Origin of the sequence: Haloimpatiens massiliensis (genome assembly GCF_900184255.1) — a bacterium.
In the GTDB taxonomy this organism is placed as follows: domain Bacteria; phylum Bacillota; class Clostridia; order Clostridiales; family Clostridiaceae; genus Haloimpatiens; species Haloimpatiens massiliensis.
On sequence record NZ_LT854636.1, the window covers coordinates 314,750 to 372,420 of the forward strand.

The following is a 57,671-nucleotide window of genomic DNA, read 5'->3' on the forward strand; positions in this document are numbered from 1 at the left end:
GTAGTCATTGTGGCAATATCAAGAAAGACTTAAAACTTTCAGATAGGGTTTATAAATGCAAATGTGGATTTACTTGTGATAGAGATAAAAATGCTTCATACAACCTTGCAAACTATGGTTTAGTATAATCACCTAAAAGATTTACTAAACTGGGTAATCGTTACAACCCACTATACTTATAAAGTATAGCAAAGCCTACGGAGTGTTACACAAACGAAAGTAGCCGCAATTTAACCTCTTTGCAGGAGGTTATAAAATGGGCAAAATCGGACATTATGAAGTAGGAAAGAAACAAAACTATATATTTATATAATCTTTTTATAAAGTTTTATAAGGTTTTGGTAACGGTGTTCACGTGATAGAAATAACTAATCTTTATAAAAACATAGGAGAAAATAAAATATTAAAGAATATAAATTTGAAGGTTCCAAAAGGAAGTATATTTGGACTTATTGGTGAAAATGGAGCTGGCAAAACCACTTTAATTAAATGCTTAACAGGTATATATAAAGTAGATGCTGGAAATGCTCTTATAGACAATGAAAACATTTTCGAAAACGTAAAAGTTAAAAATTCTATTGGATATGTTTCTGATGAAAATTCTCTTTTATCTTATTTTAAAGTAAAAGAACTTTTGGAATTTTACAATATGGCTTACACTAAATTCTCCATAGAAAAATTCAATAAATTAAATACTATATTTAAAATACCTATAGAAAAAAAGATAAGAGAACTTTCTAAAGGAATGAAAACTAAAGTTTCTTTATTGCTTAATTTAAGTATTAACCCTAAAGTATTAATTTTAGATGAACCTACTACAGGATTAGATCCAGTAGCTAAAAAAAATTTCATGAATATGATTATGGATGAAGTAGCTGAAAATGAAACTACAGTATTTATATCCTCCCATAATCTAGCTGATATAGAAAGGATTTGTGACAACATTGCCCTAATAAAAAATGGTGAAATTATAGTATCTTCATCTTTAGATAACATTAAAGAAAAAACAAGAAAGGTTCAAGTAATATTTAAAAATAGTGAAAAGGCTATTAATATTGTAAAAAATCGGAATAGTATTTTGAATTTTAAAAATGTAGGTAGAGTTTATTACTTGGTAACCAATGATTTTTCTAAAGAATTCCAAAAGGATTTAGAAAACCTAGGTGTAGAATTTATGGAATTTTTAGATTTAGACCTAGAAGAGATATTTATATGTTCAGTGGAGGATGGTGATAAAAATGGACTTTAAACTAAATAAAGCACTATTATATAAAGACTGGAAAACCACTAAATGGGTAGCTATGCTCATGAGCTTTTCCATATTGTTCACTAAACTTTTTAACCTTATGAATAATTTACACTTTCAAAAACTTTATATAAAATCCAATGGCAAAGCATGTCCCGTAGCTTGGTTTAACCACACATTATTAGATGGCGAATTTTACTTTGTAGCTATGGCTGCTCTAGTGGCCCTACTAAGCTTAGTTTTATTTTTAAATGAAAAAGGTAATTCTTACGGTTTTCTTTTTTCAATGCCCCTTACTAAAAAAGATATAGTTAAAAATAAGTGGTTTCTAGGAACTTCTATTATACTTGGCAGTTTCCTTATAAATGCTTTATTAATAGCTCTATTTTATCTAGCCAATTTAAAATTTATAGATATTTATTCAAATCCTTTTTCTGACATATTAAAGTGGTTCTTTATAAATTCAACTGTGTATATATTAATTTTTACTGTATTTATATTTTTTCAAACTATTATGGGAAATGTAATACTTTCTAGTATTATAGCAGCCCTTGCTTTTTGGGTTCCTATATTTTTATTAGTAATAGTGTCTGACTTAACTAGAACCTTCCTAAAATTGTCTTATGACGCTAAACTTCCCATACCAACTGACCGTATAGCAAATTATTTATGCATCTTCACCTACAATACACCTTCTTTTCCATCCAATGTACTCACTCAAGATAATCCCTTGAACAATTATGTATACGAAGGCTTCTCATTAAAATTATTAATATCATGGATTTTAATTATATTATTCTTAGGATTGTCTTTATACTGTTTCTCTAATAGAAAATTGGAATACAATAATAAAATAGTATGCAACTCTAAATTAGAAATAGCTTTTAAATGGTGTGTGTCCATATGCACTGGCCTTATGATAGGTGCTTTCGTTGGATTTGGTTATTTTGGTGATAACTTAATTGCATTCTCTATATCTGCAATTTTAACTATTATAACTGTCTATTATATATTAACTAGAGTTATTAAGGTACTGAGTTAATATGCTGTAATTTTCTTATTTAGAAAATTACAGCATTAATTAAAAAAGATGGTTTGTTTTATGTATTTTAAAACAAATCATCTTTTTTAATTTTTTTAATATTATTCTGTTAAAACTCTTAGAACTCACTCTAGCCACAAGGACATGGGACTTCCTGCTTCTTCGACCGCTCAACCTACTATCTCCGCAGGCTTAATTCCGATAGTTCCTACCGTATTTATCTACAGACTTATACCACTACTACTTTTAGTTCCTTCAATACTTGTAACTATATTACACATGCTGCTAAAAGATTACTTTTCTTTATTTACTATCATTTCCTCATAAAGTTCTTTAAATTTAGGATTTTCTCTTATGCTTAATAAATATTTCATAAAATCAGCTTTTAATTCATCTCTCTTTAATGCATACTCTACAGTAGCTTCTAAAAATCCTAGCTTATCCCCTACATCGTATCTTCTTCCTTCAAAATTATAAGCATACATAGCTTCCTCTTTTACAAGGGTTCTTAGAGCATCCGTAAGCTGTATTTCGCCACCTTTACCTGGTGCTGTATTCTGTAATATATCAAATATTCTAGGAGTTATTATGTATCTCCCTAGTATAGCTACATTAGATGGAGACTCTTCCTTTTTAGGTTTTTCAATCAAATCCTTTACTTTGTAAACCCTATCTTCTATATGCATTCCTTTTACTATACCATATTTTGATACATCATCATAATCTACTTCCTGTACACCTAAAATACTAGTTTTATACTCATTATAGCAATCTATAAGTTGTTTTAGACATGGCTTACTACTGTCCACCACATCATCTCCAAGCATAACTGCAAAAGGCTCATTACCTACAAAAGTTCTAGCGCAGTTTATAGCATGACCTAGTCCCTTAGGCTCCTTCTGTCTTATATAATATATATTTACCATGTTGGTTATGTCTCTAACCATCTCTAGTGTTTCTTCTTTACCTTTTTTCTCTAATTCATTCTCTAACTCTACAGATTTATCAAAGTGATCCTCTATGGCTCTTTTATTACGTCCAGTTATTATTAATATTTCCTCTATACCAGAAGCCACTGCTTCTTCTATTATGTATTGAATAGTAGGTTTATCTACTATAGGAAGCATTTCCTTAGGTTGTGCCTTTGTAGCAGGTAAAAATCTAGTACCCAGTCCCGCTGCGGGAATTATAGCTTTTTTAACTTTCATGTAAATCCTTCCTCCTTAGCCCTATAGTTTATGCTATAGATTTTATTTTATATCCAATTAATACACAGTTCTATTTTACCACATTTACGGCTTTTTAACATATACCTATTTAATAATGTAATTATATTTATATCCGCAATTGATAATATATAATTCAACTTTCGCAGTTGAAAAATAAAAATATAAAATTTGCAGGTAAGTAAGAGTTACGGATAAAACTCAAGGAGTTTTTTATAATTAATTTGTAAGTAATAGGTAATAAGTAATAGTTGCAGTGAAAATTCAGCTTTGCTGAATTTTTTCAAGAGCTCTTAGTTCTTACCTTTTCACTCTTACTTCTTACTTTTTACCTCTTACCTGATCTAACTTACAAATTCCTATTTTACATTCTAAATTTTAAATTAAAAACTCTTATTAATCTAATGTGGAGCTTGAACTTTATGTGCGAAAGTTGAGTATATAAATAGTAGTGCAAATTTAAAATTTACAATTAAAAATTAAAGGCAAACCCCTTAGTAATTTATGTTCAATGTATAAACACTGAAATATCAACAAAACATAAAACATTCAATCATCATCTATATTCTTACTATACATGAAGTACTTTATGCATAATGTATTTATATAAAAAACACAGGATACTTAAATATCTACTTTTAAGTATCCTGCTAGTGAATTCTCCCTCCACTTTCTCATGTTGAAGTGGAATCCTCTTGGTTAAAACCTCTATATCTAATTATTTGCTTTTTCTTCTATTAACTTAGCAAGATTATGTGCAAGTTCATCTAATTCCTTTTGATTTTTACCTTCAAGCATAACTCTTACAAGTGGCTCTGTTCCTGAAGGTCTTATAAGTACTCTTCCGCATCCATGTAGTTTTTCTTCTATAGACTTTATTTCATCTGTTATTTCCTTATCTTCATTGTATATATTCTTCTTGTTATTTGGCACTGTAGCATTAACTAATATCTGTGGAAGCTCTGTCATAGAAGAAGCTAATGTTGAAAGAGTTTCTCCACTTTCCTTAACTATTTTTGAAATTTGAAGTCCTGTTACAAGTCCATCTCCTGTAGTATTATAATCTAAGAATATAATATGTCCTGATTGCTCTCCACCCAATTTATATCCTTCTTTAAGCATTTCTTCTAACACATATCTATCTCCAACTTTAGTTTTAACTGTAGATATGTTAGATTCTTTTAATGCTATATCTAATCCTAAGTTACTCATTACTGTTACCACTACTACATCTTTATCTAGCTTTCCTTGCTTCTTTAGATACTTTCCACAAATAGCCATTATGAAATCTCCATTTATAAGATTTCCTTTTTCATCCACTGCAAGACATCTGTCTGCATCACCATCAAAAGCAAGTCCTAGGTGACATCCTTTTCTAACTACATAATCCATAAGCTCTTCTGGATGAGTTGATCCACAATTTTTATTTATATTAACTCCATCTGGATCGTTGTTTATAACTACTACTTCCGCACCTAATTCTCTAAAAGTTTCTACTGCTGTTTGGAAAGATGCTCCATTAGCACAATCCAATGCTATCTTCATTCCTTTTAAATCCCCGTCTATAGTAGACTTTGCAAATTCTATATAATCTTCTAATGCAGATTCCTCTACTATTTTTCTTCCTAAATTCTCTCCAGTAGGAAGTGGCACTTCCTCCATATTGTTTTCTATAATAGCCTGTATTCTGTCTTCTAATTCATCTCTTAGCTTATATCCATTTTTATTAAAGAATTTAATTCCATTATATTCTACTGGGTTATGTGATGCTGATATCATTACTCCTGCATCTGCTTTATATTGTCTTGTTAAGTATGCTATAGCTGGTGTTGGTACGATACCTACACATATTGCCTCCGCTCCTACAGATAGTATTCCTGCTGCTAAAGCAGATTCTAACATGTCACCAGATATTCTAGTATCCATTCCCACTAATATCTTAGGTTTATGAGCCCCTTCAGTTAAAACATATGCTCCGGCTCTGCCTAATTTATATGCTAGTTCTGCTGTAAGTTCACTATTAGCAACCCCTCTTACACCATCCGTTCCAAACATTCTACCCATTTTTTCTTCCTCCACTCTTTACAAAATGTATAAATTTATAAACCTTATTTTTAAGCATAACTTTATTATATTATACTTATAAATTTATAACAACTATTTATAACCAGCTCTTCAATTGGTGATTTAAACTATTATTTTAATTTAAACTTTAGAATACTTTTTTAATTATATATTTTATCAAAAACTCCAAAAGTAGTTTTATCCCCACAAATTACGTAACTAAGAAATTTTCTTAGCTTCTAACTTTTGTGCTTTTTTTCATAAAAAAACCCCCAAACAAATTTAAAGTCTGGAGTTCTTTCATTACATATCATCTGAATTAATTATATTCATTAATTCTCTTTTATCACATTTTATTTTTTTATCTACGGTATATCCCAATGCAGATATGACATCGTCTAATTTAGCTCTAACTGTAGGATAAGATATTCCTAACTCTTTCTCTACATCCTTTATATTCCCTCTGCACTTTAAAAAAACTTGTATAAAGTCTTCTTGCTCTTTATTTAAATAGGCAAATTTTGATAAATGAAATTCATTTTGTATTATAGTACCACAATTTTTACATTCCAAGCGCGTCACCGAAAGATTATTATTACATACAGGACACCTACTTATAACTTTGTGAATCATATACTCACTCCTTTCATTTTTCTCAGCCTTTATCTATAATACATATTAATATATTTATTATATAGTTTTAATCAAAAATTTCAAGTATAAAATATATACTTATTATATATATTTTGCATTTTTATATTTCTTTAATATTTAAAACCTTAGCATTAGGATCTACTTTCATCTTTTCAGAATACTCTAAAGTATCTATTTCACATCCTTCTCCAATATAAACATTTTTTCCTCTAACTATATTAGCAACAGTGTTTTCTAAATGTATGTTGTCTCCTTCTATACTCTCTGCAAAAAGTTTTCTTTTAATAAATAAGTTTAAGAAAGCAAAGCCTCCCATTTCTGAATTCTTAATATTTATATTTTCTCCGCCTATTTCCTTAGCTGTACACTTTCCTCCTATATTTACTTCTATATTCTCACCATTTAGCAAACCTGCTATTTCAAAATTTCCACTAGCTTTAAACTTCTCTACTTCACAATCCTTTCCTACGTGTATTCCTCCAGATATTTCAATCTCCTCTCCATATAAACCTCCATCAATCTTACTACTTCCGGAAATATACATTTTATTTCCCTTAAGGTCCCCCTGAATATGAGACGATCCTGATATTTTTAAATTATCACATTCCAATGAGCCAATTATCTTTGATGACCCACTTATACTATAATTCTCAGTTTTTATATTACCTTCCATTTTAGCTGAACCACTAATTCTAAGGTCTTTGCAAACAATATCCCCTTGAACCTTTCCTGAACCTGATATACGGACTTCATTATATTCTCCCCCGCCAATAGAACCTGAACCTGATATACTTAAATCTCTTTTTTTCTCCATATTCTCACCCCTTTTAATATGTTAATATTAAATATTCTCTTTCTATTTATATTATTCCTTCTATTATAACAAAAACTTACTAATTTAATAATATATTCATCCTACATACCCTTTTTAGTTACTTAATATAACAAATATATTGATTATCCCACAAAAGCATTATATTACCTGAATTATGAAATTTCTCTGGAATGACTTGCATAAGAAGCAAAGGAACTGTTTAAATTTAATTTTAGAAATTCTTCTTTTAGACAGATAAAATTATCGTAAGCCTGGCAAGGACGCCAGGCTAGCGAACCTGAGATTTCATAATTCCACTACATTGTACCTTATTGTGGGATAATCATATATTCTATATAGGAGAAAAACAGATTAAGCATGGTGATTAATATCGAAGTAATTTTTTTCATTATATAGTATAACAAAAGACTAAAGGCTTAACTCTTATATTTAAACAAGAGTTAAATCCCTTAGTCTTAAATCATTCAAATATTAAAATTCTATTTAACGTATTCTGCACCTTTTTCTAGAGCAGCTTTATTTACTTCATAGAATTTTTCTTTACCATGAGCTTTAAGGGCTGCTAATAGTTCTTCCATAGAAACTATACCTGTCTTTTTAACAAGTGCTCCTAAAAGAATCATATTAGCTATCTTTTTGCTGCCTAATTTTTCTGCTTCAGATTGAGCAGGTATTTTTATAACTTCTATATCTTTTCTCTCAGCGTCTCTGTTTACTAAATCGCTGTCCATTATCAATAATCCACCTTTTACCATACTTTCTTCAAATTTATCCAAAGATGGTCTATTCATAACTATAACAGAGTTTGGTTCTGTAACTATAGGTGAACCTACTGGTTCTTTTGATAATATAACAGAACAGTTTGCTGTACCTCCACGCATTTCTGGTCCATATGAAGGAAGCCATGAAACATTTAAGTTAGCATCCATACCAGCATAAGCTAGGAATTTTCCCATAGAAAGTATACCTTGTCCTCCAAAACCTGCAAATATAACCTCTTGTGTCATACTATTTCACCTCCTCAGTAGTAGAGTCTTTTTTAACTCCAAGTGGATAATATGGCATCATATTATCTCTTAACCACTGCATAGCTTCTTTAGGTGATAATCCCCAGTTAGTTGGGCATATTGATAAAACTTCTATTAATGAGAAACCTTTTCCTTCTGATTGATTTTGGAAAGCTTTCTTTATTGCTTTTTTAGCTTTTATTACATTTGGAACACTATCTACTGAAACTCTTTCCACATAACAAGCTCCTGTTAAAGTAGATATCATTTCTGATACTCTTATTGGATGGCCAGCTAAGTTTACGTCTCTTCCATAAGGAGTAGTTTCTGTAACTTGTCCTGGTAATGTAGTTGGTGCCATTTGGCCACCAGTCATTCCATATATACAGTTATTTACGAATATAGTAGTTAAGTTTTCTCCTCTTGTAGCAGCATGTACTATTTCAGCAGTTCCTATAGCTGCTAAGTCTCCATCACCTTGATATGTGAAAACTGTTTTATCTGGATTAGTTCTTTTTATTCCTGTAGCTACAGCTGGTGCTCTTCCGTGAGCTGCTTCAAACATATCACATGCAAAATAGTCATATGCAAGAACTGAACATCCTACCGGAGCTACTCCAATAGTCTTGTCCACTATGCCTAATTCATCTATAACTTCTGCTACTAATCTATGAATAACTCCATGAGTACATCCTGGACAGTAATGTGTAGGCACATCTAATAACGCTTTTGGTGGTTGAAATACTACCTTCATTATTTTACACCCCCTACAATTTCCTTAACCTTTGCTAGTATATCTTCTGGATGAGGAACCATTCCACCAGTTCTTCCGTAGAAATCTACTGGTTTTCTGCCATTAACAGCAAGTCTTACGTCCTCAATCATTTGTCCACAACTCATTTCAACTGATAAGTATCCATGTTTTGTGTTATTTACAGTCTTTTCAAAAGCTTCGTTAGGGAATGGCCATAATGTTATTGGTCTTACAAGTCCTAATTCTATTCCTTGTTCTTTAGCTGCCTTTATAACATTTTTGCATATTCTTGATGTAGTACCATAAGCAACTATTATAAGGTCTTTTTCCCCTTCACAATTATATAATTCATATTTAACTTCATTTTTTTCTATTTCCGAATATTTCTTCTGTAGTTTTATGTTGTGTTGCTCTAATTCTTCTGATTTTAAGTACAATGAATTTATTACATTGTGTTCTTTTCTTCCTTGTAGTCCATTAGCTGCCCAAGTTTTTTCTGGTAAATTTCTTGCTGCTCTTTCTTTGAATTCAACTGGTTCCATCATTTGACCAAGCATTCCATCTCCCATTACCATGCAAGGAGTTCTATAAAGATCTGCTACATCAAAAGCTTCTTGAATCAAATCTACCATTTCCTGTATTGAAGAAGGTGCAAATACTGGTAATCTATAATCACCATGTCCACATCCTTTTGTTGCTTGGAAGTAGTCTGATTGAGCTGGTTGTATACTTCCAAGGCCTGGACCTCCTCTTACTATGTTTATAATAACACATGGAAGTTCTGCTCCTGCTATATATGATATTCCTTCTGCCTTTAAACTTATTCCAGGGCTACTTGAAGATGTCATACATCTTGCTCCAGTACCTGCAGCACCATATACCATATTTATAGCAGCTACTTCACTTTCTGCTTGTATAAATACTCTGCCTATTTTAGGCATTTTTCTAGACATATATGCAGCTACTTCTGTTTGTGGTGTTATTGGGTATCCAAAGAAAGCTTTACAGTTAGCTTGTATTGCAGCTTCAGCTATAGCTTCGTTACCTTTCATTAAAACCTTTTCTCCCATTGTCTTTCCCCCCTATTAATTATTTTTCTTCCTTTTCTACTGTTATTACAGCATCTGGACACATTCTTCCACAAGAAGCACATCCAATACATTCTTTCATTTTTTCTTCTGTAACTGTTGCTGGATGATAGCCCTTTACATTCATTTTGTCAGAAAATGATATTATTTTCTTAGGACAAGCTTCTATGCAGTTGCCACATCCTTTACATCTATCTTCTCTGAAAGTTACTCTTGGCATAACACTACCCCCTTTATATATTTGGTATATTTTAAAAATTATCAATAATAATATTACTACAAATATTCTGAATTATTTAATTAAAATTTTACCTCCAAGGTGGTTTCATAAATATATCTAGCCCATAAACTTCCACATCCACCTTATTTTTAATTTCTTCCACTAAATCTTTTCTACAAGTTAAATATTTATAAGATATATTTAGCTTTTTAGATAACTCCATAGTTTTTTCATGTCCCTCTAGCACATGATTAATTTCTGTTTCATAGGACAAATTAGTATTTGCTATTAAACCAGTTACTTTTAACCTTGAAGCCATTTCTATATCTCTTATAAATTTCTCTGTATCCTCTGATTCTTTAGTTAAAGGTCTGTTATTATTAATTACAAAATACATTTGGTAACCATATTGTCTGAAATATCTATTATACTGTCCTAGTGCTATAGCTCCTTGATCATCTCCACCTACATCAATTATTACCTCATGATCCTTATCATCATTAAAAACAGTCATTACTTCTGAAGGTACAACCATTAACTCTGCATTAACATACTCTGGGTTAGAAGACACAACTTTTATACCCTTTTCTTCTAAACTACTTTTTAAATCTCTTACACAAAAATAAGGATTTACTATGTCTATGTCTACAATGGTTACTTTTTTACCTTTACTTTTTAAATCCAGTGCTGTATTTATTGCTATTTCTGTTTTACCACTGCCAAAATGACCGGTAAAAATTCTTATATTGCTCATGCATATCAACTCTCTTTTTTAAAATTCAGATTATTCTTTACTTATACTTTACACCTATTTAATAACGTTTACAATAGATAAATTGCTTCCATTAATATTTTAAATAATACATATTGTTTTTTTAAATGTTTTAATTTTTTAATTATAGTTAATATTATTACTATTTATATTCTTTAGCTTTCTCTTCACCCTTTAAAACTCTAAGTCCCCCCTGTGCCAAGGCTAAGAGCTCATCTTCGCCTGGATAAACTACTACTGATGATATAAATTCTACTTTCTCCTTTATAGCTTTTTGCATATCTTTACTATATGCTATGCCACCTGTTAATATTATAGCATCTACTTTACCGCATAACACTGCAGCACATTTTCCTATCTCTTTAGCTACTTGATAAGCCATAGCATCAAATAATAATTTATACTTTTTATCTCCAGCAGCTGCCTTTTCTCCTACTTCTTTAGCATTATTTGTTCCTAAATAAGCTACAAATCCACCTTTTCCATTAATCTTTTTCTTCATTTCTTCTAACGTATATTTACCACTAAAACACATTTGCGTAAGATCTGCTATAGGAAGTCCTCCAGATCTTTCTGGTGAAAATGGACCTTCTCCATCTAATGCATTATTAACGTCCACTACTCTACCCTTCTTATGAGCTCCAACAGAAATTCCTCCACCCATATGAGCCACTATTAAATTAATATCTTCATATTTCTTTCCCTTTTCTTTTGCATATCTTTTAGCTACTGCTTTTTGATTTAATGCGTGGAATATACTCCTTCTTTCTATTTCTGGCATACCTGATATTCTTGCCACCTCATCCATTTCGTCTACAACTACAGGGTCTACTATAAAGGATGGTACGTTTAAAGACTTTGCAATCTCATTTGCAAGTATTCCACCTAAATTTGATGCGTGCTGCCCTTGCACTCCAACTTTTAAATCTTCAAGCATGCTTTCATTTACACTATATGTACCCCCTTCTATAGGTTTTAAGAGTCCTCCTCTTCCAACTACAGCATTTAAAGAGTTTATATCAAAGTCCTTTTCTTTTAATACTTTTAATATTACCTCTTTTCTGAAAATTAATTGTTCAAATATAGCCCCATATCTACCTATTTCTTCAGCCGAATGTCTCAAAGTCTCCTCTAGTATTTGATTCTCATCTTCATATACACCTATTTTCGTTGATGTAGAACCTGGATTTATTATTAATAACTTATATGACATAACTTACTCCCCCATATCTATATTTTTAATATACTTTAATTTACTTATTCTTCTTTAAAAGTTCTGCCACAAGTGCTGCTAAAGCTATTGAGTTTAACTTGGTTTCCTCACTGTCTGCTCTTGAAGTTAATACAACTGGAGCAGAAGTTCCAACTAAAAGTCCCCCATTTTTACTATCAGTTGTGTAAGTTAATGTTTTATACATTACATTTCCTGCTTCAATATTTGGCATTAGCACTATATCTGCCTGTCCAGCTACTGGTCCTGAAACCTTTTTATGTTTTGCAGCTTCTTCCGAAATAGCATTGTCTAGTCCTAAAGGTCCATCTATAACGCATCCTTTTATTTGTCCTCTATCACTCATTTTTGAAAGAGTTGCTGCATCTAAAGTAGCTGGCATATTAGGATTAACTACTTCTACAGCACATATTGGTGCTACTTTAGGACACTCTATTCCTACCGAATGAGCTACTTTAACTGCATTATTTACTATGTCCACTTTTTCTTTAAGTTCTGGATACATATTAAATGCCGCATCTGTTAAAAATAGTAATCTATCTAGTGTTGGTATTTGAAACACAGCTACATGTGACATTAAATGTCCTGTCCTAAGTCCAACTTCTTTATTCAATACAGCTCTTAAAAAATTAGCAGTATCTACAAGCCCTTTCATAACCATATCCGCTTTCTTGGAAGATACTAATTCTACAGCTTTCAATGCCGCCTTTTTGTAATCCTTTTCATCTACTATATCATAGTCTGCCATATTCATTCCTATTTTTGTTCCAATGGAGATTATTTCCTCCTTATCTCCAACTAATATAGCATCTGCAATTCCATTCTCCTTTGCATTTTTAATGGCCATAAGAACTGGTTCATCTTGTGCCACTGCCACTGATACTATCTTTCTTTCTATACTTTTAGCCTTTTGTAAAACTTCCTCAAAATTTTTTATCATTTTATCTGCACCTCTTCCTCATAAATTTTAGCCTTTTCTTCTCCATTTATAACTCTTAATGCCCCTTGTGCTAAAGCTAGCATCTCATCTTCTCCAGGAACTACCTGCACAGGGGCAATAAACCCTACCATTTCACTTATCCAATCTACGATTTTCTTATCATAGGCCACTCCACCAGTTAGAATTATACCATCTAATTTACCATTTAAAACAGTAGCCATAGCTGCTATTTCCTTAGCAATTTGATATGCAAAAGCTTTAAATACTAATAATGCTTTCTGGTCTCCAGCATCTATCATTTTTTCTACTTTCCTAGCATCATTAGTTCCTAAATATCCAACTAGTCCACCTTCGCCAATAATCTTTTTCTTAAACTTCTTTGCATCATACTTTTTACTAAAAATCAATTCAACCACATCACCTACTGGAAGCCCTGCTGCTCTTTCCGGTGAAAAAGGTCCCTCTTCGTTAGCATTATTACAATCTAATATTCTTCCATTTTTAACTGGTGAAATAGTTATTCCACCACCTATATGTGCCACTACGAAACTACTATCTGAAAAAGATTTGTTTAGTTTCTTACACACCCTTCTAGTAACTGCTTTTACGTTTAAAGCATGAACTAAAGATCTCCTTGGAATCTCTGGGAGACCTGATATTCTCGATACTTCTTCTACTTCATCTACTGCTACTGGATCTACAATAAAAGAATTAACCTCTGCTTTCTTACCTATTTCCTCAGCTATGATCCCACCTAAATTGGAAGCATGTTGTCCTTGATATCCTAATTTTAAATCTTCAAGCATAGCCTCTGTAACTTTATAGGTTCCTCCTGGCATGGGTCTTAAAAGTCCACCTCTGCCTACTACTCCCTGAAGTTCTTCTAACTTTATATTATTTTCTTCCAGCCACTTCAATATCATATCTGTTCTCATATTTTTCTGATCATAAATTTTATCGTATTTTTTTATTTCCTCTGAATCATGAGAAAGACTTTGTGATAAAACACAATTATCACCTTCATATATAGCTATCTTGGTAGAGGTAGAGCCTGGATTAATTGCTAAAACATATTTTTTTCCCATAATTGCATAACCCCCTAGTGTATGAATTTTGCCACTATTTTTATTTTAACAAAAATTCCGAATAAAATCTATTTTATTCGGAATTTTTAAATATATAATCAAAAATTTTAAATATATGGTTTGTATTCCTTCATAATATTTTCTGCTACTTTAAGTCCATCTACCGCTGCCGATACTATACCACCAGCATATCCAGCTCCTTCCCCCGCTGGATAAAGACCCCTTACAGATATACTTTCTAAATTTTCATTTCTCTCAATTCTAACAGGAGCTGAAGTCCTAGTTTCTATACCTGTTAATAAAGTATCTTCTGCTGCAAATCCATGTATTTTTTTATCAAAGTCCTTGAATCCTTCCTTCATGGTATCTACCACATATTTAGGCAAACATTCTCTTAAATCTGTAAAGTTATATCCTGGTGTATATGTGGGCTTTACTTTCCCTAGCTTATGACTCTTTTGATCTTTAAAAAAATCTCCTAATAACTGCAGTGGAGCAATATATCCACCTCCACCCGCCTTATAAGCTAAGCTTTCATAATGTCTTTGAAATTCCATTCCACTTAACGGATTGCCTGAATCAAAATCTTTTGGTCCAACAGAAACAACTACTGCTGAATTTGCATTTTGCTTATCCCTTTTGTAATAACTCATACCATTTGTTACTAATCTTCCCTGTTCTGAAGCTGCTGCCACCACTTCTCCTCCTGGACACATACAGAAGCTATAAACAGACCTATTTGTATTCTTACTAGTATAACTTAATCTATAATCTGCTGATTTTAACCTAGGATGATTAGCATATTTACCATACTGATTTACATTTATAAATTCTTGTAAATGTTCTACTCTAACCCCTATAGCAAAAGGTTTAGGTGACATAAATATATTTTTATTATGTAACATAGTATATGTATCCCTTGAACTATGTCCTATAGCTAATATCAATACTTCACAAGGTATTTCCTCTCCATTTACTATAGCATACTTAATTTCTCCATTTTCCGTTACTATATCTTGGAGTAGGCTGTTAAATCTAATTTCTCCCCCTAATTCTATTATTCTTTTTCTTATATTTTTAACCACAATTTTTAATATATCTGTTCCTATATGAGGTTTTCCCTTATATATAATTTCTTCTGGCGCCCCGTATTTAACAAATTTTTCTAATATATAATCACATCTAGTATCTTTTATTCTAGTAGTCAGTTTCCCATCCGAAAAAGTTCCTGCACCACCTTCACCAAACTGCACATTAGAATTTAAGTTTAAATTTCCACTTTTCCAAAACTCATTAACAGATTCCGTTCTTTCTTCTACTTTTTCACCTCTTTCTACTATAATGGGATTATACCCATTTTCAGCCATAATAAGACCGGCAAACATCCCTGCCGGTCCCATACCTACAATTATTGGTCTATTAACTAATTTTTCATTGCCAAAAGTTATCTGATCATCATATGCCTTATGTTCAAGCTTGATATCTTTATTATTGGCCTTAGAAATTACTCTTTGTTCTTTTTCACAACTCACTTCTACAGTGTAATTAAATCTAATATTATCTTTTTTTCTAGCATCTATGGATTCTCTTATTATTTTAAAACTTTCTATATCCTTTTCCTTTAATTTCAACTTTTTTAAGGCTTTTTCTTTAACTTTACTTATATCCTCATCTATATTTAATACTACATTATTGATTCGAATTGCCATCTGTTTCGGTCACTTCCTTCTTTTTAATTGTTACACTAATTGTTTTGGGATTGTATGAAATATTTTTTATTCCATCAGGTAATTCTATTTTAACTGGTATATTATGAATACCTTCTCCTAATGAATTAAGATCAATAGAACATTTCATATCTGTATTTTTAAGAGATTTTATTTTACCCTCATTCCCTGATACTGTAACTAAAACTTCCTCTTTATTTAGAACTGCTTCTAAGTTATCCTTTAAATTTTTAACATCAACCTTTAAGGAAATATTTTTCTGAATTATAGTATTATAGGTTATTTTAACTTTAACGTTTCCCTTATAAGATGCTTTTATACCCTCTGGGATTCTTAATGGTATTTCAACAGTTGCACCATTGTTTACATTATTTAAATCAATTTCTTCTGTAAGTATTTTTTCTATTTTTTTAACCCTATATTCATCTCCTGAAATAGATACACTTTCTGGAACAATAGATACACCTGTAAGAAACTTATCCTTTGAGGATTTAATATTTGCTTCTATTGGAACATACTTTGTTTTATCTAAAGCAATTTGAACTTTTATACCATTAGGCTCCACTGCAACGTAATCCACTATATTTCCTGATATATCTACTGGTCTCACCTTATATGTTCCATCTATATTTTTTTCTTCATTTGCCAAATCCACATCTGTAGAAACAGCACTTACGTAATTTACATATTGCTCTGCTCCACTAACTGTAACATTAGTTGGAGTAATTAGTGGTGATGCTGTTTTAAATCCATTTTTTGCCTCACCTTTAATATTTAACTTCACTGGTACCTTCTTTTCTACAAAATTATCTAACTCCATTTTAACCCATAAACTCTCTGTATTTATTATACTTATATTACTTGGTGAACTCTTTACCTCCACAGGTATTCTCATGGTTCCTTTCTTCAATGCATAACTGCTCATATCTGCTTCTAATTTAAATGAAGATGCTTTTAAAGCATAAATATCACTGGTAGCACCCTTTACTGTTATATTTACTGTGTAGCTTTGTTTTGGCAATTGCACTAAGTTATATTGTGACAAAATATCTTTATTTATAATATTTACTTTAACATTTCTTATAACTGTGGTCTTAATAGGATTTTCAATATTTGATATATAAAGCCATAGACCAAAGGCAACAATTAAACAACATATTTTAATTATGAAGTCTTTTCTTTTCTTCTTATCCATCCCTTCACCTTCTCTTTAAAAGAAATCTTTTTATTCTTTCTAAACTGCATTATTTTTATAAGTATATCCTTTAGCTTATCTTTATCATAATTGCGTGTTAATCCACCATTAACAGCTAAAGAAATAGTCCCCGTTTCTTCGGACACAATTATAGTTAAGGCATCTGAATTTTCCGATATTCCTATAGCCGCCCTATGTCTCGTACCTAATTTTTTATTTATATTATTATTATTTGTAAGAGGAAGAACACATCCCGAACATACTATTCTATCATTTCTTATTATTGTAGCTCCATCATGCAATGGAGTATTTACGACAAAGATGTTCTCTAAAAGAGCTGAACTAACAATTGCATCTATCTTTGTTCCTGTATTAATTATTTCTCCTAAACCAGTTCTTTGTTCTATAACTATTAGGGCCCCCGTTTTACTTTCAGATAAATTTTCTACTGCCGTTACTACCTCAGTAATAACCTTCTCCATAGTTTCATCATCTTCTATTATATGTTTATCAAAAGTACTTCTCCCTATATGTTCAAGAGCTCTTCTAATTTCTGGCTGAAAAATAACAACAAAAGTAAGTAAACCTATAGGCAATGTTTTGTTTAAAATCCAATTGAGCATATCCAGATGCAAGAAACTACTTACAGGTATCATTAAAAATATAAGAATTATACCTTTAAGAAGTTGCTCCGCCCTGGTTTCCTTTATTAAATTATATATTTTGTAAAATATATAAGCTACCACAATTATATCTAATAAGGAAATTATATTTATATCCCTAATAGTTTTGATTATTATATTAATTGCCTGCATACTTCCACCTTCTTTTAATACATTATTATAATACAATTATACACTATGTGAATTATTTATAGTATAAAAAACATAAACTAAATTAAACTAAAATAATTAGAATATTATATGATTTATGGTAATATAAAAGTATAAATGATATATAAGGAGGAAATATATATGGAAAACAAATCTAAAAGTACTTTAATAAAAATTTCTATCATACTAGGAATTATAGTAATCATAACTCTAGTTTTCTTTGCTACATATTATTTTTCCATAAACAAATCCTTTAATGGTTATGAAAGTAATATAGGCACTATTGTAAATTCCATAAATAAAGTTAATTCTGATATAGAAAAATTAAATAATAAAGATAAATTTGACCCTAAAACTGTGTCAGAGAGTCTGTGGGGAAAAACAAAACTTCTAAATGATGTAAAAAACAAATTAAATAATATAACTCCTCCAGCCAAATATAAAAATTCTTATAATTATTTAATAAAGGGTTTAAATCAAAATATATCCACATATAATTATTTAATTAATTTATTAAAATCTCCTATAAATAGTAATTATCAAAAAAATATTGATAATATAAAATACTCCTATAGAGAATGCGAAAAATACTACTCATCATTTACAATGAAAAATGTGTATTTAAATAAACCAAATGCATTAGAAAACCTTATAGATAACTCCATTGATTATACTTATGAAGAATTCAAAAAACACCGTGATAAGGAAATTTCACAAAATCAACTAATAGATTTCTCTGAGAAAATTGATTCTATTTACAGTAGCTTCTCACAAATAAAAAAGGATTATTTCAATTTATTACCACAAGCTAGAGTAAATAAAATAACTTATGATGATCTACTAGGAAAAATAGATACTGACTTATCAGAAATAAAAAAAGTTAGTAAGGATTTATATTCAATAAGCATTCCTGAAAAGCAAACAAATATTTATAATTCTTTAAAGACATTATTAAATGACTACCAAGATTATCTAGAAAACTTTAAATATACCATTAGCATAGAACAAATTAAAATTAAAAATGAAAATGCAAACATGGAGACATTAAATTCTTTATACAATACTTCAAATGCAAAACTAGCAAATGTAAATATTGATGTGGAAAACTTTACAAATCTCTATAAAGAATTAAAAAAATCTCTATATTAAAAAGTATGTAATCTAAAGCGCCAATTACACCACCGTAACTGGCGTTTTATTCATAAAATAAAAAAATAATACAAAATTTCATAAAATTTTTGTATTATTTTTTTCTAGTGGGGAATAATATCAATAAATTCACCTTATGTGGATTTGTAATAGTCTATTTACTAGACTTTCACCTTTTCCTATTGCCATATATTTTGCAAGAATAAAAGGAGGAAAAAAATGAAAAAATTTAAAGCTTTTCTTTTAATCTTCGTCTTATGTATTGGACTAACAAAGGTCGAAGTACTGGGTAAGGAAAGCACACCACTAGAATACGAAAATTCTACTAAAAATTTATACAAAGAAGAAGAAAAAGGATTGGTGGCGGTTTTTAATGACAAGCAGGCTTATTATATTAGCAATGACGACATCTTTTTAATGTCTCAAATAGTTTATGCTGAAAGTCGAGGGGAACCCTATAATGGAAAAGTAGCAGTAGCTTCTGTTATATTAAATAGATTGGTTAGTCCTGATTTTCCAAATTCCGTAGCGGGGGTTGTAAAACAAAAAAATGCCTTTTCCTGTGTGAAAAATGGCAAAATTAACATTACACCTGATGAAGAAAGTTCCCGTGCAGTATTAGATGCTTTAAAAGGAAAGGATCCTACTTCTAAAGCTGTATTCTTTTATAATCCTAAAATAGCTACCTGTTCTTGGATGAAAAATATAAATAAAAAGAATCCTAAGTCCATAGGAAATCATATATTTTTCGCAGTTAAATAAAGTTTAATAAGTAAAAGTGGCTGTATCAAAGTGATTTTTAATCGCCTTGATACAGCCACTTTTATTTAGGCACATTCAAATAAATAACAAGTCAGTATGCTATCTTAAATATAGTATACCAATTATTATTTTGTCATACTGTCTAATAAATTTACAGCTTTCAACGCTGCTACTTGGCCTTCTCCAGCTGATTTCATATATGCATAAGGTTTTCCTACACAATCTCCACAGGCAAAACATCCTGGTATATTAGTTTGCATATTTTTATCCACCTTAATATGACCTTCTTCCATTTCTAGTCCAGGAACTAATTGACTTGGTGGAACACTATCCTTTAGTGGAAATATACCATCAGTTTCTATGTGCCTATTTTTCAACACTAATTTTTTTACCTTTAAATCTCCTGTTACTTCTAAAGGAGTATCTTTTACAAGTTCCACAGTATCTCTTAAGGCATATTCCCCATTATACATAGGTATATAATAAACCTTAGCTGCTAATTCAGAAACAAAATTAGCTTCTTCTTCAGCTTCTCTATTATAGCCTATTATACTTACAATCTTATTTCTATATAAAGGTGCATCACAGGTAGCACAATAACCAACACCCCTGCCTAAAAATTCTTCCTCGCCTTTTAAAGGTCTTGTAAATTCTATACCTGTTGCTAAAATAACAGTTTTAGCCTCATAGGTATTGTCTCCTGCCATTAATGCAAAATAATCACCCATAGCATAAACATTGTTTATTCTTTCAAATTTCACATTTATATTCATAGATTTTATATGATTTTCAAACTGTTTTTTAAGTTCTTGCCCATTAATACTATAAAACCCCAAATAATTATTTATCTTTGGAGCTTTTATAAGTTTATTACTAAAATGTTCATTGCCAAACACTATTACTTTTTTATTTCTAATTTTAGCATTAATAGCTGCAGATAAACCTGCAGGTCCACTGCCTATTATAGCTATATCATATCTATCATTCATATACTTTATTCACTTCCTTTTATGTGAACTATAGTCTCCAAATGCCACTAGTAAAAATTATTTTTTTGTATAAAACTTATAAAATATAATCAAGTTTTATATATGCATTCATCTCTCATCTATAAAAGATGAGAGATGAATTTTAGCTATATTAAATATGTGATTCTAATATTTTCATTATTTCATTTTTAGGTCTAAAACCTACCATATTTCCAACTACAGATCCACTTTTAAACACCATTACTGTTGGTATACTTGCTATTCCGTATTTTTGAGCTATATCTGGATTTTCATCTACATTTACTTTAACAAATTTAGCTTTACCAGATAATTCATTAGAAACATCCTCTATAACTGGACCTAACATTCTGCATGGTCCACACCAAGTTGCCCAAAAATCTACTACTACTGGAACACTCCCTTCCATAACCTCTGTATTAAAATTCATTGAACTTATTTCCTTAACCATAATATACCTCCTTGTACCCCCGTAGGGTATCTTTCTATTTACATTTTATAACTTTATATTCCTAAAGTCAAGCACATTTAGTTACATTTTTATAATATTACTTACATATTTTGTGTAGTAACATATAATTTGATTAACCCACAAAAAGCATTATATTACTTGAATTATGAAATTTCTCTGGAATGACTTGCATAAGAAGCGAAGGAACTGTTTAAATTTAATTTTAGAAATTCTTCTTTTAGACAGATAAAATTATCGTAAGCCTTAAAAGGACGCCAGGCTAGCGAACCTGAGGCAGGATGCTGAATGTGAGCATTAGATAATTTTATATGGCTAAAAGATTAGAATTTCTTAAATTAAATTTATTGTTCCGAGCTTTTATGCAAGTCATGGAGGAGAAATTTCATAATTCCACCACATTGTACCTTATTGTGGGTTAATCATAATTTTTATTTTTCATTTAATATATCATTTATTTTAGAATTATTGTAAATTGAACTAACATAAGAACTCTTTAATTCTTTAGCATATTTTTTAGCTAAATTAATATCATTAAATCTATTTAATATAGCAAGTTTGTATAATACTACTTCTTCATAATTCCCATTTTTATATTTATCTCTATATTGATTATAATATAACAGAGCATTTTGTATGTCTTCTTCTTTTTCATAGGTTGTAGCTAAAAAATATAAAATATGTTCATCTAAGTAACTATTATGGGAAAACTTTTTAGCTCTTATTAAATTCTCTTTTGCTTCTTTTATTTTATTATTTTTATTCTCCTCTAAAGCTTTTTCGTAAAAGAACTTTACTCCCTCATTTTTTAGTAACTCTACACTTTTATGATATGCTAATTTTTCATTTATAGTCAATTGTTCTTCTTTAATATTTTCTATATAGTTATATATTTTGTAAAAATCTTTTTCACTCATGTATCCATTTAATAGTTTTAAGTCAAACCCTTCTTTTTTTATAGCATTATCTTTTGTATTATTAGTATTTTGTGTATCATTAACATTTTTATCCTTGGTATTAGCACTACTTTTGTTTTGTGAATTCTTTTGCTGATTTTGTATTTTATTTTTATTTTTAGCTTCACTTTTTTCTTTATACTCTTTTTTCACATATATTTTTTGTGAATCATTACCTTTGTTTTTATTAAAATACCACCTGCATCCAATAACTATAGGAACACTGATTATAAAAATCAACATTATTGATATTAACCAAATAATTTGTTTTTTATAATCTTTCTTAATGACACCATATTCCTGAAGCATTTTTTTATTTTTAAGTGCTACTACATTTCCTTTATCTATAGATAGCACCTTATTTATATGATTTTCACTTTCCTTATAATCACCTTTTTTTATGTAACATTCAGCTATATAATTATTTAAATTTATAAAATTAAAATCACTTTTTTCACACTGAGTAAATATTTCTAGAGACTCTTTTATCTTTATATCTTTATAAAGTTTTACTCCTTTTATATATAAAGATAATCTCTCCTTATCATCTTTACTATCTTGTAAATATTTTTTAGATACCATATCTCCATTATATTTATAGTTTATACTCCACATCTTTTGGGCATTTCCTAATTCTCCTTTAAAATAATAAAGTAATCCCATAAAATTTAATGTAGAGCTATTTTTATTATTATGCTTCAAACTTTTTTTACTTATATTTAATGCTTTATCTATATATCCCTTTTCAAAAGTTTTAACAGCTCTTTTATACAATTTAGATGACTTGTCCATTTCGCACCTCTTAAACTTTTTGTACTTAGTTTTTTTATCTCTTATAGATATTATATTAACATATAATCGTACTATCAGGTATATTCTTAAGGTATCATTACAAAGAAACAATGTATATTTAAATAAAACATTATGTTTAAAAATATGAAATTTACTACATGAAAAAACCTAGGCAAATGCTTAGCCTAGGTTACATATTATTTGTTCTATTTTACTTCTGTTTCCATTATTATTTGTTTAGCTTTTAATATGGAAGTTGCACTCATAGAGAATTCATCTAAATCATATTCTACTAATAAAGGTATAACCCTTTCATCTCCTGCCACTTCTCCACACATTCCACACCATTTACCTGCTCTGTGGGCAGCATCTATTGTATTTTTTATTAAAGCTAATACTGCTGGATGCAATGGATCATATAAGTATGATACCTTTTCATTCATTCTATCTGCAGCTAATGTATATTGAATTAAATCATTTGTTCCTATACTGAAAAAGTCCGCGTGTTTAGCAAATTCATCTGCAGCTACTGCAGCAGCTGGTATTTCCACCATCATACCTACTTCTAAATTTTCATTAAAGTCTTTTCCCTCAACCTTTAACTCTTCCATACACTCTTTAAGTACTCCCTTAGCATCTAAAAACTCTGATACTGAAGATATCATAGGGAACATTATCTTAATATTTCCATAAGCTGATGCTCTCAATAAAGCTCTTAATTGAACCTTAAATATGTCTTTTCTATCTAAACATAATCTTATAGCCCTATAACCTAAGAAAGGGTTCATTTCTTCCGGTAATGGTAAGTATGGAAGCTTTTTGTCTCCACCTATGTCAAGTGTTCTTATTACCACAGGTTTTCCTTCTAATTTTTCCGCTACATACTTATAAGATTCAAATTGTTCTTCTTCTGTTGGCATGTCATTTCTATCCATGTATAGAAACTCTGTTCTAAATAGCCCTACTCCATCTCCACCATTTTCTATAACTTGATGTACATCCTCTCGTTTTCCTATGTTTCCAACTACTTCAACACGCTTTCCTGCCTTTGTTACTGTTTCAACGCTTATTAATTTTTTAAGTTCTTCTTGCTCTCCTTGAAATTTAGCCTTCTTTTCTTCATAAGCTTTTATTGTTTCTTCACTTGGATTAATCTCTACTATTCCTTCTATACCATCAACTATAACTAAGTCTCCATCTTTAACTTCTTCAGTTATATTTTGAAGTCCTACTACTGCTGGTATCTCAAGTGTTCTTGCCATTATAGCACTATGAGAAGTTCTTCCTCCTATATTAGTTAAGAAAGCGATTACTTTGCTTTTATCTAACTGCGCTGTGTCTGATGGTGTTAAATCATGAGCCACTACTACAGTATTTTCTTCTATATCACTTAAATCTCCAGAAGTTACTCCCAATAAATTTTTTAATATTCTATCTCCTACATCTTTAACGTCTGCTGCTCTTTCTCTCATGTACTCATCTTCCATAGCTGCAAATATGCCCATGTACATATCAATTACATCCTTAAGAGCTTTCTCAGCATTTACACTTGCTGATTCTATATTCATCTCTATGGCACCAGTAAATTCAGGATCATCTAAAAGCATCATATGACTTTCGAAAACTGCTGCCTTATCCTTTCCTACCTCTTTTTCTGCCTTCTCTTTTATTTTAATTAACTGATCTCTTGATGCCTCAGCTGCATCCTTTAATCTTTGTTTTTCTGCTATTATATCCTGAACTTTTTCCTCTACCACATTTAATTCTTGTTCTTTTTTTATAACAACTTTTCCTATAGCATATCCTTTTGATGCTGAAATACCTTTTTTCAACATTACAAAACTCCTCCTAAACATTTGTTATTAATAAATTAAAATTTAATAAATTTTATGTCAATTTAAACTTTTGTATAAATTTAAAAGCAAAATACATGCCAAAGCTAATTTTCTAGCAATTCTCATATACATATATTTTATATATACACTTATATTCTACATATTTCTGCAATTTATTTATCTTTTCAAATAATTCTTTATTCACTACCTATATTTATGATACAATTTATATACTGATAAAATTTATCAAGCAATCTTTATTGATATAGTAATTTTACTATTAAAAATTCTTATATAATTATAATTAAATTATAGCTACCCTCTATTTAACTAATATTTTATTAAAAAAACTCATTAATTCTATCCTTCATTATTTAAAACTTACACTTGATATTTTTTATCATACATATTTGTGTTCTTGATAAAATTTATCAAGCAATATAATATATTATACCAAAAATAAAAATCTATCATGTATTTCCATTATTTTTTTATGAAAGGAGAGTCATAAATTGCCTAAAAAAACTTTAAAAATAAATATAGCTGAGGGGATTCATACTAGAATAGCTGCTTCAATTGTATTAAAAGCTTCAGAATTAAAATCTAAATATAATATAAATCTTTTTATAAAAAAAAATAATTCTTCATCAGAGCCCTTTGCTATAAGTATGCTAGCCCTTCTCTCTTTAAAAATACAAAAGGGTGAAACTATTGAGATATCTTGTAATAATGATTCTGATATTGGTTATCAAGCTGTAAATGAAATGTTTAACTTTATAACCTTTGAGCTAAATTCAGATAATACTATGTCTAAACTTGACGCTATTATAGAAGAAAATACTATTGCAAATGAACAAATAATAAATAATATACCTATAGGAATACTCGTTATAGATTCAAACTGCCATATAGTTAAAATAAATCAATATGCATTAAATTTAATATATAGCTCTGAAAAACAAGTGTATGGCAAATACATAAAAGATATAATCCCTACATCAGAACTTCCATCAGTAGTTGAAAATAAAAGTCATCAAATAGGTCAAATTCAACACATAAATGACAACATTACTATAACCAATAGCGCACCAATTTTAGGTAAAAACAATGAAATATTAGGTGCCATCAGTATATTTCAAGATATATCCGAAGTCATAGGTATAGAAGAATTAAATGAAAAATTCATAAAAATATTAGAAGCATCGCATGATCTAATTTGTTTCGTGGATGAACATGGAAAGATTAGTTATTTAAATCCTGCTTATGAAAAACATTTTAACATAAATAAGAATTTCATTCTAGGCATGGACTTAATGGATATATCTCCTAATGGATTACGAATAAAAGTTTTTAATACAAAAGAAAAATTAGAAAACTTCTTTCATAAAAAAGATAATGAAGAAATTGTTTCAACGATAGAACCTATATTTATTGATGATAAGTTTAAAGGTATAATCTCCATATCAAAGCCTATTAATGAAATGAAAGAATTAGTTAGTAAACTAGAGCGTTCTGAGGAAGAACTTAATTATTATAGAGATGAAATAAGAAGACAGTCTATATTAAATTCCTCATTTAAAGAAATCATAGGCAATAGTGGTTCTTTACGTGATGTACTATATATTGCAGAAAAAGCTTCTGATTCTACTTCTACCGTTTTAATAAGAGGAGAAAGCGGAACTGGAAAAGAACTCATAGCCAAAGCTATCCATTATAACAGTCCAAGAAAAAATAATCCTTTAGTAAGAGTAAATTGTGCTGCTATTCCTGAAAATCTTTTAGAAAGTGAGCTTTTTGGATACGAAAAAGGTGCCTTTACAGGAGCTATTAAATGTAAACCTGGTAAATTTAATTTAGCAGATAGTGGAACAATCTTTTTAGATGAAATAGGAGATATGCCCATAAGTATGCAGGCAAAACTCCTTAGAGTACTTCAAGACATGGAATTTGAAAGTGTAGGAGGATTAAAAACTCAAAAGGTAAATGTGAGAATTATTGCTGCTACTAATAGAGATTTAGAAACCATGATAAAAAATGGTGAATTTAGGGAAGATTTATATTATAGATTAAATGTTATTAACATACCACTTCCCCCTCTTAGAGGAAGAAAAGAAGATATAAGTCTTTTAGTAGAGCACTTTATACAAAAATTAAATAGTAAACTGAACAAAAACATAAAAGGTATTACAAACGATTGTATTATTTATCTAGAAAAATACCATTGGCCTGGCAATATTCGAGAACTAGAAAATATAATTGAAAGAGCTATGAATATGTGTGATGGTAATTTAATAACTTTAAATGATTTGCCTTTTCATATTAGAAGTATAGATAATAAAGAAGAAAAACTCATTAATTTAGTTAATGGAGATTTATTACCTTTAGAAGAATACGAAAAAGAAATTATAAAGATAGCCATGAAAAAATATAAGAGCTTCAATAAAGCAGGAAAAGCCCTTGGCATTACTCATAGAACTGTATCACTAAGATGCAAAAAATATGGCATAACATAAGAATATTGTGAAGCAATACATTGAAGAAAAATCTGATTTTAATTCCGTAATAAATGTGTAATTTGGGACTGTTCACAATACGCCAAGAACTTCTAAATGTCCCACAGTTAAAGACCCTAAAGCTTTCAAACTCACTCGTTCCTCGTTCAAACATGAAAGCTTCTTAACGGGTCTTTAACTGTGAGACATAAGAAGTTCTAAGGCTAGTTCAATAGTCCCAAATTCCACATTTATTACTACATTAAAATCAGATTTTTAGTTTAATATGTATGTGGTTTAGGAGGTGAAGCCTACTAAATGATGATTTTCCTCCGCTATGCTATGGAAAATCTTTGATTTATAAAAAACAGAGCGCTTATGATATTTTTTAGGCGTAGCCTTTCGAAAAGTTATATGATACTTATCAAAATAACATAATAGCTAAAATTTAATTCATTTTGCCGTAAGGCATTGGCTTGTATAAATCTTAAATTTGTAAGGGAGACCAGATAAGAGCTCTTACTTATCTACAAGTTCTTATATATAAATCCTAATCATGCCTATGTATTTAGGCTGGCTACCGCCAATAAAAGATTTTTTGCTATCCCTTTTATTTAATTAAAGATTTTCCGTAACATAGTGGAGGAAAATCTCCTTCAGTAGGCTATCTCCCCCATAAGTAATGTACGTATGAACCGAAAAATCTGTCTTTAAGGTAACAATAAATATATTTTTTTAGACTATTGAGCTAGACTTAGAAATTCTTTGTTTTCAAATTTCAATACCCATTAAGAAGCTTTCATGTTTGAGCGCCGTCAGAAGCGAGTTTGAAAGCTTTAGGGCATTGAAATTTGAAAACATTAGAATTTCTTGGCGTATTGCGAACAGTCTAATAAAATATATTTATTGTGGACTTAAAGACAGATTTTTCTTGCAACACTTGCTTCGTAATTTATTTAGCTAACAAATTTTAAATACCTCAGTACTATCCAAGGTTTTTCTAGATATACCATCCATATATTCCATTATCTCTTTAATCTCTTTTAAAGCTGCATTTATTTCTTCATAGGAAGCTAATACTTCTTGAGAAGCTGCTGAAATTTCACCAGAAGTTGAAGAAATACTATTCAAGTCTAAAATTATATTATCTTTATCGCCGCTTATTTCTGTAAACAAATCACTTACTTTTTTAATACTAGGTATTACTTCCTGTATATTATTTATTATTTTTTTGGAATCATCCACTGTATTATCTACCAAATCATGACTTACTAAGAAATCTTCCCTCATAGCCCCTGTACTCTCCATTAAATTACTAGTATCATAGAAAATCTTTTCCACAATCTCATTTATATCTTCTGAAGAATCTTTCGTTTGCTCAGCTAACTTTCTTACCTCATCTGCTACTACTGCAAATCCCTTTCCTGCCTCTCCTGCCCTAGCTGCCTCTATTGTAGCATTTAAAGCTAATAAATTAGTTTTACCTGCAATTTCATTAATAACACTTGTTATTTCATTAACTTTATCAATATTTTCAGTGAGTAAAGACAACTTGTTTATGAATATTTCAAATGTACTAAATATTTTATGTTCTGATGCATCTAATTTTTCCAATGCATCTTTAGTTTTCTGAGATTTTCTATGTATAATTTCTCCCTTTTGAGAAATGTTATTGATATTTCTTAACCCATTATCTAGTTTATCTCCAAATACATTTAATCTACTATTTATACGCTCCACGTCTCCAGTCTGTGAAGTCACATCTTCCACTACATTCTCCATAGCATTTGCAATATTTTCTGAAGAAGTAACCGTTTCATCTATTGATAAAGATACACTCATAGAATTTTCAATCATATTATTTATACTGGACTTTACACCCTTTACTAGCTCCTTCAAAGAATCCTTCATCAATATTATATTACTATTGATGTCTCCAAATTCATCATTAGAAATCTTTGCACACTCACTAGTAAAATCTCCTTCTTTTAATTTTTCTAAAATATATACGGACTGTTGTAACTGCTCAGATACTTTTTTGGCAAAAATAATTAAAATTAATATACTGCCACCAAATAATGCCATATCTATTCCGGCTATTTTTCCTGTTATGCTATTTACTTCTGCTTGTATATCACTATATTTTATACCTATAAATAGCATACCAATAACTTTGTTTTGTGCATTTCTTAATGGAATATAGTTTGCTTCACAACTCACACCATTTACATCAACCTTTTCTCTATACTGTTTGCCTTCATTTAATACAATTTTTGATACTTCTTCATTAACTTTAGTACCCGTTTCTTTTTTACCATTTTTATCCACAATATTAGTAGCTACTCTAGTATCTCCTAAAAGTATAGTAACTAAAATATTGTTTCTTTCATAAATTCTATCAAGTAATTCCTCATTATCATTTATAACTTCATTACCTTTATACAATGAATTATCATTTATTTTCCAATCACCTTCATATTTACTATCAATTAAATTGCTAATTAAATCAGAATAAGTTTCTATATCATCCTTTATTTCTTTTTCCATTTGATATCTAACTACTAAAAAAGTTGAAACGAAAAAACTAAACATTATTGCTGTAAATAGTACTATAATTTTCATTTTAACACTAAATCGATAACCTTTAATATTATTTATTTGTCTCATATTTTCCCCTCCGTATTAACAAAATGTATTTCATTGATAATGAATATCAATATCATTATACTTTTATATTGTATATTTTGCAACTTTAGGTTTAAAAACTTTACGGTAAACAATTATTATAATATATAATAAAAAAAGTCCTTAAGCTTATATTCTACACTTAAGGACTACTAGTAACCTACACTATACTTTTTTAGCTTGTTCATATGTTTAATTTTTTCATACTAAATAATTATGATTTAAAATCATAACTTTTTAAACCTTAATATAAAATTTTCTAGTCTTCTAAGAAACCATATTTTTCTTTTACCAAAGAAAAGAAAACTGTTACTGCCAATAAATCTGCACAGCCTCCAGGGCTTATATTTCTATTTATAAATTCGGTACTTAAATCCTCTACAGCTTTTCGTCCATTTTTAGTTTGCATTCCACCGATTTTCATTATGTATTTCGCTTTATTTTGAACTTCCTTTAAAACCTCTATATTGTGCCTATGTATTACATTAGTATCCTCACAACAGCTCATTATAGCAATTAAAGTGTGTACTAATCTGTCGTTTGTATCTAAATCATTGTTTTCTTCATATATTTTTAAGGAATGTGTAAAAACTATAGGCATACCCATTTCTACTTCTCCACGTATTCCTTTAATACCATAATTTTTATATAGCAATTCTCCATAAGTAAGCGCCTCATGGTCTTTTCCTTTAATAGCTTCTTCTAAATCTTCCTTTACTATTCCCCTAGTCATTCTTTTTATAATATTCTCTATTTCATCAAAATTTTTTTCTTCATATATGTCCTTTGCAACCGCTATGCAGCATAAACCCATTAAAAATATCATGCCCTTATGGGTATTTACCCCATTAGTGCTTTGAAGCATATGCTTGTCTCCTATTTTACCTATCTCCCTTGCTTCTTTAAAAATCTCTTTTTCTCCTTTAGAACTAAATCCAACTTCACTAAACTTGATCATTGTTTCCATAAGAGCACAGGTGCTATCTATAAAAGTAAAATAATTCATATCTTCGTGAGCTCCATTACTCACAGGAGTTACAAGACCAGGTTTAGGAAAAGCACTTACCTCATAGAGCATTGCCTTTACCGCAAAACTAGCTATATTATAAATTTCATCCCTATATTTGTATATTTCTCTACAGTTTTCTTTATTCATCCTTATTCTCCATACGTTTTTTTGTATATTCCTCAAAACTTTTCTCTATAAAATCGATTATCTCCTTTTGGCTGTGCCTTCTACTTCTTACACATAGGTGAGCATCCTCATTACATATAAAACACTTCCTACTAGATAACCCCAATTCTCTTCTACTTATCCCCTGACCTTTTTCATTGTACACATCTATATCCACAAATCTTCCTAATGGGTGTTTTTCTTCTATAGTTATACACAGTTTTTTTGCTTCTATAAATTGTTTATTAATTACCATAAAAAATATAGGCCCTTCTGGGGTAAATTCTAATTTTTTAAACAATATATTATTTGTACTTTTTTCTCTTATCTCTACTAACTGTGATTTTTTATCTATATATTCACATAAACTTTCTCTATTAAACTCTTCTATTAATTGATTTTTTATTATCTTAACTATTTTCCTAGTTAATACATTGTCTTTATTAACCCCTGGGTAATTAGCTCTTACTACTATTAATGTATTTAAATATTTATCTAATATTTTCTTTTGCTTTTCTATTCTTTTTTCTCTAGCATCTAATATATCTTCTGCATTATACATATGCTTAATGTGGAGAATTACTTTTCTTTATCTTCTCCATTATCTCCTTTCCTTTTTCCGTATTTAAAAATTCAAAGGTAACTTCAGGTATTAAATTTTTTAATTCATCCATCTTATCTTTCTTTATAAAATCCCTGACTTTAGAAGCACTTATAGCCCCACCACTAAACTCTTTTCTCTTAATTTCTATAACTTCCACACCATAATGCTCTAATACCTCTTTTAACGTAGCATTATAAGTTCTGGTTACATTGCAATAGGGTTCCTTTCCTACAAATCTCTTGTTTATATTTAACTCCTTGCAAAAATATTCTCCAAATATATTTGCATCTAGCTTTGTATATCCCTTCAGCCTTTCATCTTCCTTTCTTAAGAAGTATGAAGGGAATGTGGCAGAAGATATTATATACTCCGTTCCAGGTATGACTTTTACATTTTCTAAATCTCCTACTCCCTTTTTAACCAATTCGTATCTTTCTTTAAAAGGGAAAAGTGATTTATCTTCTTCTACTATAAAAACTAAAACTTCTTCACTTTCCATAGCTGCTTTTTCTATTAAATATCTGTGTCCCTTTGTAAAAGGATTACAATTCATAACTATGGCAGATCTTTTTTTATACACATCTATTCCATATTTCTTAATTATGTTTTTAAGTATGCCCTTTATATCGTATATACCTCTTTCTAATAAAGCCACTTCTTCCACCTTAGTAACAGTATTAAAATTTAGTGATGAAAATATATCTACATTTTTAGGCTTAGTAAATATAAAATTGTGATAAATCCCCTGATCAAAAGACTTATCTATTAAATTAGTTATAAGTGTAGAGCTAACCCCCTCCCCCTGCAAATCAGGAGATACCGCAAAACACTTAAACACATTTTTAGCTTTAGAACAAGTAGCCACTATTTTATCCACATTATTTCTCAAAACTAAAGTATAATCCACATCTTTATCCAGAATTAAAGCAAAACTGTTTAAAAACTCTTCCACTTCTTTTCTTTCTTCTTCTTTTCTTAAATTTATTTTTGATAGTTTTAAGTCATACATATAAAATCACCCTTATTTTTTAATTAAATTCTTAACTTCTGCAAAATAAAAAGTTAAATTGGTAGTATTACCAAAAAATAAATATGGCACACTGACCTTATCCGTGATATATAAAAGTTACTACTCAATTAAAACACGGGAGGTTGTCAGTATGCCAAGTAAATTTACTAATCATATTGTATCCATTAATGATGAACTTTACAATTACTTAAATGATGTAAATTATGGAATGAGTAAACCTCAATTTCATCATATATCCACTATTATTAATGGATTAATAAATTTAGATGGCACTAAATCTTTATTAAAGATTTCAGAATATATACTAGCTGCTAAAAGCAGCAGTTCCATATATAGATTTTTGAGTAACTCTAAATGGGACGATAGTCTCATAGATAGAAATCGTATTAATTATTTAAAACTACATTTTAATAAACTCATAAAGCCTAAATCCGTAGGATTCTTAGTTATAGATGATACTGTTAATCCAAAAACTCAAGCAAAGAAGATGCAAGGATTAAGCTATAATCATTGCCATACAGAAGGTAAAAATCTTTGGTCCCACTGTGTAGTTACTTCTAATTTTGTAGCAGAGGATATGTCTATTCCGCTAAACTATAAGTCTTATTTTAACGAAGAAAACTGCAAAAATCATAATAAAAAATTTATGAGTAAACCAGATATAGCTTTAGGTTTTATTAATTCTTTTGAAAAACCTTCTAACTGCGATAAAATATATTGTCTTACTGATAGTTGGTACACTAGCGAAAAGTTAATTAATGGTTGTATTTTAAAAGGTTTTAACTTTATTGGGGCTTTAAAATCTAATAGAAAAATCTCTCCATTAGGAATTTCAATGCAAATTAAGGAATTTGCTAAATATATAAATCCATCTACCTTAGATGTAGTTACCGTCGAAGGTAAGGATTATAGAGTATATAAATACGAAGGCAAAGTTTCAAAGATTGAAAATGCATTAGCCTTAATTTGCTATGAAGTTGATGGGGACAGCTTTAAAGAACCAGTATATCTAATGTCTACAGACATAGAACTTAGTAATAAAGCTATAATAAAATACTATCTATATAGATGGAACATTGAAACTAATTACAAATATCTTAAAACACACTTAGGTTTTGACGAATATAAAGTTCAATGTATACTCTCTATCGAGAGGTATTTTCTACTTACATTTTTAGCAATCAATTTTTTAGAGATTTATAGATTATATAATCCTAAAAAACTTGAAACCATTGGTGATACTATAAAGTCTATAAAAAGCCTATCGGCTAAAGAATTGGTGCGTTTTGTTTATGAGGAAGCTAAAAATGATATACCTTTAGACACAATACTTGCTGAATTAAAATTAGTTTCTTAAAAAATTTTGTAAGTTACTTATAGGGAAAGTATAGAATTAAATGCTGTAACTATATTCCTATTAAAGAACTTACATCTATATTTGGGTTTTTAGCTTTTAAAATTAAAGAAGTTAAGTTAAATTCTTATTTTCCTCAATACTTGCCATAAGTAAAATCGGAGATAACAGTATCATCGGCACCATACTTACCCAATATTTTGCTGTGTTTAAAAATTTTAAACTAAAATCACTCAATAAAAATGGAGTGATAATTGTACCATTAATAAGTATTAATATTACCGGTAAACTTTTTTTAAAACTAACTTTTCTTATGTTTTTCATTGTAATTTCCCCTTTAATTAAGCTTTTTTCACATCTTCTATTTATTTTTTTATAGTATTCTTTATTATAAAACTTATTTATTTTATATCTCTATATTCTTTTATTCCCTTTTATTAATTTTTTTAAGTTATCTTAGTGCTTTCAAACATTGAATCACTATATCCGGTCTATCTATATAAACTTCATGTTCACTATTTTCCGCAATTACTAGCTTTCCCTTATTTGAAAGCTTTGATAACTCAATTTGCAAATCACGCCACTGAGCTTCATATAATACAGCTTCTTTCTTTGGAATCTGATACTTAATCCAGCTCTCCACTCCTACCTTACTATCCCTTGCTATTACTATAAGCGGAACATTAGGAAACTCTGAAATACTTTTTATGTCTTTACTATCCCTATCCCAATTTTCAAATTCCTCTGCTATAGTTTTGTGAAGTACAGTACTTGTAAAAAACTCCTCTACATTTTTCATATCACTACAGGACATGCGTTTTATATAACTTGAAATAATATTTTCATTCTGAATCTTTAGTTCTTCCTTAGATTTTTTGGAAGCATCCACATTCCATTGTATCATTTTATCTATTGCAATAAAATCACTCATAATAGGTGTATTAAGTCTATACAACTTTTTAAAATTATATGAAGTAGAGTCAATTAGTACTATTCCTTTCAATTTATTAGGATACATTTTTGCATATTGCTGCACACATAATCCACCAAAGGAATGTCCCATTAGAATAAATTTATCTTCTATACCAATTTTCTCTATAAGTTCATTAAGTTCTTTTGCCATATTTCTTGTGGTACGTGATTCATCTGAAACCTGACTTTTTCCGTAGCCGGCTCTATGATATAATACAACTGTAAAATATTTTTTTATCTCTTCCAAAATAGAATACCAATCATAAAAAGAACTGCCTATACCAGTTTCTATAATGAGAAATGTTTTACCCTGACCAAAGATTTTATATTCTAATTCAAAAGTCCCCATAATCTTTCCCCCATTTTATATAACCAAATACCATATATAACTAATTATACATGTTGTCTACCTTCACTGTAAACAAAAAAGCTAGTTTAAATTAAACTAGCAAATTTCTATGTTTTTACTTCTATTACTATCTAAATTCAAAAAGTATTTATCAAATGATAAATCGATTACAAGCATTATACACGTTGATATAACAATTTCACTCCAAAATATAAGTTTATTTACTCCAAACAGCTATATTATATAATATTAATGAACTAATGATACCTAAAATTATTAACTATTTTTATTTATATAAATATCTAATGCACGAATTAACTTAGATGCTGCCAAAATAATAGCTATATAAGCCATTAGCTTAATTATCATCTCTACTATGCCTATTAAAAACACTGCTACTCCCTTCCTTTCTTTAAATTTTTTAGTATTTCTATTCTTTATTCAGTGCCTCCCTACCGTAGTACTATCACCTTCTAATAAATAGAATCTACGGAAGCTGCTCCATTAAATATTAATTTTAGTGGAATTATTTCATCAAGGCATGTTGTTTTTGTAAATATTTAACTAATATGGTACTATATTAGCTGTTATTACGTGAATTCCTTCTAATTATTATATTTTTTACAAAATAGAAAAAGAACCATTTTAAACTAGTCCTCTAAAAATCACATATATCTTACAACTCTATTAGTTAGGTACATGAAAAGAAATAATAAGTCAAAGCTGCTAATATATTTTGGGTCAGATATGGAAGCTGATTCCGTCGCTAGTAGGACTATCAGTAGATTACGCTTGAACCAGTATGACGCAAAATACTATCATACTTACTTTTTATTTATTTGAATGTGCCTTACTCTAAAGACTTATTCATCCATTTTTGTCATGGCATAAATTTATATAGTAATCTGATTTGATACTTCCAAGTAAAAAATAATTGAAATCACACTCGTTTACTTGTCCGTTATTTAACTTTCTGAAAAAATTAAATTTGTATTTGCATTGTATAAATTTATATTTAATCCACATTCTTCTTTTGCTTCACGAATACATGTTTCTTCGGGTAATTCATTAGCTTCAATATGTTCACCTAATGGAAGTATTGTTTTAGCACGTTTATGCAAATGTAATAATATTTTATCTTTATGTACTATATATACGGATACTGTAAAATGCCTATCAATACTCATCATGCCCTCTTAAATTATATAAATTAATTTATTACTCATGTTAAACCCATATCTCACTCTCAGTAGGCTACTAAATTAATTTTATTCAATACCCTTCATTTCTAACTTTAATCTAGTAAAATACTCTTCCATAAATTTAAGTCTTATTTTTCCTATTTCTTTTGCCTTTTTCGTATACAATTTACTAGGAATCTTTTTAAACTTCACTTCGTATTCTATAAAAGGTGTATGCTTTGAAACATCCTTTAACCTTCCATTTTCAACAGTATTTTTATTTAAATAATCATTTAGTGACTCATTTACTGTTAATCTTTGTCCAAATTGTCCCGCTAGCATAAAAGTACGAGCAATTCCGATTGCACCTATAGCATCAAGCTTATCTGCATCAAAAAGTATTTTAGCTTCTATTGTATTAGGCTCATTTCCAGTCCTAAATCTATGCGCTACAATACAGTGCTTTATACTTTCTATCTTTTCCTCTTCGTATTGTAAGTTTTTTAATATGCCCTCTGCAATTTCACTGCCTAAAATAGCATGATCAACTTTTCCTGTTTTATCTTTACTTTCTTCTACTCTTGCAATATCATGTAATAATGCTGCTGGAATAAGCACTTCTAAATCGGCGTCTTTCTCGTATTTTGAAATTAATAAGCAAAGATTATAAACTCTAAATACATGATCTAAATTATGAGCTGAACAAGTCAACTTTTCTTGAACAATTTTTATAATCTTTCTATGTTTTTCATCTATATTCATTTGTTTCCCTCCTATACCATATGCCAAATTTTTTTATACAACTCTCTTCTTTCAAACTATTATACATTTCAAAATCCTTTTCACTAAACTCTGCTAATGTTTTATTGAAATTTAGAGGCTCAAATATGTACCACAAATCTGACCATTTATTTTCGTTGTCTTCTCCTCTTATACCTTTAGATATACTACCTGGTGATTTACTTTCAAAAAACTTCATATTCTTCCCATCATAGTACGCTAAACAAGATTTAAATTCACAATATCTATCTCCAATGTCTTCCATTAATTTTAATATCCCATTTATTCCTATGGTTTCTAATGTATGATTAACATATGCTTTTGGAAATCCATTTAATTCTTTTATAAAAAATCCCGCATCTAATGCTATACATGGTGTTTTTACAATTTTATATGCCTGTACAACTTTTTCCTTAGCTATCTCGCTTATATCATCGCCTCTAGGTTCTATAAGCTCAGCATTATATGGTAAAACTTTTATATTTTCAAGTTCTCTTTGGGCTGATGCAATTTTTCCTTTATTACTTGTTACAAATATAATTTCTTTCATACAATTCAACTCCATAAATAAATCTAGCTGTAAATAAAAATTTATATAGCCATTAACCCACAAAAAGGTATAATGTGATGGAATTATGAAATTTCTTCTCCATGACTTGCATAAGAGCTGAGAACAATAAATTTAATTTAAGAAATTCTAATCTTTTAGCCATATAAAATTAAATTTAAACAGTTCCTTTGCTTCTTATGCAAGTCATTCTAGAGAAATTTTATAATTCAGGTAATGTAATGCTTATGTGGGATAATCATATAACAATTATAACATTGATTTATAAGAAATAGATAACTTAACTATTAGATCTAAATACTAATTTGTAAAATATTTTCCTTAACTCAAACTAAATTACAATATATTTTATCCTTATTTAAATAATAAAAAAGTGCTAGCTTTGATATGAGTTTATTAACTAGCACTTTTTACTTTATTCAATTATTAAATTATTGGTTTTCTCACTACGTCTATTACAGTACCATCCCTGTATTCAACTACAGCCACCACTTCATCTGTAAGTTCTATAGGCTTTGGTTTTCCTGTAATTTTTTCTGCAATATCCTTTAATTCTTCTATAGTCATCACTGGTAAATTGGTCTTTTGTAATTTTTCCATTAAGTCTTTTCTATTTGGATTTACTGCTATACCTCTTTCTGTTACAATTACATCTATGCTTTCTCCTGGGGTAGTTACAGTAGTTACTCTGTCTTTTATTATTGGAAGTCTTGCTTTCATTAGGTTTGTAACTACTATGGCAAGTTTTGCACCTGCTGCTGTATCACTATGTCCACCGGAACCTCCCATTATGATTCCATCAGAACCTGTAGTAACATTAACGTTGAAATCAGTGTCTATTTCTGTAGCACCTAAAATCATAACATCTAGATTATTAGCTACACATCCTTTGTTATGAGGGTTTCCATACATGGATGCAGACATACCTTGATGCTTTGGATTATTTTTATAAGAATCTACTGCTTTTAAATCAAAGCATTGTACATCAAATATATTTCTAAATAAACCTTCTTGTAGCATTTCTACAATATATCCAGTAACTCCGCCAGCTGCAAAGCTTCCTACTACTTCTTCTTTCTTCATTATTTCCTTTAATTCTGCTGCCACTGCTAAAGATGTTCCACCAGCTCCAGTTTGGAATGATAATCCATCCTTAACTAGTCCTGATGCCTTTATAACTTGTGAAGCCATCTTAGCTATTTTAAGTCCCACAGGATCCTTTGTTATTCTTGTAGTTCCTGAAACTATTCCTTTAGGATCCCCTATACTTTCTACCTTTACTACATAGTCTACATGATGCTGACTTATTTCTATTGGACATGCTGGATATGGAACTAAATTATCTGTTACAGCTACTACCTTATCAGCATATTCTGCATCTGGCGCTGCATATCCTAAAGAACCACAAGCTGCTGGTCCTTCTACTCCATTTATATTTCCGTAAGTATCTACTGTAGGTGCTGCTATAAATGCCACATCTATATGTAAATCTCCACTTTCAATGGCCCTAGCTCTTCCTCCATGAGTATGCATTACAGCTGGTTTCTTTAATAAGCCTAAGGAAATAGCTCTTGCCACAGGTCCTGACATGTAATTAGCATACACTCCTGTTACTACTCCTGATTTTATATGCTCTACTAATGATGCTTGTGTAGGGAATATAGAACTAGCTGCTATTGTTATGTCCTTTATTCCTCTTTTAGCTATAGCATCCACTACCATGTTAAGCACATGGTCTCCATTTCTTAAATGGTGGTGAAAGGAAATAGTCATTCCATCTTTTATTTCTACTTTATCTAGGGCTTCTTCTATACTATTTAAAACTTTAGAATCTGTTGGTTTTACTGTCTTTACCTTTACAGATTTTATAGTCCTTTCTCCATCTTCAGCAAAAGCGCCTTTAAAAGGTTTTACTTCCTTATATCCTTCTATTTTTTCAGGTATTTCTCTACCCAATACATTTTTCATTTTATCACCTCTAAATTCTGTTAAATAAATCCTTAACTCCTCTGTCTCTATTCAACATAATTTCAATTGTATTTTACCTCTACATATTGTAACTTTGCAAAATCACTCTATTTTTAATCTTCAATTTCTTATTTTTAATTCTTAATTTTCAATTCTCAATTCTAAACAAGTCCTAACATTTTAGCCAATTCGTAAGTAGTTTTTGCTCTATTTATAACTGGAGCATCTACCATTTTTCCATCCAAAGAAAATACGCCTTTTCCTTCGCTTTCTGCTTCTTCTTTAGCTTCTAATACTCTTACGGCATGTTTTATTTCATCCTCTGTTGGTGCAAATACTGAATGAATTGTGTCTATTTGCCTTGGATTTATAGATGACTTACCTGTCATACCTAATCCTTTAGCTTTCATTGTATCTAGTCTTAGTCCTTCATAATCATTTGTATCTGTAAATGGAGTATCTATAGCATCCACTTTCATGGCTCTACAAGCTGTAGCCACTTTATTTCTTGCGTAAAGAATCTCATCACCCTGTTTAGTTCTCTTTACTCCGAAGTCTGAAGTTAAGTCTTCTCCTCCCAAAAGAACTCCTTCTATTCTCTTAGAGGCTCTTATTACATCATAAACAGTTTCAAGTCCAAAGGCAGTTTCTATTAAGGCAAATAATTTTATGCTACCTTCTTCAAATCCTTCTTCTCTTTCTATTTGACAAAGCTTGCTGTCCACTTCTTTTATTTGTTCTTCTGTAGCTTTAGGAACCATTATTACATCTGGCTTTACTCTAGCTATAGTATCTAAATCCTTTGGTCCGAATTCTGTATCTAAAGGATTTACCCTAACTACCACTTCTACATTAGAATAATCTACATTTTTAATAGCCTCTCTTACAAGTATTCTAGCTCCATCTTTTTCAGTTATGCTAACTGCATCTTCTAAGTCTAATATTATAGAATCTGAACCAAGAATGCCCGCGTTTTGAAGCATTCCTGGATTGTTTCCAGGCATAAATAACATAGTTCTTCTTAATCTTTTCATATTTTCACCTTCTCATTGTTTTTTCAATATCTATTTCTTAATCACTAACACCCAAATTTTATCTACTTTTTATAAAAAGTATTTTAACTCGATAAATTTTAAAATATGTTCACTTCATACAATTAAGTGCTGCTAATTCAGCATTACTTCTATTTCTTAAATAGTAGCTCTTTTAATGGCAGTCTCTACTCTTGCCTTTATTGTATAATCTAAAGCTCCCTTATCCTCTGCTTTTATCTTAACTTCTTCTACTCCCAATTCCTTTAGAGTATTCATTATAGTTTCTTTTATGGCTTCACCAAATTGTTTCATAACAATGCTATCAATTTCCACTTCTATACCGCCAGCCATGTTTGGCATAACTGTTATCATCACATCATTTGATTCTAGTGTACCTGCTTTTGCTACCTTTTCTATTTTCATGTTTCCACCTACTTTTATATTAATTTAAAATCTATATTTTCTTTTAATGTGCAATCTCTTAGCACATCTAGCAAATTAATTCTTATTTCTAATTGTAATCCAAGGCAATAAGCTACCGTCATATCCCTGCTCCTTAAGGTACGTGAAAATAGAAAACAAGTCAAATATACTAGCATACTGACTTATTATTTATTTAACTGTCCTAACATAAGATAGAAATATTTCGATAGCTAAGCTATGGAATAAATTAAAACGTAATATAAATATTATTACTTTTTACTATTTATTTACAGAATCTAAATAATCCTTTTGTCCTTTTTCATAAAGGTTGTTTCCTTGGCTATCTATAACCACAACTACAGGTAAATCCTCTACTTCTAATTTTCTTACAGCTTCTGCTCCTAAATCTTCATAAGCTATAAGCTCTGCCTTTTTAACGCATTGTCCTATAAGAGCTGCTGCTCCACCTATAGCTGCAAAATATACTCCATTATTTCTAATTATAGCATCTATAACTTCTTTAGACCTTAGTCCTTTACCTATCATACCCTTTAATCCATTATCTAAAAGTTTTGGAGCATATGGGTCCATTCTATAACTAGTAGTAGGACCTGCTGAACCTAGAGCCTTACCTGGTTTTGCTGGTGTTGGTCCAACATAGTATATTATAGCATCCTTTATATCCATAGGAAGCTCTTTTCCTTCTTCTATTAGATTTACAAGTCTTGCATGAGCAGCATCTCTAGCTGTATAGATAGTTCCTGATATAAGAACAGCATCACCTATTTTTAAATCCTTAACTTTTTCCTCAGTTAAAGGAGTAGTTATTTTCTTTTCCATTTTGTCTCCCCCTTACCCTTATTAAAGTTCTACTTCTGCATGTCTTGTAGCATGACAATTGATATTTACTGCTACTGGAAGTCCTGCTATATGTGTTGCATAGGTTTCTATATTAACAGCTAATGCTGTAGTTTTTCCACCAAAGCCTTGTGGTCCTATACCTAATGCATTTATTTTTTCTAATAATTCTTCTTCTAAATCTGCATAAAACTTATTTGAATTTTTTTCTGACACTGGTCTTATTAATGCTTTTTTTGCAAGATTAGCAGCTCTATCAAATGTTCCTCCTATACCTACACCTACTACTATTGGTGGGCATGGATTAGGGCCTGCTTCTTTAACAACCTTTAATATAAATTCCTTAACACCCTCTAATCCATCTGCTGGTTTTAACATCTTTATTTGACTCATATTCTCAGAACCAAATCCCTTTGGAGCTACAGTTATTTTAAGTTTATCTCCTGGAACTATATCATAATATATTATTGCAGGAGTATTATTCTTTGTATTTACTCTATCTAATGGATCTTTTACCACTGATTTTCTTAAATATCCACTTACATATCCTTCTGCTACACCTTTATTAATAGCTTCTTCTAGACTTCCTCCAACTATATGTACCTCTTGACCTATTTCTACAAATACACAAGCCATTCCTGTGTCTTGGCACATAGGCATTTTTTCATCCCTAGCTATTTCAGAGTTTACTATTATTTTATCTAATATTCCTTTAGCTATATCCCAATCTTCTTTTTCCTTAGCTTCTTTAATAGTATTTTTTATATCATCATTTAAATAATAATTGGCATCTATACACATTTTAGCTAATGCTTCTGTGATTTTTTCCACATTTATTTCTCTCATTGACATTGCCCTCCTAGCTTTTTTAAATTTAAAACCTTAAACATATTTTAAAGTATTAACTGACTATACCACAATAAGCATTATATTACCTGAATTATGAAATTTCTCTGGAATGACTTGCATAAGAAGCAAAGGAACTGTTTAAATTTAATTTTAGAAATTCTTCTTTTAGACAGATAAAATTATCGTAAACCTGGCAAGGACGCCAGGCTAGCGAACCTGAAGCAGGACGCTGAATGTGAGCGTTAGATAATTTTATATGGCTAAAAGATTAGAATTTCTTAAATTAAATTTATTGTTCCGAGCTCTTATGCAAGTCATGGAGGAGAAATTTCATAATTCCATTACATTGTACCTTTTTGTGATTTAATCATAGTATATATTAATTAAATATATTATCATAAAGGTTTTATACCATTAAGGTTTATATGCACTTAAAAGGCAGTATGCACTCCTGCACAAACCGCCTTTTAAGTATTAATGGATTATATTATTTTCTTCTATTAACAAGAGCTACTACTCTGTTCATCTCATTGTTAACTATCATATATCCTTCATCAACGCCCATACCTGGTTTTGCAAGACATTGGTCTGCTCCACAAGCTATTGCTATATTAGTTGTAACTTCTGATGATCTGTTAGTTTCGTTACAAGTTCCTCCGCAGTATGCTCCTATTCCATTTTTCTTACAGTATAGAATTGATTCTATAACATTGTTTACTCCGCCTAAATCTGGAGTTTTTATTTGAAGCATATGTCCTGATTTGTTATCAGCAAAGAATTTAACGTCGTTATATGTATTACACCATTCATCTGCAACTAATTCTACGTTTATTCCTCTCTTGTCTATTTCTGCTGTTAAGTCTCTTAAAGCTTCCATTTGTTTTTGTCTATCCTCTACGTCCATTGGTCCTTCTATTCTTAATTTAAATGGTTTTGCAGCTTCTCCTAATTTTTCTAGGTAATTAGCCATTTTATCAGTGTCATAATCAAAAGCCACTCCTATTGTTCCATATACATCTATGTGGAATACTGGTGAATAACATTCACAAGTTCTTAGTTTTTGTACTCTTTCACTTAACCATTTAACATATTCTAATAATTTTGATCCATCTTTTCCTAATTTTTCTTCTACGTTGTTTATTAAAGCATGAGGCATTACTTCAGCGCCTTTTATTATCATTTTGTCTGCATTGTCATATCTATCGTCACCTGATTGAGTGAATATAGGAATTCTCTTTATGTCAACTCCTGTGTTGTATTCATCTCTAACAACTTCTGCCATAGTAACTTTTTTAGCTTTTGCTACACCATCAAGTAATGCTTGAGTTATTCCATATCTTATAGCAGTATGTAATCTTTTTCCGTTTACTTGCATTTTATCAAATTCTTCTGCTAATGATTTGAAGCTATCTAATTCTCTTCCTATTAGCTTTGGAGCTATTTCTTTTTCTATAACTGGAATAAAGTCTTTAGCTAAGAATAATGGATCTCTTCCGCCTGCTCCTGAATATTGAACTGCAGCACAATCTCCAAAAGCCACTTGACCATCTTCAAGTACTAACATTACTGATATAGATTCTCCTGCTTGTCTTACAGATTTAAATCCTTCAGTTACTGGCTCACCTACATATGTGAATCCATCATGTTTAGCTCCTTTTTTTATAGCTCTTTGGTCATCAAAATAAAATCCTGTTTTTCCTTCAGAACATATTACATCAATAATTTTCATAGTTTTTCACCTGTCCCCTTTTCAAGTTTTAAACGTATATAATAAATTGTTTTTAATACTCCATTATAAACTATTTTCCTTAACATATACTATATAAATTCTAAATTCGAACATTAAATTTAATTTATTTATAAAACTAAAATTATCTAACTTAATATTTATTTAAACTATTTTTGAGGTCTTCCTACAAGTACTCCCCTACTTACAGCGAATATATCGTCTACTGTCATCTTAAAGCTTACTGGTCTTCCTTCAAATTTAGCTCTTTCTTCTAATTTTCTTCTATTTATTTCTCTTATTTCTTCAGTTACTGGTAGATTTCCAAAATTCAAATATCTTACAGCACCATTATTGTCTCTAGCTGGCATCATTTTTCCTGCATTATATTTGCTTGGAGCAAATGGTATATCTATAACTCCTGCTTCAAAAGCTTTAACTGCTCCTATAGCTAAATCTCCATTACCTAATTCAAAAGTTTTATCCATCATACATTTTGTTTCAGCCTTTATAAGAGCTATTTCCTCTTGTAATTCTTTTGACATTGGAAGTCTTTGACCTCTTAGTAAGTTCAATGTCATCTTAGTGGCTCTTATACCCTGAGCATTAGCTTCTTTAGTTGGAACTCCTATAGCTTCATGTGGAGTCTTAACAATTACCTTTGTTGCTCCTGCAAGAGCTGCTGTAGCTGAGCCTGTAGATATAACTCCAAACGCTTTAGCTTCATCTTGTGGGAATCCTCCCATCCATTGATGGAATACTGTAGTTACATATACATCATGATATCCATATTCTCTTAAGTATTCTTCCATTTGTGATTCTAGTGCTCTTATAGCAGCTACGTCTTGAACTATGTTACCACATTGTCCATATCCAACAGTAATATTTTTAACTCCCTGCTCTGCTGCTAATAATCCTTCTATTATAGCAACTGTGTTTGAAGTACTTGGTGGTACTAAAGTTCCTGTTAAAGGTCCAAATGGCTCTCTATTTATAGTTATTCCTTGCTCAGCATAAAAACCAACTAATCTGTCACAATATTGCCAGTCTCTTATAGTTCTGTCTAGTGGAACATTTTTAGCATAAGGAACATTATATGATATTCCACCACCTTCATTAGAAGTCCATCCACCTGCATGAATTATTTCTGAAAGCAATCTAGCATCTGGTGTACCGTGTCTTGCTTCTAGTGGTAAATTTACTGCCTCATAGATTTTTCTACATCCATGCACACCATGGTTTACTCCTGGGAATCCATTAAGTAGAGATCTTCCTGCTTTTCTACTTTCTTGTATACCAATTTCACACTCATCATATCTATTTTGTCTTGTATAACTATCTATAGTTGATGGAAGTAAATCAGCTCCACCTTCATTTTGTAGGTGTGTTAATAATTCTATGTGTTCATTTATTAAAGCAACTCCTGCTCTTGGTTGAGCTAATGTAACGCCTTCTTCTTTAGCTTTTTTTAGTTTAAAAGAGAAATTTTTATGCTCTGGAACTTTCTTAAGGTAGTCAACTGCTTCTTTAAGGTCAACTTCTTTACCTGTAGGCCATTGACTTAAAACCTCTTCTCTCATTTTGAAAAATTCTTCTTCAGTCCACTTTTTATTTTTTATATTCATTCTTATTCCCCCTGAATATTAAACTTCTACTAAATATTTTTTCATAATTCTTACAGCCATATCTGGAAGTTCTTGTGCTAAAAGACCCATAGATGATAATATGTATGTCTTATCAATTAAAAACTTAGGATTTTTAGGCTTTAAAGATTGAGGACTTTCCATGGTAAAAGTACCTGCTTTTAATATTCCTCCTGGGTTTTCACTGTGAATAAGTACTCCCCCAGTTCCTATCATGTACTTAACTTCCATTAAATCCTTTCCTGTTTGAGTAAACACAACACCCATAGGAGAATAAACACTCTCTACTATGCCTGCATGCCTCTCCATAGCTATTTCTGTTGCCACTTTACCCATGGCTTCATCAAACTTTATTTCTTCTTCTGTACACGGAACCATTTTTATGTCTTCAGATCTTTTTTTACAGTTGCCTTCTACATCTATGTTTCTATCTTTATCATTTAAGTAGTTTCTTATTTTCCTTGTACCTGCTGCCTCCCAAAGTGAAACTGCTGAATATCTCATTCCCAAATCTCCTTCAACAGTTCTCTTAGCAACTGGTTCTTCAAGACCTTTCATAGTTACTCCAGATTTAGTTGGTGCTCCTTCAGCTATTGAATGTATATCTGTAGTAGCTCCACCTATATCTACAACTATTAAATCTCCTACACCTTCTTCTTCATCACTGCCTTCACTTAAAACTCTAGCAGCTTTAAGCACTGCCGCAGGTGTAGGCATCAATATACCACTTATGTAATTTTCAGCATTACTCATTCCTTTAGCTTCTACTATTTTATCCATAAATATTTTTCTAATTTCTTCTCTAGCTGGTTCCACATTTAGAACATTTAGTTTAGGCATAACGTTTTCAGTTATTCTGTAATATATATCTGTTCCACTAAACGCCTCTTCTATTTCATCATAAGCAACTTTATTACCTGCCACTACTATTGGAAGCTTTAATCCACTTTTTGCTATCATTCTAGCATTGTGAATTATACAATCCTTATTGCCTCCATCTGTTCCTCCTGCTAAAAGAATTATATCTAATTTAGAATTTCTTATCTCTTCTATTTCTCTAGAAGTTAATTCGTAAGTATATACTTTAAGTACCCTAGCACCTGCTCCAAGTGCTGCCCTTTTAGCTGCTTCTGCTGTTAGCTCTGGTACTAACCCAATAGCTACCATCTTTAATCCGCCTGCTGCTGAAGAACAAGCTAATTTATTAACAAAGTTAACTTCTTTACCTTTTAATGCGTCATTTAGTTTACTATAAGCTTTGTCGAATCCTATCATTATATCGTCTTCAATAGTAGTAATATCTTTTGCTGTGGCTAATATTTCTTCATTTTCAATGTCCACTGCTGTCAACTTAGTATAGGTACTTCCAAAGTCTATAAGTAAATATGCATCCACTGATACCACTCCAATCAACTAATTATCATTTGGCCTAGTTAGCATATTTTTAATTAAGATTAAAATCTTTCTTAATATCTTCTATAGTTATTTCTATATCTGTTCCAGGTGCATAAACTCTGTTAAATCCCATATTTCTGAATCTTTTTTCTACATCATTCCAATCTTGCTTTCCTACAACTATGTTTCCACCAACATATAATTTTATGTCCTTTAATCCAGCTTCATCACATTTTTCTCTAAGTCCTCTACAGTCTATTTCTCCATGACCATAAAGTGATGAAACAAGTATTGCGTCAGCACTAGTTTCTACTGCTGCATTGATAAAATCTTCTTGTGGTGATAAAACTCCAATATTTACAACATTAAAGCCTGATTCTGTCAAGGCGTAATCTATTATTTTGTTTCCTACTGCATGGCAGTCAGAACCAATTACACCTATAACAACTGTTTTCTTCTCCATTTATAAATGCCTCCCACCTTAAATTAGATATCTTTATATTTCAACTCTATAATTTTAGACTTTAAAGCCTTTACAGAGTCGCTGTCTAGGTTATACAAAAATTCAATCATTTCTTTTCCATCTTTATTTAAACTTTTAACCATTTTGTGTCTACCTGGTGATACAATTAGCACTTCACTGTTATCTATTATTTTCCTAATTTCTCCCTCATCTTTAGAGTTAGAGTACGTTATATTAATATTACCTAACCCTGCTCCGTCTAAAGCCCCTTTTACTTTAAACATGAACTCTTCTGATATACATATAAACCCAAACTTTGTGTGTTCAGGATATCTAGCTATTTTAACTATAGTGCCCAAATTAGGATTTATTGCAACCCCAAGCACTTCTTTTCTCTTTTCTCTAGTCAGCTCAATAACTTCATTTACATGATTAAATGTAGCTATAATTATTTGAGCTTGTTCGACTTTCTCCTTCGTATTCTCGTTCATTTCTTTTAAATCATTTATAGTCAATGGCTCCACTCGGACACCAGAAATTTTAGTCAACTGCTTACTAAACATTCTAGCTTGCTCAATATTACATTCTACATAAATGGCAGCTAATTTGCTCATAAGCTCTTTCTTCTCTTTTACTCTCTGCTTTACTAATTCTAAAAAACTATCTGGATCCATTCCTATCTCCATGGACTCCTCTAAACCTAAATCTATGAATTTAATGATTCTGTCTTTTATATTTTGATCTTTCCATGTTACAGCTTCTTCAGCCACAAAAGTCCCTTTGCCTTGATAGGATTTTAAAACACCTTCTTGCTCTAGGTCATTGTATGCAGAACTTACAGTATTTCTACTAACATTCAGCTGTTGAGCCAATTCTCTTTCAGTAGGCATCTTATGCCCAACCTTCAATAGTCCATGTTTTATGGATTCCATTATTTGATTTTTCACCTGTATGTAAAGAGGTACTCCACTTTTTTTATCTATCTTAATTTCTATAACTATCCCTCCCTCTCAACATGGATTAATGGACTAATCCATATTCCATTAATATAATATCATAGGTCATTTTACACATCAACATTTTTTTTAACTATTATATAAATTCAATTTATTTGCATAAAAACAATAGAATAATACTATTATTTTAATGTAGTAGTATATAAGGAGTGAAAATTGCATGAAAAAAAGTAATTTAGTAAATAATATTATTTTAATACTATCTTCTTTATGCTGTATCCTAATAATATTCATATCCTATAGGCTTATTATTTACAATAAGATTCCAAATATAGATATTTCGCCCTATACCGGTGAAATATTAAGAAATAAAAATAATAAGGAATTTAAAAATGCCATAGAAGTTGTATATAAATTAAATGAAATGACGGACAATACTGGTGGACTAAGCAAAGCAGATATTATACTTCAGTACGTTGATTCTCAAAACAAACTTATTTATAAAGGTATTTACTTAAATGAGATTCCTAAAAAAATTCAGTCTTCTTCTGGAAAAAAACTTATGGATATCTCTTACTTACCTAAATTTAATTTTTTAGATTCTCAAGATATAAAATTAAAAAAAAGCAAAAAAGCTAACAATATATTTATAGACTTTAATGAATTCTTTTCGTCTAATTTTTTATATAAGGAAGGTCAATATTATCATCATAATCCTTCTAAAGAGCATATTGATGCTTATTACAATGCTCCTATTCATGTTTCAAACATAATAATTCAAATAGTAAATTCAAAATCTAACAAAGAATTTCCAATTGGCTCTGGAAATGGACTTCTATTTTCTGGTGGGAAAGCCATAGATATTGAATGGAACAAAAACTTAGATTCACCTATAAAAATACAAGATAAAAATGGAAAGGATATTTCATTAATTCGTGGCAGCACCTGGTGGATTATATTAGATGAAAATTCTTCTGTAGTTTATAACTAAAATTTTTTTATTAAACTTCTAATAATTAAATAAATTAGGTGTAGTTAAAATAACTTACACCTAATTTTATGAAGTTTATTGTAAACAAAAACTACTCACTCTCTATTTAATTTCTTTAAATATATTCATTCCTTTTTAAAATTAAAATATTCATCCACAGATTTTGCTATAGATTTAGCTATCTTCTCTTGATATCCTTCATCCTTTAAAAGTTGTTCTTCTCTTTCATTGGATAAAAACCCACATTCAACTATTACAGATGGTATAGTATCGTTGCATCTTAATATCTTATACATGTCTTTTGCATCTTTAGGTTGTCTTTTATTTTCTTTATCCAAATCCTCTATTAAATTTTTTTGTACTATATCAGCCAATTCTTTACTTTCAGTATTCCTAGAATGCCATACCTGTGCCCCGTAATACTTACTTTGTGGAAATTTATTCAAATGAATACTTATAAACATATCACAATTACACTTTTCTTTTATTTCACATCTTTTATTTAAGTCCTCCATTTTCTTACTTCTACTGTTTTCTGAATATAAGCCTTTATCTTCTTCTCTTGTCATTATAACCTTATATCCTTTTTTCTCTAATTTCTCTTTTAATTGCAAACATATGTTTAAGTTTATATGTTTTTCTACAGTACCATTTTTAGATACAGCTCCTCCATCAATTCCTCCATGTCCTGGATCAATTAATACAATTTTTTTCTGTAAATCTCTATTTACTATAAGTGTTTTTCCAAATTGAATATTTGTTAGCACTATTAAAAAAGCACCTAACAATATAACACATATGGTAGATATTAATTTATTATTTTTCACTATTTTTGCCTCCTTTATAGCTCTCATATTATCTATATAAGAAAACAAAAATAAAAATACCTAGCATAATAAAATATGTTAGGTATTTTATATTAATTATTTTCAACATCTAGTATCTCTACTTATACATATTTAAAACCGCTTGTGCTAAATTAGTAGAATGGTCCCCTATTCTTTCAAAATTACTTATTATATCTAAGAATATAGCTCCTCCAGTAGCATTACATACCTCTTCATTAAGTCTCTTTATATGTGATGCTCTTAATTGTTTTTCCATTGAGTCTATTCTTTCTTCTATGCTCAATACATTTTTAGCGGTCTCTATGTCTCTATTTTCTATACTCTCTATACTTCCATTTAGCGCATTTATGATTTCATTATACATACCCTGTAATTCTGCTTCTGCAACTTTTGAGAATTTAATTCCCTTTTGAATTTTTTCACTGGCTAAATCTACAACATTTTCCGCATGATCTCCTATACGTTCTATATCATTTACCATATGGAACATAGATGTTACTATATCTAATTGTTCTTCTGATAACTCTTCTTTAGACAATTTCACTAAGAAAACAGTTATTTCATCCTCTAATAAATTTATTAATTTTTCATTTTTATAAACTTTTTTAACCAAAGTTTCATCGTTATTTTTAAAAGCATCCATAGATATCTGTAAATTATCCTTAGCTTTATTCGCCATTCTTATTAATTCTTTTGTGGTTTGACCAACTGCTATAACAGGTGTCTCTAAAAGTCTATCATCTATGTATTTAGGCTTCATAGGTTCTTTTTCATCTTCACCTGGAATTATTCTATTAACTAATGCTACAAGATATTTTATAAATGGCAACATTATTATGGTGTTAGCAATATTAAATACTGTATGGGCGTTGGCTATTTGCCTCTTAACCACTTCTCCTCCTACAGGTGTTATACTTTTTACAAGTCCTACAAATGGATGAGTAAACGGTAAGAATATCAAAGTTCCTATTAAATTAAAAAATAAATGAATTAGTGCTGCTTTTTTTGCTGTCTTTGAAGTTCCTACACTAGATAATAAAGCAGTTACACATGTACCTATATTATTACCAAATAGTATTGGTACTGCTGCTTCTAGTGGTACCGATCCTGTGGATGCTAATGCAATAAGTATAGCTGTAGTTGCTGAAGAACTCTGTACTACTGCAGTCATTAAGAGTCCTGTAAGCACACCTAAGAATATATTTCCTTTTAATGTTCCCATTAAACTTACAAAAGCCGGTGATGCAGCAATTGGTTCCATTGCTGTTTTCATTAATTCCATTCCTGAAAATAAAATACCAAAACCTAATATAATATTTCCTATTTCTCTACTCTTTTTAGCTTTAGAAAATAATACAATTCCTGCTCCTACTCCTATAAAAATAGGTGCTATGGCATCTAGTTTAAATGCTATTATTTGTGCTGTAATTGTGGTTCCTATGTTAGCTCCCATTATTACCGCTGCTGCTTGATATAAATTCATAAGTCCAGCATTAACAAATCCAACTACCATTACCGTAGTTGCACTACTACTTTGAATTACAGCTGTAACCAAAGCTCCTGTCATAATTCCCTTTACTGGGTTGGAAGTTATTTTTTCGAAAAATACTTTTAACTTTTCTCCAGATGCATTTTCAAGTCCATCACCCATAAGTTTCATGCCATAAAGAAACATTCCAAGTCCACCCATGAGTCCAATAATTATATTGACAATACTCATACTCTACCTCCACTTACTTAATATTAATTTTATATTAATAAGTCATTAAATATTTACACCATTTTAAATAATACTACAAAAATTACGATTTAGTAACAATTTTATTAATTATTTAACATCGATTTAACATTGAACTATAAAACATTTTAAATTATAAATTTTTAATATATGGCTACATATTAAAAATTTTAATATATTATAAGTGTCTTTTTAACTTTTATAATTTAGGCACATTCAAATAAATAACAATTCAGTATGCTAGTCTATTTTGCATCATACTGCGTCAGCAGAACCCACCGATAGTCCTACTAGCGGCGGGTTCTGCTTCCTTGTCTGACACAAAATATACCAGCATCTTCGACTTGCTATTTCTTTTCATGTATCTTATTGCAACAAAAAAAAAGAGAGGTACATACCTCTCTTTCCATATATCCGTATAAAATACTATCTTTTTGAGAATTGTGGAGATCTTCTTGCTTTTTTAAGACCGTATTTCTTTCTTTCTTTCATTCTTGGGTCTCTTGTTATGAATCCAGCTTTCTTAAGTTCTGGTTTTAAGTTTTCATCAACTTTTACCAAAGCTCTTGATATACCATGTCTTATTGCTCCAGCTTGACCTGTAAATCCACCACCATGTACATTAACTAATACATCATATTTTTCTTTTGTTCCTGTTAATACTAGTGGTTGGTTTACTATAACTTTTAAAGTATCTAATCCGAAGTAATCGTCCATATCTCTTTTATTTATAGTTACTTTACCTTCTCCTGGTACAAGTATAACTCTTGCTATTGATTTTTTTCTTCTTCCTGTTCCCAAATATTGAACCTTAGCCATTTCATATCCTCCTTCCGCTTCCAATTAGTATCTTAATTCTAATACTTCTGGTTTTTGAGCTTGATTATCGTGCTCTTCACCTCTGTATACTTTTAATTTAGCTAGCATTTGACGACCTAATGGACCGCTTGGAAGCATTCTTCTAACAGCTTCTTGAAAAACAAATTCTGGTTTTTTAGCTATTGCATCTTTGTATGGTATTTCCTTTAATCCACCTGGATATAATGAGTGGTGTCTTAACATTTTTTGCTCAAGTTTCTTTCCTGTTAAAAGAATCTTGTCAGAATTTAAAACTATTACATAATCTCCTGTATCAACATTAGGAGTATATGTAGGTTTGTTTTTTCCTCTTAATATTGATGCTATTTGGCTAGCAGCTCTACCTAGTGGCTTTCCTGCTACATCTATTACATACCATTTTCTTTCAACTTCTTGCGGTTTTGCAATATATGATTTCATCATTTTCCCTCCCTAAAAAGTCTTCTTGTTGTATTTCGTTCTATCATGAAGATCCGGGGCTAGTGGATCTTATATGCAATACAAACTTCTTATATTATAATACATTCTCCCGGGCGTGTCAACGACTTATATGTGTTATAAATAATTTTTAATAAAAAACTTCTTCAAGACATAATCCACAAGCTGGTACGACTTTTCCTGCTTTTGTTCTATCTTTACTATCTATTATTTTTTTTACATATTCCGGCTCTATTTTTCCTGTTCCAACATCTAATAAAGTACCTACTATTATTCTAACCATATTATATAGAAATCCATCTGCTGAAACAGCTATTTTGATTATGTTTTCTTTTTTATTAATATATAATTCATTTATATTTCTTACAGAACTTTTCACTGAACTGCCTTTTGTTTTAAAAGCTGTAAAGTCATGAGTTCCTATTATATATTTGCATGCATGTTCCATTTTATCTAGTTGCAATTCTCTAGAAAAACTGTACATATAATTTCTATAGATTGCACAGGGTTGTTTTCTATTATAAATAGTATAAATATATTTCTTTCCTTTGCTATTATATCTAGCGTGAAAATCCTCTGAAACTTCTTTAGATTCTAATATAACTATATCTTTAGGCAACCTAGAATTCAATGCTTCCCTAAACTTATCAGATGGCACTGTACTACTTGTAAAGAAATTAGCCACATACTCTTTTGCATGGACTCCTGTATCTGTTCTACTACACCCTATCAACTTTATTTTTTCTTTAGTTAAAGAAGCTATGGCTTCTTCTAGAGTTCCCTGCACCGTTACTCTATCCTTTTGCACTTGCCATCCAAAATAGTTTGTTCCATCATATTCTATCTTAATTCTAATATTTTTCATTACCAAAATCTACTCCACACAGATATAATGACTAAAGCGCACGTCACCACAGCTGCCACCGAATCTCTATAAGTTAATTTTAGCTGTTTCATTCTAGTTCTTCCTTCTCCACCTCTATAACATCTAGCTTCCATTGCCATGGCAAGTTCATCTGCTCTTCTAAAAGAACTTATGAATAAAGGTACTAAAAGTGGTATAAGGTTTTTTGCCTTATCAATTATTCCTCCTGATTCAAAATCAGCCCCTCTTGCCTTCTGAGCTTTCATTATTTTATCAGTTTCATCTATAAGTGTAGGTATAAATCTAAGAGCTATAGTCATCATCATGGCTAACTCATGAGCAGGTAAACCTAATTTTTTAAAAGGATTTAATAATTTTTCTATTCCATCTGTAAGCTGTATAGGTGAAGTAGTTAAAGTTAATAGTGATGTACCTATTATTAAAAGTACTAACCTTATTATCATAAAAGCAGCCAACCTTAATCCTTCACTATAAATCTTTATAAATTTCCACGCAAATAAAGGTTCTCCAGAACCTCTGGTCATGAATACATTTAATATAGCAGTGATCAATAAAAGTATAAAAATTGGTTTTATACTTTTGTATATATAGTTAAAAGAGATTTTAGATATAACTATAGCGCCTAATATAAAAGCCACTACGAATATATATCCTTTAAAATTCTTTACTATAAATAAGTCTATTATAAATATAAAAGATATTAAAATTTTTACTCTTGGATCCAATTTGTGCACAAAAGATTCTCCAGGTATGTATTGTCCAATACTGATATCCTTAATCATTTTCAGCACCTCTCAATACTCTAAGAATTTCTCTTTTAGCCTGATCTATGGTAAAGACTTCATCTGATACATCCATACCCTTTTCTCTAAGTTTTAGCATTAAATAGGTCACCTGTGGAGCTGCTAATCCTACTTTTTCTAGGACTTCTACATTTTTAAAAACTTCACTTGGTTTTCCATCTAAAATATTTTTACCTTTGTGCATAACAATAATTCTTTCTGCAACCTTAGCTACATCTTCCATACTGTGAGATACTAAAATTATCGTCATTTTATATTCCCTATGAAGAGCAATTATTTGACTAAGAATTTCTTCTCTACCTTTTGGATCTAATCCAGCTGTTGGTTCGTCCAATATAAGCACTTTAGGCTCCATAGCCACAACTCCTGCTATAGCTACTCTTCTCTTTTGCCCACCACTTAATTCAAATGGCGACTTATTTCTATAAATTTCATATTCTAAACCTACCATTTTCATAGCTCTTTTTACTCTAATTTCTATTTCTTTTTCATCTAACTTTAGATTCTTAGGTCCAAAAGCAATATCCTTTTCAATAGTTTCTTCAAAAAGCTGATATTCAGGATATTGAAACACAAGTCCTACTTTCTTTCTTATAAGACTCAATTTAATATCCTTACTTGTTATATCTATATCATCTACTAGTATTTTTCCACTAGACGGTTTTAATAGTCCATTTATATGTTGAACCAAAGTGGACTTTCCTGAACCTGTATGACCAATTAAGGCTAAAAATTCACCATCGTTTATTTCTAATGAGACATCATCTAAAGCTTTCTTTTCAAAAGGGCTATTGGGCATATATATATGTGTTAAATTCTCTATTTTAATTGACATAATCTACTCACCATCTCATTTATCGTTAATATATTAGTGTCTATGTTTATGCCACTCTTTTTCAATTCATAAGCCAATTCTGTTACCTGCGGAACATCAAGTCCTACTCTTTTCATGGTAGAAACATCACTAAAAATTTGGACTGGAGTACCTTCCTTTATTACTTTTCCTTCATCCATTATAATTACTCTATCTGCTTCTACTGCTTCTTCCATATAATGCGTTATTAATACTATTGTTATTCCATAATTCTTATTTATATCTTTTATTGTATTTATGACTTCTTTTCTTCCTGATGGATCTAACATAGCAGTGGGTTCGTCAAATATTATACACTTTGGACTCATAGCTAATATACCTGCTATAGCAACTCTCTGCTTTTGACCACCAGATAAAAGATGTGGTGCATGATTTCTATAATCATACATGTCTACTTTTTTTAAAGCCTCTTCTACTCGTCTTCTTATTTCTTCCGGTTTTATTCCTATATTTTCTGGACCAAAAGCCACATCATCTTCCACAATAGTGGCTACTAATTGATTGTCTGGATTTTGAAAAACCATTCCTGCTGTATTTCTTATTTTCCACAAAAAATTTTCGTCTTCTGTGTCCATACCACTCACATACACTTTGCCACTAGTAGGTAATAACAAGGCATTCATATGTTTTGCTAATGTGGACTTTCCCGAACCATTATGACCTAAAACAACTAAGAACTCGCCCTCTTCTATATTTAAATTCACTCCATTTATAGCTAGTTTTTTTATATTTTCATCACTACTTGCAGAATACTCAAAAGTTAAATTTTTACATTCAATCATATTAGCTTCCATTTCATGACTCCTTATCATTAGAGCTTATCTACTTATTTATATATGTAA

The 57,671-nt window shown here is 30.2% G+C and carries 54 protein-coding genes (1 of these 54 cut by a window edge); 8 read left to right on the top strand and 46 right to left on the bottom strand.

Going from position 1 to position 57,671, the window contains the following annotated elements; translation table 11 throughout:
* The 3 genes from C1715_RS02490 to C1715_RS02500 form a co-directional block, all read left to right on the top strand.
* On the top strand, positions 1 to 128 hold the end of the coding sequence (locus C1715_RS02490) for an RNA-guided endonuclease InsQ/TnpB family protein (RefSeq protein WP_102399094.1). 1,000 nt of this gene lie to the left of the window's left edge; only the last 128 of its 1,128 coding nucleotides appear in the window; its start codon lies beyond the left edge, outside the window; the stop codon is at positions 126 to 128.
* A gap of 227 nt (positions 129 to 355) precedes the next feature.
* Complete coding sequence (locus tag C1715_RS02495; protein ID WP_102399095.1) at positions 356 to 1,249, top strand: ABC transporter ATP-binding protein; 894 nt, start codon at positions 356 to 358, stop codon at positions 1,247 to 1,249.
* Positions 1,239 to 2,288: an ABC-2 transporter permease gene (locus C1715_RS02500; protein WP_102399096.1), complete on the top strand. Its 1,050-nt coding sequence runs from the start codon at positions 1,239 to 1,241 to the stop codon at positions 2,286 to 2,288. The genes C1715_RS02495 and C1715_RS02500 overlap by 11 nt, the downstream gene beginning before the upstream one ends.
* 293 nt (positions 2,289 to 2,581) lie before the next feature.
* On the opposite strand, the gene galU is transcribed toward C1715_RS02500, so the two are convergent.
* The 15 genes from galU to cdaA form a co-directional block, all read right to left on the bottom strand.
* Positions 2,582 to 3,496 carry a UTP--glucose-1-phosphate uridylyltransferase GalU gene (galU, locus tag C1715_RS02505; protein WP_102399097.1) on the bottom strand — a complete coding sequence of 305 codons (915 nt, stop codon included), beginning with the start codon at positions 3,494 to 3,496 and terminating at the stop codon, positions 2,582 to 2,584.
* Positions 3,497 to 4,228: 732 nt separating this feature from the next.
* On the bottom strand, positions 4,229 to 5,578 hold the full coding sequence (gene glmM / locus C1715_RS02510; RefSeq protein ID WP_102399098.1) for a phosphoglucosamine mutase: 1,350 nt from the start codon (positions 5,576 to 5,578) through the stop codon (positions 4,229 to 4,231).
* 303 nt (positions 5,579 to 5,881) lie between these two features.
* The gene (locus C1715_RS02515; protein WP_180963970.1) at positions 5,882 to 6,211 is read right to left on the bottom strand and encodes a DUF2089 domain-containing protein; all 330 of its coding nucleotides are present in this window, start codon (positions 6,209 to 6,211) and stop codon (positions 5,882 to 5,884) included.
* 121 nt (positions 6,212 to 6,332) lie between these two features.
* A complete protein-coding gene (locus C1715_RS02520) occupies positions 6,333 to 7,046 on the bottom strand; it encodes a polymer-forming cytoskeletal protein (protein ID WP_102399099.1) in 714 nt (237 codons plus the stop codon).
* Between the two features lie 500 nt (positions 7,047 to 7,546).
* Positions 7,547 to 8,074 (bottom strand): 2-oxoacid:acceptor oxidoreductase family protein, encoded by a 528-nt coding sequence (locus C1715_RS02525; protein WP_102399100.1) that lies wholly within the window; start codon positions 8,072 to 8,074, stop codon positions 7,547 to 7,549.
* Between the two features lies 1 nt (position 8,075).
* Positions 8,076 to 8,828, bottom strand: coding sequence for a thiamine pyrophosphate-dependent enzyme (locus C1715_RS02530; protein ID WP_102399101.1), 753 nt, complete (start codon positions 8,826 to 8,828; stop codon positions 8,076 to 8,078).
* A complete protein-coding gene (locus tag C1715_RS02535) occupies positions 8,828 to 9,898 on the bottom strand; it encodes a 3-methyl-2-oxobutanoate dehydrogenase subunit VorB (protein ID WP_102399102.1) in 1,071 nt (356 codons plus the stop codon). The genes C1715_RS02530 and C1715_RS02535 overlap by 1 nt, the downstream gene beginning before the upstream one ends.
* 19 nt (positions 9,899 to 9,917) lie before the next feature.
* Positions 9,918 to 10,136, bottom strand: a complete 219-nt coding sequence (locus tag C1715_RS02540; protein WP_102399103.1) for a 4Fe-4S dicluster domain-containing protein — start codon at positions 10,134 to 10,136, stop codon at positions 9,918 to 9,920.
* An 88-nt stretch (positions 10,137 to 10,224) separates the two neighbouring features.
* Complete coding sequence (locus tag C1715_RS02545) at positions 10,225 to 10,890, bottom strand: P-loop NTPase family protein (protein WP_102399104.1); 666 nt, start codon at positions 10,888 to 10,890, stop codon at positions 10,225 to 10,227.
* A gap of 160 nt (positions 10,891 to 11,050) precedes the next feature.
* Positions 11,051 to 12,121 carry a butyrate kinase gene (gene buk / locus C1715_RS02550; RefSeq protein WP_102399105.1) on the bottom strand — a complete coding sequence of 357 codons (1,071 nt, stop codon included), beginning with the start codon at positions 12,119 to 12,121 and terminating at the stop codon, positions 11,051 to 11,053.
* 40 nt (positions 12,122 to 12,161) lie between these two features.
* On the bottom strand, positions 12,162 to 13,079 hold the full coding sequence (ptb, locus tag C1715_RS02555) for a phosphate butyryltransferase (protein WP_102399106.1): 918 nt from the start codon (positions 13,077 to 13,079) through the stop codon (positions 12,162 to 12,164).
* On the bottom strand, positions 13,076 to 14,164 hold the full coding sequence (gene buk, locus C1715_RS02560) for a butyrate kinase (RefSeq protein WP_102399107.1): 1,089 nt from the start codon (positions 14,162 to 14,164) through the stop codon (positions 13,076 to 13,078). The genes ptb and buk (C1715_RS02560) overlap by 4 nt, the downstream gene beginning before the upstream one ends.
* Positions 14,165 to 14,271: 107 nt before the next feature.
* A complete protein-coding gene (locus C1715_RS02565; RefSeq protein WP_102399108.1) occupies positions 14,272 to 15,873 on the bottom strand; it encodes an NAD(P)/FAD-dependent oxidoreductase in 1,602 nt (533 codons plus the stop codon).
* A complete protein-coding gene (locus tag C1715_RS02570; RefSeq protein WP_102399109.1) occupies positions 15,854 to 17,086 on the bottom strand; it encodes a CdaR family protein in 1,233 nt (410 codons plus the stop codon). Before C1715_RS02570 ends, C1715_RS02565 begins: the two co-directional genes overlap by 20 nt.
* On the bottom strand, positions 17,056 to 17,901 hold the full coding sequence (cdaA, locus tag C1715_RS02575; protein ID WP_102399110.1) for a diadenylate cyclase CdaA: 846 nt from the start codon (positions 17,899 to 17,901) through the stop codon (positions 17,056 to 17,058). Before cdaA ends, C1715_RS02570 begins: the two co-directional genes overlap by 31 nt.
* 159 nt (positions 17,902 to 18,060) lie before the next feature.
* Here cdaA and C1715_RS02580 point away from each other — a divergent pair, with 159 nt between their 5' ends.
* Together C1715_RS02580 and C1715_RS02585 are read left to right on the top strand one after the other, a co-directional pair.
* Complete coding sequence (locus tag C1715_RS02580; protein WP_102399111.1) at positions 18,061 to 19,068, top strand: hypothetical protein; 1,008 nt, start codon at positions 18,061 to 18,063, stop codon at positions 19,066 to 19,068.
* Between the two features lie 219 nt (positions 19,069 to 19,287).
* Positions 19,288 to 19,830, top strand: a complete 543-nt coding sequence (locus tag C1715_RS02585) for a cell wall hydrolase (protein WP_102399112.1) — start codon at positions 19,288 to 19,290, stop codon at positions 19,828 to 19,830.
* 125 nt (positions 19,831 to 19,955) lie between these two features.
* Here the strand turns inward: C1715_RS02585 and C1715_RS02590 are convergent, their stop codons facing one another.
* The 4 genes from C1715_RS02590 to ptsP all read right to left on the bottom strand — a co-directional run bounded on the left by C1715_RS02590 (position 19,956) and on the right by ptsP (position 24,889).
* A complete protein-coding gene (locus C1715_RS02590) occupies positions 19,956 to 20,819 on the bottom strand; it encodes an NAD(P)/FAD-dependent oxidoreductase (RefSeq protein WP_102399113.1) in 864 nt (287 codons plus the stop codon).
* Positions 20,820 to 20,970: 151 nt separating this feature from the next.
* Positions 20,971 to 21,288, bottom strand: coding sequence for a thioredoxin (trxA, locus tag C1715_RS02595; protein ID WP_102399114.1), 318 nt, complete (start codon positions 21,286 to 21,288; stop codon positions 20,971 to 20,973).
* A gap of 449 nt (positions 21,289 to 21,737) precedes the next feature.
* Positions 21,738 to 23,054: a tetratricopeptide repeat protein gene (locus C1715_RS02600; RefSeq protein ID WP_102399115.1), complete on the bottom strand. Its 1,317-nt coding sequence runs from the start codon at positions 23,052 to 23,054 to the stop codon at positions 21,738 to 21,740.
* Positions 23,055 to 23,260: 206 nt separating this feature from the next.
* Complete coding sequence (gene ptsP, locus C1715_RS02605; protein ID WP_180963971.1) at positions 23,261 to 24,889, bottom strand: phosphoenolpyruvate--protein phosphotransferase; 1,629 nt, start codon at positions 24,887 to 24,889, stop codon at positions 23,261 to 23,263.
* Positions 24,890 to 25,401: 512 nt separating this feature from the next.
* Between ptsP and C1715_RS02610 the strand changes: the two genes are divergently transcribed.
* Positions 25,402 to 27,402: a sigma 54-interacting transcriptional regulator gene (locus tag C1715_RS02610; protein WP_102399116.1), complete on the top strand. Its 2,001-nt coding sequence runs from the start codon at positions 25,402 to 25,404 to the stop codon at positions 27,400 to 27,402.
* 939 nt (positions 27,403 to 28,341) lie between these two features.
* Here C1715_RS02610 and C1715_RS02615 read toward each other — a convergent pair.
* The 4 genes from C1715_RS02615 to citC form a co-directional block, all read right to left on the bottom strand.
* Positions 28,342 to 30,048: a methyl-accepting chemotaxis protein gene (locus tag C1715_RS02615; protein ID WP_102399117.1), complete on the bottom strand. Its 1,707-nt coding sequence runs from the start codon at positions 30,046 to 30,048 to the stop codon at positions 28,342 to 28,344.
* A 277-nt stretch (positions 30,049 to 30,325) separates the two neighbouring features.
* Entirely contained in the window at positions 30,326 to 31,222 is an 897-nt protein-coding gene (citG, locus tag C1715_RS02620; protein WP_102399118.1) for a triphosphoribosyl-dephospho-CoA synthase CitG, read from the bottom strand.
* Positions 31,215 to 31,802 carry a citrate lyase holo-[acyl-carrier protein] synthase gene (citX, locus tag C1715_RS02625; protein WP_102399119.1) on the bottom strand — a complete coding sequence of 196 codons (588 nt, stop codon included), beginning with the start codon at positions 31,800 to 31,802 and terminating at the stop codon, positions 31,215 to 31,217. The genes citG and citX overlap by 8 nt, the downstream gene beginning before the upstream one ends.
* A 4-nt stretch (positions 31,803 to 31,806) precedes the next feature.
* Complete coding sequence (citC, locus tag C1715_RS02630; protein WP_102399120.1) at positions 31,807 to 32,853, bottom strand: [citrate (pro-3S)-lyase] ligase; 1,047 nt, start codon at positions 32,851 to 32,853, stop codon at positions 31,807 to 31,809.
* 151 nt (positions 32,854 to 33,004) lie between these two features.
* On the opposite strand from citC, the gene C1715_RS02635 reads away from it, so the two are divergent.
* Positions 33,005 to 34,231: an IS701 family transposase gene (locus tag C1715_RS02635; protein ID WP_102399121.1), complete on the top strand. Its 1,227-nt coding sequence runs from the start codon at positions 33,005 to 33,007 to the stop codon at positions 34,229 to 34,231.
* Between the two features lie 111 nt (positions 34,232 to 34,342).
* On the opposite strand, the gene C1715_RS02640 is transcribed toward C1715_RS02635, so the two are convergent.
* The 15 genes from C1715_RS02640 to C1715_RS02710 form a co-directional block, all read right to left on the bottom strand.
* Entirely contained in the window at positions 34,343 to 34,552 is a 210-nt protein-coding gene (locus tag C1715_RS02640) for a hypothetical protein (protein ID WP_102399122.1), read from the bottom strand.
* A gap of 127 nt (positions 34,553 to 34,679) precedes the next feature.
* On the bottom strand, positions 34,680 to 35,549 hold the full coding sequence (locus C1715_RS02645) for an alpha/beta fold hydrolase (RefSeq protein ID WP_102399123.1): 870 nt from the start codon (positions 35,547 to 35,549) through the stop codon (positions 34,680 to 34,682).
* A gap of 965 nt (positions 35,550 to 36,514) precedes the next feature.
* A complete protein-coding gene (locus tag C1715_RS02650; RefSeq protein ID WP_242971874.1) occupies positions 36,515 to 36,736 on the bottom strand; it encodes an NUDIX domain-containing protein in 222 nt (73 codons plus the stop codon).
* A gap of 81 nt (positions 36,737 to 36,817) precedes the next feature.
* Positions 36,818 to 37,492, bottom strand: coding sequence for an HD domain-containing protein (locus tag C1715_RS02655; protein WP_102399124.1), 675 nt, complete (start codon positions 37,490 to 37,492; stop codon positions 36,818 to 36,820).
* Complete coding sequence (locus C1715_RS02660) at positions 37,479 to 38,060, bottom strand: non-canonical purine NTP pyrophosphatase (protein ID WP_102399125.1); 582 nt, start codon at positions 38,058 to 38,060, stop codon at positions 37,479 to 37,481. The genes C1715_RS02655 and C1715_RS02660 overlap by 14 nt, the downstream gene beginning before the upstream one ends.
* Before the next feature lie 444 nt (positions 38,061 to 38,504).
* Positions 38,505 to 40,046 (bottom strand): citrate lyase subunit alpha, encoded by a 1,542-nt coding sequence (gene citF / locus C1715_RS02665; protein WP_102399126.1) that lies wholly within the window; start codon positions 40,044 to 40,046, stop codon positions 38,505 to 38,507.
* Positions 40,047 to 40,207: 161 nt separating this feature from the next.
* Positions 40,208 to 41,080 carry an HpcH/HpaI aldolase/citrate lyase family protein gene (locus tag C1715_RS02670; RefSeq protein ID WP_102399127.1) on the bottom strand — a complete coding sequence of 291 codons (873 nt, stop codon included), beginning with the start codon at positions 41,078 to 41,080 and terminating at the stop codon, positions 40,208 to 40,210.
* A 156-nt stretch (positions 41,081 to 41,236) separates the two neighbouring features.
* Complete coding sequence (gene citD / locus C1715_RS02675; protein WP_102399128.1) at positions 41,237 to 41,503, bottom strand: citrate lyase acyl carrier protein; 267 nt, start codon at positions 41,501 to 41,503, stop codon at positions 41,237 to 41,239.
* Positions 41,504 to 41,782: 279 nt separating this feature from the next.
* Positions 41,783 to 42,343: a Fe-S-containing hydro-lyase gene (locus C1715_RS02680; RefSeq protein ID WP_102399129.1), complete on the bottom strand. Its 561-nt coding sequence runs from the start codon at positions 42,341 to 42,343 to the stop codon at positions 41,783 to 41,785.
* A gap of 21 nt (positions 42,344 to 42,364) precedes the next feature.
* Positions 42,365 to 43,207 carry a fumarate hydratase gene (locus C1715_RS02685; protein ID WP_102399130.1) on the bottom strand — a complete coding sequence of 281 codons (843 nt, stop codon included), beginning with the start codon at positions 43,205 to 43,207 and terminating at the stop codon, positions 42,365 to 42,367.
* A 490-nt stretch (positions 43,208 to 43,697) separates the two neighbouring features.
* Positions 43,698 to 44,939, bottom strand: coding sequence for a methylaspartate ammonia-lyase (locus C1715_RS02690; protein ID WP_102399131.1), 1,242 nt, complete (start codon positions 44,937 to 44,939; stop codon positions 43,698 to 43,700).
* Between the two features lie 167 nt (positions 44,940 to 45,106).
* Positions 45,107 to 46,561: a methylaspartate mutase subunit E gene (locus C1715_RS02695; RefSeq protein WP_102399132.1), complete on the bottom strand. Its 1,455-nt coding sequence runs from the start codon at positions 46,559 to 46,561 to the stop codon at positions 45,107 to 45,109.
* 18 nt (positions 46,562 to 46,579) lie between these two features.
* Positions 46,580 to 47,974, bottom strand: coding sequence for a methylaspartate mutase accessory protein GlmL (glmL, locus tag C1715_RS02700; protein ID WP_102399133.1), 1,395 nt, complete (start codon positions 47,972 to 47,974; stop codon positions 46,580 to 46,582).
* A gap of 49 nt (positions 47,975 to 48,023) precedes the next feature.
* Entirely contained in the window at positions 48,024 to 48,437 is a 414-nt protein-coding gene (gene glmS, locus C1715_RS02705; RefSeq protein WP_102399134.1) for a methylaspartate mutase subunit S, read from the bottom strand.
* A gap of 23 nt (positions 48,438 to 48,460) precedes the next feature.
* A complete protein-coding gene (locus C1715_RS02710) occupies positions 48,461 to 49,384 on the bottom strand; it encodes a GntR family transcriptional regulator (RefSeq protein ID WP_242971875.1) in 924 nt (307 codons plus the stop codon).
* A 229-nt stretch (positions 49,385 to 49,613) separates the two neighbouring features.
* Between C1715_RS02710 and C1715_RS02715 the strand changes: the two genes are divergently transcribed.
* On the top strand, positions 49,614 to 50,384 hold the full coding sequence (locus C1715_RS02715; RefSeq protein WP_102399136.1) for a DUF3048 C-terminal domain-containing protein: 771 nt from the start codon (positions 49,614 to 49,616) through the stop codon (positions 50,382 to 50,384).
* Between the two features lie 125 nt (positions 50,385 to 50,509).
* On the opposite strand, the gene cwlD is transcribed toward C1715_RS02715, so the two are convergent.
* The 8 genes from cwlD to C1715_RS02755 all read right to left on the bottom strand — a co-directional run bounded on the left by cwlD (position 50,510) and on the right by C1715_RS02755 (position 57,623).
* The gene (gene cwlD, locus C1715_RS02720; protein ID WP_242971879.1) at positions 50,510 to 51,214 is read right to left on the bottom strand and encodes an N-acetylmuramoyl-L-alanine amidase CwlD; all 705 of its coding nucleotides are present in this window, start codon (positions 51,212 to 51,214) and stop codon (positions 50,510 to 50,512) included.
* Between the two features lie 115 nt (positions 51,215 to 51,329).
* The gene (locus tag C1715_RS02725) at positions 51,330 to 52,952 is read right to left on the bottom strand and encodes a Na/Pi cotransporter family protein (protein WP_102399137.1); all 1,623 of its coding nucleotides are present in this window, start codon (positions 52,950 to 52,952) and stop codon (positions 51,330 to 51,332) included.
* Between the two features lie 444 nt (positions 52,953 to 53,396).
* Entirely contained in the window at positions 53,397 to 53,789 is a 393-nt protein-coding gene (gene rpsI, locus C1715_RS02730) for a 30S ribosomal protein S9 (protein ID WP_102399138.1), read from the bottom strand.
* A 24-nt stretch (positions 53,790 to 53,813) separates the two neighbouring features.
* Positions 53,814 to 54,248, bottom strand: coding sequence for a 50S ribosomal protein L13 (gene rplM, locus C1715_RS02735; RefSeq protein ID WP_102399139.1), 435 nt, complete (start codon positions 54,246 to 54,248; stop codon positions 53,814 to 53,816).
* Between the two features lie 148 nt (positions 54,249 to 54,396).
* Complete coding sequence (gene truA, locus C1715_RS02740; RefSeq protein ID WP_102399140.1) at positions 54,397 to 55,131, bottom strand: tRNA pseudouridine(38-40) synthase TruA; 735 nt, start codon at positions 55,129 to 55,131, stop codon at positions 54,397 to 54,399.
* Positions 55,131 to 55,934, bottom strand: coding sequence for an energy-coupling factor transporter transmembrane component T family protein (locus C1715_RS02745; protein WP_102399141.1), 804 nt, complete (start codon positions 55,932 to 55,934; stop codon positions 55,131 to 55,133). The genes truA and C1715_RS02745 overlap by 1 nt, the downstream gene beginning before the upstream one ends.
* On the bottom strand, positions 55,927 to 56,790 hold the full coding sequence (locus tag C1715_RS02750; protein WP_102399142.1) for an energy-coupling factor transporter ATPase: 864 nt from the start codon (positions 56,788 to 56,790) through the stop codon (positions 55,927 to 55,929). Before C1715_RS02750 ends, C1715_RS02745 begins: the two co-directional genes overlap by 8 nt.
* Entirely contained in the window at positions 56,775 to 57,623 is an 849-nt protein-coding gene (locus C1715_RS02755) for an energy-coupling factor transporter ATPase (protein WP_102399143.1), read from the bottom strand. Before C1715_RS02755 ends, C1715_RS02750 begins: the two co-directional genes overlap by 16 nt.
* Between the last annotated feature and the right edge of the window lie 48 nt (positions 57,624 to 57,671).

Excerpts from the sequence above, each read along its gene's own strand:
- C1715_RS02500 (WP_102399096.1), top strand. The coding sequence starts at position 1,239 with ATGGACTTTAAACTAAATAAAGCACTATTATATAAAGACTGGAAAACC.
- galU (WP_102399097.1), bottom strand. The coding sequence starts at position 3,496 with ATGAAAGTTAAAAAAGCTATAATTCCCGCAGCGGGACTGGGTACTAGA.
- glmM (WP_102399098.1), bottom strand. The coding sequence starts at position 5,578 with ATGGGTAGAATGTTTGGAACGGATGGTGTAAGAGGGGTTGCTAATAGT.
- C1715_RS02515 (WP_180963970.1), bottom strand. The coding sequence starts at position 6,211 with ATGATTCACAAAGTTATAAGTAGGTGTCCTGTATGTAATAATAATCTT.
- C1715_RS02520 (WP_102399099.1), bottom strand. The coding sequence starts at position 7,046 with ATGGAGAAAAAAAGAGATTTAAGTATATCAGGTTCAGGTTCTATTGGC.
- C1715_RS02525 (WP_102399100.1), bottom strand. The coding sequence starts at position 8,074 with ATGACACAAGAGGTTATATTTGCAGGTTTTGGAGGACAAGGTATACTT.
- C1715_RS02530 (WP_102399101.1), bottom strand. The coding sequence starts at position 8,828 with ATGAAGGTAGTATTTCAACCACCAAAAGCGTTATTAGATGTGCCTACA.
- C1715_RS02535 (WP_102399102.1), bottom strand. The coding sequence starts at position 9,898 with ATGGGAGAAAAGGTTTTAATGAAAGGTAACGAAGCTATAGCTGAAGCT.
- C1715_RS02540 (WP_102399103.1), bottom strand. The coding sequence starts at position 10,136 with ATGCCAAGAGTAACTTTCAGAGAAGATAGATGTAAAGGATGTGGCAAC.
- C1715_RS02545 (WP_102399104.1), bottom strand. The coding sequence starts at position 10,890 with ATGAGCAATATAAGAATTTTTACCGGTCATTTTGGCAGTGGTAAAACA.
- buk (WP_102399105.1), bottom strand. The coding sequence starts at position 12,121 with ATGTCATATAAGTTATTAATAATAAATCCAGGTTCTACATCAACGAAA.
- ptb (WP_102399106.1), bottom strand. The coding sequence starts at position 13,079 with ATGATAAAAAATTTTGAGGAAGTTTTACAAAAGGCTAAAAGTATAGAA.
- buk (WP_102399107.1), bottom strand. The coding sequence starts at position 14,164 with ATGGGAAAAAAATATGTTTTAGCAATTAATCCAGGCTCTACCTCTACC.
- C1715_RS02565 (WP_102399108.1), bottom strand. The coding sequence starts at position 15,873 with ATGGCAATTCGAATCAATAATGTAGTATTAAATATAGATGAGGATATA.
- C1715_RS02570 (WP_102399109.1), bottom strand. The coding sequence starts at position 17,086 with ATGGATAAGAAGAAAAGAAAAGACTTCATAATTAAAATATGTTGTTTA.
- cdaA (WP_102399110.1), bottom strand. The coding sequence starts at position 17,901 with ATGCAGGCAATTAATATAATAATCAAAACTATTAGGGATATAAATATA.
- C1715_RS02580 (WP_102399111.1), top strand. The coding sequence starts at position 18,061 with ATGGAAAACAAATCTAAAAGTACTTTAATAAAAATTTCTATCATACTA.
- C1715_RS02585 (WP_102399112.1), top strand. The coding sequence starts at position 19,288 with ATGAAAAAATTTAAAGCTTTTCTTTTAATCTTCGTCTTATGTATTGGA.
- C1715_RS02590 (WP_102399113.1), bottom strand. The coding sequence starts at position 20,819 with ATGAATGATAGATATGATATAGCTATAATAGGCAGTGGACCTGCAGGT.
- trxA (WP_102399114.1), bottom strand. The coding sequence starts at position 21,288 with ATGGTTAAGGAAATAAGTTCAATGAATTTTAATACAGAGGTTATGGAA.
- C1715_RS02600 (WP_102399115.1), bottom strand. The coding sequence starts at position 23,054 with ATGGACAAGTCATCTAAATTGTATAAAAGAGCTGTTAAAACTTTTGAA.
- ptsP (WP_180963971.1), bottom strand. The coding sequence starts at position 24,889 with ATGTTGAAAAAAGGTATTTCAGCATCAAAAGGATATGCTATAGGAAAA.
- C1715_RS02615 (WP_102399117.1), bottom strand. The coding sequence starts at position 30,048 with ATGAGACAAATAAATAATATTAAAGGTTATCGATTTAGTGTTAAAATG.
- citG (WP_102399118.1), bottom strand. The coding sequence starts at position 31,222 with ATGAATAAAGAAAACTGTAGAGAAATATACAAATATAGGGATGAAATT.
- citX (WP_102399119.1), bottom strand. The coding sequence starts at position 31,802 with ATGTATAATGCAGAAGATATATTAGATGCTAGAGAAAAAAGAATAGAA.
- citC (WP_102399120.1), bottom strand. The coding sequence starts at position 32,853 with ATGTATGACTTAAAACTATCAAAAATAAATTTAAGAAAAGAAGAAGAA.
- C1715_RS02635 (WP_102399121.1), top strand. The coding sequence starts at position 33,005 with ATGCCAAGTAAATTTACTAATCATATTGTATCCATTAATGATGAACTT.
- C1715_RS02640 (WP_102399122.1), bottom strand. The coding sequence starts at position 34,552 with ATGAAAAACATAAGAAAAGTTAGTTTTAAAAAAAGTTTACCGGTAATA.
- C1715_RS02645 (WP_102399123.1), bottom strand. The coding sequence starts at position 35,549 with ATGGGGACTTTTGAATTAGAATATAAAATCTTTGGTCAGGGTAAAACA.
- C1715_RS02650 (WP_242971874.1), bottom strand. The coding sequence starts at position 36,736 with ATGAGTATTGATAGGCATTTTACAGTATCCGTATATATAGTACATAAA.
- C1715_RS02655 (WP_102399124.1), bottom strand. The coding sequence starts at position 37,492 with ATGAATATAGATGAAAAACATAGAAAGATTATAAAAATTGTTCAAGAA.
- C1715_RS02660 (WP_102399125.1), bottom strand. The coding sequence starts at position 38,060 with ATGAAAGAAATTATATTTGTAACAAGTAATAAAGGAAAAATTGCATCA.
- citF (WP_102399126.1), bottom strand. The coding sequence starts at position 40,046 with ATGAAAAATGTATTGGGTAGAGAAATACCTGAAAAAATAGAAGGATAT.
- C1715_RS02670 (WP_102399127.1), bottom strand. The coding sequence starts at position 41,080 with ATGAAAAGATTAAGAAGAACTATGTTATTTATGCCTGGAAACAATCCA.
- citD (WP_102399128.1), bottom strand. The coding sequence starts at position 41,503 with ATGAAAATAGAAAAGGTAGCAAAAGCAGGTACACTAGAATCAAATGAT.
- C1715_RS02680 (WP_102399129.1), bottom strand. The coding sequence starts at position 42,343 with ATGGAAAAGAAAATAACTACTCCTTTAACTGAGGAAAAAGTTAAGGAT.
- C1715_RS02685 (WP_102399130.1), bottom strand. The coding sequence starts at position 43,207 with ATGAGAGAAATAAATGTGGAAAAAATCACAGAAGCATTAGCTAAAATG.
- C1715_RS02690 (WP_102399131.1), bottom strand. The coding sequence starts at position 44,939 with ATGAAAATTATTGATGTAATATGTTCTGAAGGAAAAACAGGATTTTAT.
- C1715_RS02695 (WP_102399132.1), bottom strand. The coding sequence starts at position 46,561 with ATGAATATAAAAAATAAAAAGTGGACTGAAGAAGAATTTTTCAAAATG.
- glmS (WP_102399134.1), bottom strand. The coding sequence starts at position 48,437 with ATGGAGAAGAAAACAGTTGTTATAGGTGTAATTGGTTCTGACTGCCAT.
- C1715_RS02715 (WP_102399136.1), top strand. The coding sequence starts at position 49,614 with ATGAAAAAAAGTAATTTAGTAAATAATATTATTTTAATACTATCTTCT.
- C1715_RS02725 (WP_102399137.1), bottom strand. The coding sequence starts at position 52,952 with ATGAGTATTGTCAATATAATTATTGGACTCATGGGTGGACTTGGAATG.
- rpsI (WP_102399138.1), bottom strand. The coding sequence starts at position 53,789 with ATGGCTAAGGTTCAATATTTGGGAACAGGAAGAAGAAAAAAATCAATA.
- rplM (WP_102399139.1), bottom strand. The coding sequence starts at position 54,248 with ATGAAATCATATATTGCAAAACCGCAAGAAGTTGAAAGAAAATGGTAT.
- truA (WP_102399140.1), bottom strand. The coding sequence starts at position 55,131 with ATGAAAAATATTAGAATTAAGATAGAATATGATGGAACAAACTATTTT.
- C1715_RS02745 (WP_102399141.1), bottom strand. The coding sequence starts at position 55,934 with ATGATTAAGGATATCAGTATTGGACAATACATACCTGGAGAATCTTTT.
- C1715_RS02750 (WP_102399142.1), bottom strand. The coding sequence starts at position 56,790 with ATGTCAATTAAAATAGAGAATTTAACACATATATATATGCCCAATAGC.
- C1715_RS02755 (WP_102399143.1), bottom strand. The coding sequence starts at position 57,623 with ATGGAAGCTAATATGATTGAATGTAAAAATTTAACTTTTGAGTATTCT.